We start from the raw sequence: 57,671 nt of genomic DNA on the forward strand, positions 1-57,671 counted from the left end.
CAAGTGCCAGGCACCCAGCCAAACCTAACTGCACCCGCGTTTGAATCGTCAAACGAATACAGGTTACTTAAAACATCACTGTTGTAATTCACAACGATAGAGCCAGATGTCATGACGGCGCCATTTTCATCGCCATCCACAATCACTGACCCTTCAACACTGATAGAGCCACCAAAGGAAGCATTCACCGCTGCAGACATTAACGGATCATCTTGACTATTAACTAAGTACACCAAACCTTGAATGTTTGCACCGCCACTAAAGTCGGCGCTGCCATCGATAATTAAGGTGACAGGGTTTTCAGCAGTCCCCGCACTATAGGTCGAAGAAGCGGTAGTGACGACACAATCACCATAGACCCAGACAATTCGCTCTCCCTGCTGACCGTCAGGTAACATACAGACACCATCGCTGTCTGGTGTTACGAAGAGCACGCCTTCTTCACCATTGGCAGCCTTATCCTGAATACTGTCTCTTAAGTCGGCAAAGTCCGCTTCCTTGGTGCCTAAGTATTCTTCTTTTAAACTCTCTGGAAAGCGAGGATCTGATAAGCTGATATCACCATTAGCAAAGGTTTCATCACCCTGCTCAGGAAAGCTATTTATGGTATCTGCGCTGAATGAGCCTAACTCATTTTCTAAGGTGGCGTCAGCTGCATCTAAGGTGTTAGAAAACATGCTTAGATCAGTAAAGCCTTCGGTATCACCTTGATAGCCGTAACTAAACCAATCTCCAGCTAATTGCAGAGAGTCATAACTGCTCCAATATGACAGATCTTGTTCGCCATAAGCGTTTGAATTACTGGCTACTTGCACCGAGCCTTCGAGTAAGGTTTGGGTATTAGTAATGATGGGCGCAAGAGGAACTGCACCGTTACCGTTTGCGGTACCCGCAAAATAAAACTCTCGGCTAACAGAAGCTTTTGCCAAACCATCGCGAGAGCGACCAGTGCTAACAACTTGCAACAACTTGGGATTATTTGAACTTTGCTTAACCACGACGGTCACTTGTTCAGAGCCAAAAAAATCGATAAATTTTTGCGTTTGAGCATCGTTGCTAGAACCAACTCCCAACACTAATGGAGTATCATCCGTTTTATCGAGGAAGGTTTTTGCCGCAGGTGTTGATACGCCATCAATCTCGACTTTGCCAAACGCTAGCCAAGTGCCAGCATAATCCAACCCTAACTCGGCATTGGAATAGGCTTCTTTATGGCTGTAATCATTAGCCGACGCTTTAATTTCAAACAGCTTATTTTTGGCCGTATAAAAAGTAAATGCCGTTGCACTGAGCATTAACAGCATCGTCACTAACAGAGTCGCCATACCGGTTTGATACCGGACAGTTATTACTCTCATGGTTGTGCTCCCGTTTACAACACCGACTCATTGTTCGGCTTAGTACGCTTGGTTTCTTACCAAGACTTTTTTATTTATTGCTATTTTTTTATCACTATAATTCTTCAATGAAGCCGTCATGCTTATTGTTACTGTACTCATCAGAGTGTTCAGCCCCTCAGATGGCACCAATCCCGCTTCACCTTTCGCATTAACTCTACTTAAATCAAACTTTAAGCTATCGATCACAACTTGAGAGTGAGTCAATAAGGTCCAATTCGATTGGCTAGCACAGTTACTATTGCCACTGCGAATATAAATGCCACCTTGGTGCAGCTTATAGCCTACATACTCATTTGCATCCGGCGCATCCCCAGAGTCATTCATGTCATAAGCAAAGGTAATGCAGGTTTTGTCACTCGAAACTTGTAAAGCCGTAGTGTCAGCTTGGGAGTTATAAGCATTGTTAGCAAAACCAGAACTTAAAGCAGCAGCGCCGGCACCCGACCAATAGCCCGCGCGACGAATATCTCGAGACATTAGCTCGACCAAGCTTTTGACTTCAAGGTTTAATCGCCCAAGAGAATTAATCTTATTGTTGTTCACCATACTCGTGGTATAGAGGGACAACATCATGCCAAGTACTAGCAAGCCTAGTACCATAGCAATCATTAGCTCTACCAAGCTGAAACCGGCTTGTCCCCTAGCTGCATGCCGCATAAGAAGAGCTTGACCCAGTTTTACATGTTTGAGTGATATTACCGATAGTGTTGACTATGATTTTAATACTACTTTCATCAGCACCAGTTCCGGATTTAACGACAACATTACCCAGCAAGTCACCCGTTTTAGGCATACCTCGTTTAGGATCAAAAACAACTCTGTTATTCGTCATACTATCGACCACCAAGGTTACTTTGTTGAAGTCCTTGCCATCGAGTTTTATTTCACGACCATCTATTGCGCAAGAGTTTGCGGTATTGCAGTCGCAGGTTTCTGTGCCGCCTGCTACCTGAAATAACCCCACGCACCAGTTGCCATTCGCTCCGGCAGCGAAATTAACAGAGACTTGACCGTTAATCTTTACAGATTCACTTTTTGCATAAGCAATAAGTGAATGGATGGACTCGTTTGAGCCACGTAATTGGTTACTTTTGAAAAGGCTTTCGTAAGACCCGACCCCAATACCGATGAGTATTGCTAAAACAGCAATAGTAATTAGCATCTCGATAAGGGTAAAACCGGTTTGAAGTGACTTGATCATCATCCATGACCTCTCATTATTTACGACGTTGGACGAGAAATGTCCTTATTCCTCGAGCACAAAATATACTAACACGGCGATAATTTGTGCACAAATAGAGCTCAATTCTACCTTACAAATCTGTGTGGCACATATCATTAAATTGAAAATAAGCAAATTTAAGACTTAAAATTGATATTTTCCCAGTGATAATAATGATACTAATGGCTGGAGTGAGTATAATGCTCGACCTTACAACGAATTCAAGGAAGATATCTATGAAGGCTACACGGTCACACGGCTTTTCATTAATTGAAATACTCGTGGTAATCGCAATTATAGGCATACTGGCTTCTATTGCTTACCCTTCTTATCAGTCTCACGTGCAAAAAACTCGTAGGACTGATGCGCAGTCAATATTGATGCAAGGAGCTCTTGAACAAGAGTCTCACCGCATAACCAATACCACCTACAGCGCTGCTATAGCGGATATAGGTATAGCCAACAACGACGACTATGAATTTTCTATCACTGGAAATACTGCGACGGCTTACACCATTAAAGCAACCGCTAAAACCGGCAGCACTCAGCAAACAGATAAAGCAGGTGCGACTAATTGTAAGGAAATGACCATTAACCAGTCAGACGTAAAAACACCTTCAGCTTGTTGGTAAACGCTCGACATACTATTTAGCATAGAGTTTCCACTCAATCAAAACCGTTTAACAGTATTAGAAGTTCCTAGCATTGACTAGGAACCTCTTCATTTAGTGTTACAAACGCGTTGCACGCTCTTTTTGACTCAACATCAGCATCGCTTGGCCTTGCTGATACTGATATATCACGTTATAAGCTAATACGCTTTGCACGTAACCTCGGGTTTCTCTAAACGGTATCACTTCTACCCAAGTATCAACATCTAGGCCGGGGCTTCGAGCCTGCCATTGCTTCACTCGGTGCGGACCCGCGTTATATGCTGCACTGGCTAAAATGCGATTTCCTTGGTAATCATCGAGTAGCTGGCCAATATACGCACTGCCCAAACGTACGTTCACATCGGCTTCATATAAACTCTCCACCCCTTGGTACTGATACCCAATTTTCTTCGCGGTGTACTTCGCAGTGGCAGGCATGAGTTGCATCAAACCTCTCGCGCCCACAGGAGAGCGAGCTTGCTGATAAAATGCGCTTTCTTGTCTTGCTAAGGCAAACAGTAGGCTGGCCTCTAATTGGCGTTCTTTCGCAAAATGCTGGAAAGTGGTTGCTTCCACCATAGGAAAGCGTTGCTCTACCAAGTCCCAGCTCTTGGTTTCTATGCTGGCTAAAATAGCAAAATGCAGCCAGCCTTGCTCTAGCGCATACTGACCCAATTGATCAATCATAGGCTTAGGATGGCGACCAATCAGTCTTGCCCACTCAGTGCGAGCAAAGTTGTCTGCTTCATGGTATTTCAGCTCACTAACCCGGAGTAAAACCTGATTAACTGGCGCCAGCTTGGCCTTATCTAAAGTGACTTTTTCAATGTTAAGTTGATACGGTGTGGCTAAAGTTTGTGACGACATAAAGCCATAATAACTGCGCTCTTGCGCAACTTTCATTAATAACTCACGGGCTAACGCTTTATCACCATTTAAGCCCGCGATACGAGCTTGCCAGTATAGCCAGCGCTCGGTATCTTTTCGTTCATCTGAAAGCAGTGCTATCCACTTCTCAGTGTTGTACCAATCTTGTTTTGCCAAAGCATAGCGGATACGTTGTTCTTTAAGGTTATCATCATCCAATTTAGCTAGACGTTTGTCAGCCCAGGCTAATTCATTCGTTAAATGCCGAAACATTACGTATTGGATCAGCTTTTTCTCCACCCGTATCAACTGCTCTGGCGTCAGCTTACCTTGCTTTAAATAGGCGCGATAGGCACTAAAGCTTTGCTTGGGTGACTTAGGAATCAAACGCAGTATTGCCGCCACCACGATGTCACCGTTTTTAGACTCTTTCAGCGAATATTGTTGGCTGCTTAAGATAGCGTCAGGTTTACCATAGCTGGCAATAAGCTTGTCACCGTACGGTTTATACTGAGCATTTAAACGTTTATTTAAATACTTCACCAATGACAGCTGCTTTTTATCGTAAGCGAGCAACATGCGCTGCCATATTAACTCTTGGGTAAGTAGTCCGGCTTTATCCCAAGAAGCAAACAAACCGTCACAAGCATCGGGGCGCGATGAACCAGACAACCAAAGTTGCTGCGTTCCTTGCCAGGCTTCTGTTTTATTACCGGCTTTTAATTGGAAATCGTAGTAATAACACTGTAACGCTAAGCTGGTTGGCGCTTGCTCAGTGAAACTTAAAAAAGTACGCCATTTTTGCTGCTTAGCCAGTGTAAAAAGGTAATAACGCAACAAACTATTGGCCAAGTATGAATCTTGATTTTGAGCAACGAAACGGCGTATATCTTCAGGGTTTGCGCTGCTACGATGCGCTTTTAAATCATTGTATTGAAGAAAGATATTTAACGGATAATCGCCAAGCTTTTGAGTCAATTGGCGCGCCTTGGGCCAGTCTTGTTGTTTTTGCGCCGTTAACGCTTGTTGATAAACCGTCCGTTGTTTAGTGAGGTCACTTGCTTTACTCCATGGCGATAAAAGCAACATAAAAGTCGTAATCACATAACCTAATTTACGCAAACGAGTCTCCTCATTAAAATCGATTTATAATAATGCAGCTTTAAGTAGCTGTTGAGTATAGTTGGCTTTGGGTGAGCTGAAAATCTCCGCCACCGAGCCTTGTTCTACCAGTTGCCCTCCTTGCATCACTATCATTCGATGACAAAGGGCTTTTATAACGGCTAAATCATGACTTATAAATAAATAACTCAGTTTGTGCTTTTTCTGCAACTGACGCAATAAATCTATAATCTGTTTTTGCACGGTTCTATCAAGTGCCGATGTCGGCTCATCTAGAATAATCAATTTGGGTTGTAAAATAATGGCTCTCGCAATGGCGATGCGCTGCCTCTGCCCACCCGAAAACTCATGTGGGTAGCGATTAGCTGCGTCTTCTGGCAGTCCAACTTCGGTCAACACTTGTGCCACTTTTTGAGCGACTTTTTCAGCGGGTAATTGGTGATGAACCAATAAGCCCTCACTGATAATTTGTTGTACCGACATTCTGGGGCTTAAGCTGCCATAAGGGTCTTGAAACACCATTTGCAGTTCTTGCCTTAAAGAGGCCAACTCTTTATGAGACTGCTTATCAATGCGTTGGCCCAGATATACGACCTCGCCTGAACTGTCGTTTAACCCTAACAGAGCTTGCGCCAGGGTACTTTTACCAGAGCCGCTTTCACCGACAATGCCTAATGTTTCCCCTTCCGCTATTTGTAAGCTGATGCCATTTACCGCTTTCTTGTATTGCTTTACCTTACCAAACCAGCCTTTCTCAGTAGCAAACCATACCTTAATATCATTAGCGGTCAGTAAGGTGTTAGCAGAGGTGACACTTGACATCATGCCCGTTGGCTCGGCGTCAAGCAGCGCTTGTGTATAACTGTGCTTTGGCGTTTGAAAAATTTGTTGGGTTGAGCCAGCTTCTACTTGCTTGCCCTGACACATCACGATCACATTGTCAGCGTAATGTTTAACCACATTGAGATCATGAGTGATCATGAGCAACGCCATGCCAAGTTTTTGTTGCAAGTCTTTTAGCAGTTCTAAAATCTGTTTTTGAATGGTTACGTCGAGGGCTGTCGTCGGCTCATCCGCGATTAAGATATCCGGTTCATTAGCCAATGCCATGGCGATCATAACACGTTGCCTTTGCCCTCCCGAGAGTTCATGAGGATAAGCTTGCAGCCGATTCTCAGCATCTTGAATACCGACCAAAGCTAACAGCTCAAGCATCTGTGGCTTAGCTTGAGCATAGCTTAAGCCTTTATGTAACCAAAGTACTTCCGCAATTTGCTTGCCTACGGTATGAAGGGGGTTTAGAGAGGTCATTGGCTCTTGGAATATCATGCCAATTCGATCGCCTCTTAGTTGTTGTAAGGCACTTTTCCCCATCGTCAGCACATTTTCATTGGCAAATAAAATTTCGCCTTTAGGGTGATGAGCCGACTCTGGTAATAAACCTAAAATCGACAATGCCGTCACTGACTTGCCACTGCCACTTTCCCCAACAATTGCCAGCGTTTGCCCTGCGCTTAATTCAAAGCTAAGGTCTTGCACTACGGCTTTATCGGCAAAGCTGACGGCGAGCTCTTTCACACTTAATAATGGCTGCTTCATAATGCCTTCCTTGGATCAAATGCATCCCTGGCTGCTTCACCGATAAACACTAATAACACCAAGATGACAGACAAAGCAGTAAAGGCTGTTATGCCAAGCCAAGGCGCTTGTAAATTCTCTTTACCCTGAGCTACCATTTCGCCAAGAGAAGGAGAGCCAGGCGGTAATCCAAATCCTAAAAAGTCGAGGGCAGTTAACGTCGTTAACGCACCGGTAAATATGTAAGGCATAAAGGTCATCGTCGCGATCATAGCATTTGGCAGAATATGCTTTAGCATGATGGCTTTATCACTGACTCCCATTGCCTTGGCCGCTTTGACGTACTCCAAGTTTCGGCCTCGCAAAAACTCAGCCCTGACAACACCAACAAGGCTTGACCAGCTAAATAGCAGCATCAACCCCAATAACCACCAAAAGCTAGGCTGCACAATGCTGGCTAGAATAATCAGCATAAACAACATAGGTAAGCCTTCCCAAATCTCAATTAAACGCTGACCAATCAAATCTATCCACCCGCCGTAATACCCTTGAATCGCTCCAGCGGTGATACCTATAACAGAACTCGATAACGTCAACACTAGGGCAAACAATACCGAAATGCGAAAGCCATAAATTAGCCTTGCCAGTACGTCTCGTCCTTGATCATCTGTGCCTAACACATTCTCTTTGGTCGGTTGCGATGGCGAAGGCTCGCTCAGGAGGTAATTGATAGAATCATACTTAAACGGGATCAACGGCCAAATAATCCAACCGTCCTTTGCTATATTATTGGCGATTAATGGATCTTGATAATCAGTCCAAGTATCAAAGTCACCGCCAAACGTAGTTTCTGGGTAAGCTACCCAAACTGGGCTATACCACTGCCCTTGATACGACACCAATATGGGTTTGTCATTTGCGATTAATTCGGCAAATAAACTCAGCGCAAATAAGATTGAAAAAATCCATAACGACCAATAGCCACGTTTGTTTCGTTTGAACTGTTGCCAACGGCGTTGGTTCATGGGATGGCGCATAAAATCAAACATAGCCATTATTTTTGTCCCTCAAAGTTAATCCGAGGATCGATCACGGTATAAGCAATATCGGTTACGAGCTTAAGCAGTAAGCCCACCAAGGTAAAAATATACAGCGAACCAAAAATGACCGGGTAATCACGGTTCACGACGGATTCAAACCCCAGTAAACCTAACCCGTCCAAAGAGAAAATAACTTCAATCAACATAGACCCGGTTAAAAAAATACCGATTAATGCAGCAGGCATGCCCGCCAATACCAGCAGCATGGCATTGCGAAATACGTGGCCATACAATACTCGACTTTCTGTGCATCCTTTTGCTCTTGCCGTAACCACATACTGCTTACCAATTTCATCAAGAAAGGCATTTTTGGTGAGCATGGTTAGTGAAGCAAAACTGCCAATTACCGACGCCGTGACCGGAAGTGCGAGATGCCAAAAGTAATCCAAGATTTTTCCGCCAAGGCTTAACTGCTCAAAATTATCAGACGTTAACCCCCGCAGCGGAAACCAGTTAAAATAAGTACCGCCGGCAAATACCACAATGAGCATCAAGGCAAATAAAAATGCCGGTATGGCATAGCCAATGATCACTAAGGTACTGGTCCAAACGTCAAACTGAGAATTATGTTTGGCCGCTTTTTTAATGCCAAGAGGGATCGAGATTAAATACACCAACAGGGTCGTCCATAGCCCTAAAGAGATCGATACTGGCATTTTCTCAAGCAATAAATCGGTTACTTTGATGTCTCGGTAAAAGCTCTCACCAAAATCGAACTTTGCGTAATTCCATAACATTAAAAAGTAACGTTCAAGCAGTGGCTTATCAAAGCCGTATTGTTGTTCCAGTTGCTTGATGAATTCAGGGTCAACCCCCTGAGCGCCGCGATAGCCCGAGTCTTGGCTGGTATCTCTTTGAATGATCTCAGTGCTGCCTCCTGTGCCCATTCTACTCGTGGCGTCGCCGCCTAACCCTTGGACTTTTGCGATAGCTTGTTCAACCGGGCCGCCGGGAGCCACTTGCACAATGAAAAAGTTAATCGTCATGATGCCTATCAGGGTTGGGATCATGAGCAACAAACGTCGAAAGATATACTGGCTCATGGATGCTCCTGCTTAGGCTTGGCCCACCAAGTGTTTGTGCCTATGCTGTAGGCTGGACGAATATCGGGTCGTTCAAATTTATCCCAATAAGCGATGCGATGAGAAGGGCTATACCATTGCGGTACCACGAAGTGGCCGTGTTGTAATACCCGGTCTAATGCCTTCGTTTGCACGACCAATTGCTCACGAGATTGCGCCGAGATAACCTGTTCAATCAGTGCATCTATAGTAGGGTCGCAAATTCCGGCATAATTACGAGAGCCGGGTGATTTAGCCGAGTCGCAACTCCAAAACATATGCTGCTCATTACCAGGTGAATTAGACTGCCCTAGACGCATTGTCACCAAGTCAAAATCAAAGCTATTCAAACGATTGATGTATTGCGAAATGTCCACTAGGCTGATCACGGTTTCGATACCAATACGACTTAAATTCTTGCGGTAAGGTTGGATCACTCGCTCAAATGACTTGTCATACACCAAAAACTCAAAAAACAGCGGCTTACCGTCTTTATCTAGCATTTTGCTGTTTTTAAGTTGATAACCGGCAGCTTCAAACAAGGCCACGGCTTGCCGCATTTGCGGGCGAATATTACCATCGCCTTGAGTGTGGCTTGGTTGGTATTCTTGTTCAAACACACTCGCAGGGAGCTGAGAGCGATAAGGGGCTAAGATAGCTAATTCTTGTTCCGACGGTAACGCGTTAGCGGCCAGTTCAGAGTTCGCAAAGAAACTGTTACTACGCGTATATTGACTGTAAAAAAGCTGCCGGTTTAACCACTCAAAATCAAACATGGTGGCGATGGCTTGGCGGACTCTGGGATCTTGAAACTTGTCGCGGCGTAAATTAAAGAAAAAACCTTGCATGCCTTGTGGGTTGGCATCCGCCACCTTTTCTCGCAAGATTTTGTTTTGATCAAAGACACTGCCGTGATAAGCCGTAGCCCAGCTTTTGGCAGAATATTCTTGGTGGTAATCGTATACCCCTGCCTTAAATGCCTGAAAGGCAACGGTAGTATCACGAAAATATTCGTATTGCATCCGCGAAAAATTATTGTGACCGACTCGCACATTCAGGTCTTTAGCCCAGTATTTCTCGTCCCGCTGATACACCACTTTACGGCCAGCATCAAAACTGGCGATTTTATAAGGTCCTGAGCCAACAGGAATAGCTAAACTCGAGCGGTCGAATTGCTTGTCTTGCCAATAATGGGCGGGTAACACTGGCATTTCACCAATGATCAAAGGAAGTTCACGGTTTTCACCAGGCTTGAAAATAAACTTGATGGTGCGCTCATCCATTATTTCTGTTTTTTCTACTCCGGCGTAGTATGAGCGATAATGCGGCGCGCCTTGCGTCGTTAAAATCTCGTAGCTAAAAGCAATATCCTTCGCCGTAATAGCTTGGCCATCATGAAACCGAGCCGCAGGATTAAGGTAAAACGTCACTTCAGAAAAGTCGGCGGCCACTTCGATTTGTTGCGCAACAAGGCCGTAGCGAGAAAAAGGCTCGTCAGCCGAGCCAATCATCAAAGTATCATAGATAAGCCCCACACCATCGGCGGGCGTTCCTTTGACAATGAAAGGATTAAAGGAGTCAAATGTCCCTCGAGACGCTTGTTTGAAACTGCCGCCAACCGGTGCCTTGGGGTTAACGTAGTCAAAGTGACTAAATCCAGCAGAATATTTTGGCTCACCGTGCATTGCAATGCCGTGTGTGGGCTCTGCGACCGCACTATTGGCGCCTACAAGTGGAAAAATAAACGTCGCCATTAAGGCGATGTTACGCCACCAACTGCCTTGTATTCTTGCCAAACTTGGCTCCCCAATAAATCGAATGAAGTAAGCCAACTATATGCAAAAAATCTTGCCATAGACAAGTCTAAATCTTTATTTATACAAGACTTTACTTAAATGGTTTTAATTTTGTCTAAATATCGCACCATGGCATCGGCGGCAATCGGTTTACTGGCGAAGTAACCTTGATAAAAATTGCATTCTTGCTTTTGTAAAAACTCTAACTGCTGTCGTGTTTCAACGCCTTCCGCAGTGACGCTAAAGCCCATGTGACGAGACAAAGCTAATACGGCCTCAACAATGGCCATGTCGCTGGCATCACGAGGAATATCTCGAATAAACGAGCGATCTATCTTGAGCTCATCTGCTGGCAAACGTTTGAGGTAAGATAATGAAGAGTACCCTGCGCCAAAGTCATCTACCGAAAAGCTGATGCCCATTTCTTTTAATTGGGTCATTTTGCGAATCGTTTCTTCGGCATGCCCCAGTACAACAGACTCCGTTATTTCTAAATTGAGGTGACTTGGCTCCATACCTGAGACACGAATGGCCTCCTCTACCTGCTCGACAAAATCAACATGGTGGAATTGTTTCGGACTGACGTTAACCGCTATCTGCGGTAAATACACGCCTGCTTTCTGCCACTCAACAAATTGACGACAAGCCTCAAACAATACCCACATGCCAATCTCTATGATCAAATCACTTTCTTCAGCGATAGGAATAAACTCGGCCGGACTGACCATCATTTTGCTGTTGTTCGGCATCCAGCGAACCAACACCTCCACCCCAACTAATTCACCGGTATTAACCATATGTTGTGGTTGGTAGTGCAGTAAAAACTCGTTCTTTTCAATTGCGCTACGCAACGCGTTATGAATGTTAAGGCGTTTGTCGGCTTGCTTTTGCATGCCCATATCAAAAAACATCAGCGTTTTTCGGCCGGCAGATTTTGCTTGGTACATCGCGGTATCCGCTTGTTTTAGCAAGTCGTCGGCGCTTTGATTTTTACCAGGAAACAAGGTTACGCCAACACTGGCACCGATATGCAAATCTTGATCATGGTAGCGGTATGGCGCAGAAATACGCTTGATTAAGCGTTCTCCTACTAAATTAGCTTGCTGCTCTGCTTGCGGCGGATTAGCCGAAAGTGCAGGCAGTAGCAATACAAATTCATCGCCGCCAAGTCGAGCAAGAATATCGCCGTCACGGATCATGGCTTTTAAGCGCTTCGCCACGCTCTCAAGCACCCAGTCACCCGCGGCATGCCCTAACGAGTCATTGATCGCTTTGAAATGGTCTAAGTCAATAAACAGCACCGCACCTATCATTTCTTGCTCTATGGCAACATCGAAGGCAGTCGATAATTTCTCTAATAAAAACCGGCGATTCGGTAACCCAGTAAGCTCATCAAAATAGGCCAAACTTTGGATTTTTTTCTCTGCGGCTTTACGTTCAGAAATGTCTTCAAAGCAAATAACGTAATGGGTTACGTTGCCTCTATCATCACGCACCAATGTGATGGTTTCCCATTGCGGATAAAGCTCGCCATTTTTGCGTAAGCGCCAACACTCGCCACTCCAGCGACCATTCTCATCAGCCTTTTGGGATAAAGAGATGGCCTCTTGCTCTCGGCGATCGCCGTTCAGAATATCGATGTCTTTACCGACGACTTCTGCTACTTGGTAGCCAGTAATTTCTTCAAACGCAGAATTTACTCTTAAAATGTGGCCATTAGGGTCGGCAATGATGATGCCTTCATTGGTTTCAAACGCCACCGCAGAAAGTTTTAATTCTGCTTCATCTTGTTTGCGTACGAGCTCTGCTGTCGCGCGAATGGAAAATATTTTTAATACCGATTGAATGGTGGACTCTTCCGGCAGTGGCTCATCAGAAATTAAGATGATCAAACCAATTAACTCGCCAACGCCATTGGTTAAAGGCCAAGCAATGTAGCCTTTGGCTTGCCAATCAAGTAACTCATTAATAGCGGGATAACGATCGCTGGCATGCTCTCGTATAATTTGCGGGCCACTGGACTGGACTAATTCTGCTGGGGTATCGGTCAAGTAATAGATCATACTTTGCTGTAACTGGCCATCATTGATCATCGCCACATTACGAGCCGCGTAATCGGACTCTATCTCACAGATACATACCACGCGAGCGCTTAAGGCCTGTGATAACTGAGTGACCAAGGCATTAAAAAATCCTTGTCCCGTTTCGGCCGAAACGGCATGAGAGATAACATCAATCAATTGCTCTTTTTGTTGCCGAGCACGTTCCAATTTTGACTTTTGGGAGATATCTAATACACGGGTCGCCAATTCCGCTACAGACTGCAAAAAGTTCTGCTCATCAAGAGACCACAAATACAGCTCATCTTGCGGCTGGCAGAAAATAAGCCCTCTTACCCTACCATGGCTGGAAATAATACCTTGGATTGAAGGTAAGGTTTCCAGTGAAGACGCGACAGGGTTGTTATCCTCTGTTGTCACTTCATTGACCAGCACGCTGTATTTGCTCAGTTGTTCAAAATACCAGGGGTGGCGAGTTTGTGATTCTACTTCGCCAACGCAGAGCTCGCCCTTTCCTGCTGTGGCCACACAGCTAAGTTGGTAGCCATTTTCATCCATTAACCACACACCGACATGAGTAACCGGTAATGTCACCATTAGCTGACGGCATAAAGTATCAAAAAAGGCCAAACTCTCACCTTTCTCCAAACGTTTTTCTGTGGCCAGTTGCAATAGCGCCGCGTTTTGCTTTTGGCGGTAATTATTGACGCTGCGAAATTGAGTTTGTTCGGTGGTGATGCCAAGCACTTTACGATGATTATTTTCCACAATCACTTGGCTGACCGCAGTAGTGACCCAAAATTCATCGTCATTGAGCCGTAATCGATATTCTATTGGCTCTAGTCCCTCACCGATGATCGCGGCGTTTAAAAAACGCTCGACATCATCACGGTCTTCGGGGGCAACAAAGCGGATCATATGACTAATATTTTGGCCATTCATGGCCGTGAAAGCTTGCAACTTATCAGAAGTGCACCCTTGGGTATGCCAAGTGTCTTGGCTTAAGTCCCAATACCAAAATAGGCTTTGGTCTTCATGCACACTTTTAACTTGGCGTGTTAATTGTGCCTTAGCTTCTTTGCTGACATTTTCACCACTATCAAGTTGTTTATTGCTTGGGGAATGCGCTGAGTGGGGGTTAAGTAGGCCTTTATACATACAATAAACAACGGCTCCGAGTATTAGAATAAGTGTTAGTGTTTAGAGCTTTTCATTATTATACACGAGGGGAGATATTTAGGACATACTACTGAGTCAGAACAAAAAAGGATAAACGCAAGACGAGTTAAGCCGTTGATAGTAAATACAACTATCTAAACCTATTCATTCAATATTGCTACAGGCGTTCAAGCAACTCAAGCAAATTTACAAATTAAAAACCATTAAGTCCGCCTAAATCAAAAAACGAAGCGAAATGCACTCGCCCGTAGAAAAAAATGACCTAGATCACATTTATATTCCCTCAAAAGCGTAATCTGAATTTGAAGCAAACAACTGAAGCAACAGAAGGGGCGCTATTTATGACAGTAGAAATCACCAGCAAACATGTAACTATTACTACCCCCATGCGCGAAAAAGTACAGGCTCGTTTCGATAAACTCGAAAAGCATCAATTGCCATTGATCAAACCCCACTTCATCATCACCCAAGAGCCAAAAGGCTTCAAAATTGAAGGTGTGATAGGCGTGCCTAATGGCAAACTATTTGCCACCGCAAATGATGCAGACTTATACAAAGCCATCAACGCTCTAGGCCAAAAACTGGAGAAGCAGCTGATCAAGCATATCGATAAGCCAGAAGCCAAACGCCATATTAAACAGGCACAAGCACCTGAACCCAGTAATGACAACGAGGAAGCCGCTGCATAATTTCTACTGTGAGTCTTCACGAATGCTGCTAATCAACTAAGATTGCAGTTAAGAGATTTAACCCGTTATGATAAACCTCCCACTTGGGAGGTTTATTTTTTTGGATAAGAACATGCTGAGTTTAGAACAAATAAGACAAGAAATTACTGCATTAGACCAAGCTCTGTTAACCCTGCTTGCCAAGCGTAAAGCCATCGCTATTGATGTGGCACGCAGCAAGCAAGCAACGACAAAACCGGTGAGAGACATAGAGCGTGAACAAGCGCTATTAATCAGGCTCATTAAACAAGGCGCAGAGCTAGGCCTAGAGGCCACCTATATCACTCAAATTTACCACACTATTTTAGAAGACTCGGTCCGTTCACAGCAGGTATATCTGCAGCAGCAAGTCAACGCCAATAACAACAGTCGGCTGACCCTGTCTTATGTGGCAGACAGTGAAGCATTGCACGCAGCCAACAATTTTTATCAGCAACGTAAAACACCAATTTCACTTGCTCCCGCGGCGCATTTTCAGGCCTGCTTTGAACAAGTCGAACAAGGCACGGCAGATGCCGCAATATTGCCAATTGAAAGCAGCAGTGCAGGCAGTATTAACCAAGTCTATGATTTACTTCAGCACACTCAGCTTGCGATTACGGGAGAAATCGTTTGTCAGCAAAATCACTGCATTTATAGCAATCATAATGTCGGCCTCGATCAAGTCGAGAAAATTTATACCACCCCAGAAGCTTACTCCCAAGCCGATCAATGCCTATTGCCTTACCAAGACAAAATTCACTACCTTAGCGCCACCAGCAAAGGCATTACTGAGTTAACGAAAGCACGCGAGCCAGTTGCATTACTGGCCAGCGACCTGCACCCTGGTGTTGAAGACTTGTCACTGATTAAAGCTAAGGTCAATAACCAAGCGGACAGTTTAAGCCGCTACATTATTGTGGCTAAGCAAAGCATCCAAGTGGCCAGTCAGGTGCCAGCCAAAACCACTTTGGTGGTGTCTACAGGACAACAAGCAGGAGCGCTACTTACCGTTTTGAGCGTGTTTAACCAACACCAATTACCCATGACTAAGCTGGAATCTCGACCCGTTAAAGGCCAGCCATGGCAAGAGGTATTTTATATCGATTTGGCTGCAAACCTTGACGACCTTGCAATGCAGCAAGCTTTTGCAGAAATTCAGCCGCTAACACACCACTTCAAAATACTCGGTTGCTATCCCAGCCATGAAGTCGCAGCGACTCAGTTACCTAGCCAAGCGTATGTTGACTTAAGCCTGCAACAAAGCAAGGAGCAAGATGCCAGCGCAGCGCAGCATCCACTAAGCGAAATCACACAACATCAGCATTGTGTGTTAGTCAGTCTTCAAGGCAATGATATCGAGCAACTAAAACAAGATTGCCAACAACTCAAACAGGCTGGTTCTCACGGCATAGTGTTCTCACTTGAAGGACATCATGATGTCACAAACATGGCGCAGTTATTGGCTGAACTCAAACACACTTGCCAGCAACTCCATATGCCACTGGGCGTTGCTATCACGGCTCCCGTGCAAATAGATGCGGCAAACAAATTCGCCCAATTTGCCACCTTACCATGGTCCGACAACATGGATACGATCTCCGCTTGCTGCAATAAACTATCGATTGCAACCGCGGTTAAAGTCGCACCTGACACAGCAGCAGCAAGCTGGCTGGCGCAATGCCAAAAGTTGAACACAAGCGGTAATCAGCGGCTTTTTGCTTATATCAATGAAACGGCCAAGGTTAACGACTTAAATTGTGTCAGCGAGTTAACTGCGCAAGGGTTATTTAAACTGCCACTATTGGATCAAGACGCCATTACCCATGCCACGCGTTGCGGCAAACTTGGCGCTCACTTAGAGCTAAGTTTACGCCGCGATAATCAGGGGCAGCTCGAAGTCTCTGCATTGACAAATATCTTAGCGGCAATTTATTAAAGCTTATATGTTTGTCAGCAAGTAACTGCAATTTAAAGGAAAATGCAACTTTTAAAGAATACTATGGTCATATTTAGGACACTGTCGCTTGCGGTGTCCTATGCTATGAAAACAGGCGATTTAAGATACTTCACTCGCTACTTTGGAGGCGACTTGAGACGATTTTATCAGCATGTACGTTCCCCAGCCTTATTGTACTTAATAAGCTTTTTTATTTTCGCGCCAGCCGCCAGCGCGCAATCGTCAAGCGAATCATCACCTGCGCTTCACCCGCTGCAAGATCAGTCGTCAAATACCCTGCCTGAAGCCCTCGCCTCTCAATGCGATAACGCGATTACGTATGATTTTTTCTACCGTGGCAGTCACATTGGCCAAGGCACTCGCTCAACCCAATGGCAAGACAATCAGGCGTCTGTTACCACGGAAGGAAAAATTTCCGTTTTGGTATTCAAAAATAAGGGCAAGCAGGTCACCAATATCCGCTGGAGTGAAGACCAGCAGCAGTTTCTTCCGACACAATTTATTCGTGATATCGACGGCTTTAGTGACGCCTATGTCAGGGCCACATTTAGTCAAGATAACCTGTCCAGCGAAGTAAACCTGGACGGAGAGAAGAAGTATTACAAACAAGAGTCGGTGCCCATTACAGACATGGACGCTATTGCTTTGCAAATACAGAGAAACCTGCAACAGGGTGTCAGTGCTTTTGACTTTAAAATGCAACGAGCCGAAAAAGTCTCTCACTATTATTTTCAAGTGCGTGGCCAAGAGACCGTAAAAATTGGCAACAAGCAGTATCAGGCTTGGGCGGTAGAGCAAATCAAAAAGAAAGACCGTAAGTTAGTGATGTGGTTTGCGCCAGAGCTAGAGTGGCAAATGGTGCAAGCCCACTACAAGCGCCGTATCCTTGATATCACAGCAACAGCCGTAAACTACCAAAGCGCTTGCCTGGCGCAACCGGTGAATTTCGCAGCCAAATAAGCCAAGGCGGTTGGCTAGGATTTTAAAGCCACAATTAACGTTATACAAAAAAGCCCAGCTGCGTGCTGGGCTTTTGTTGAATCATATTAGCTGTTGGCGGTGAGGCACTTAATCGTCTTGGTAATGACGACTGTCGTGCGCTTGTTGCAATAACGATTTACTCTCCGCCATAAATACCTTCGCGTAATCGCCGAACCAATCGCTGACACTTTCAAATCGCTCTATAAAGGCTTGTTTGTCGCCTTGTTGTAGCATGCTTACGCTGTTACCTAATGCCTGATGATAAGACTCTATCATCGCCAAGTTAGCCGGATTAGACATTATGATGTCGGCGTACAAACTGGGGTCTTGGGCAAACAAGCGGCCAACCATCGCCAACTCCAGTCGGTATATGGGTGACGAAAGCTCTAATAACTGTTTTACATCTGCATCGACCGATTGCAAATGAGCACCGTATGCAAAGCTGGTGAAATGCCGTAAGGCTTGAATCAAGGTCATGGCTTCATCATGAGCCTGCGCAGTGGTTGGGTACAAACGCGCACCCCAAATTTGCATCTGCTGAATTAACCATTGATATTGCGCTTCACCGCGGCCATCACAATACGCGATCACCTGTTTTGCAAAACTCGGAATGTCAGGGCCAAACATGGGGTGCAACCCCACCACAGGGCCTTTATGCACGGCTAACATAGCCTCAAGCGGTGCTGTCTTGGTGCTGGTAATGTCAGCCAGCACACAGTCATCAGGTAACTGAGACAATTTAGCTATGGTCTCTGTGGTGACTTCAATCGGCACTGCCACCAATACCATGCCCGCATTTTGCAACAGGCTATCGGCTTGATGCCAGTCGCCTTTTTCAAGTACATCGACATGGTAGCCAGACAGAGTAAGCATATTAACAAACAGTTTACCCAGCTGGCCGCCACCGCCAATCACAACGATATTTCTCAGGTCAGGCTTAACCGTTTTAAAGCCAGTATCATTTTCGCTGGCATAAGACTCACGCATCGTGCGACGCAGTATGTCTTCGATTAAGTCAGGCGGTACCCCTTTACTTTGTGCTTCGTCCCGTCGCTTAGCCAACATTGCAGCCTCGCGATCAGGAGCATAAATAGGTAAACCATGCTCACTTTTGACCTCGCCCACTTCAGCCACTAAAGCCAAACGACGCGCCAATAGGTCCACTAACTGCTGATCAACGTCATCAATTTGCTGCCTTAAAGGATCAAGTGGATGTGCCATGATAACTTCCTTACTTGATGCGCGCTTGTAGCGGTTTAGCTAAACTTTGGTAAGTTTTTGCTAACAAGTCCGCCGTGGTTTGCCAGTCAATACAAGCGTCCGTGACCGACACGCCGTATTGCATTTCTTCTCTTGGTAAATCTGCGCTTTGATTGCCTGGGTTGATGTGGCTTTCAATCATCACGCCAATAATTGAGCGGTTACCTTCCTCAATTTGGTGGATCACGTTTTCACATACCAAAGGCTGTAACTCGTGATTTTTACTTGAGTTTGCGTGGCTACAGTCCACCATGATTGCAGGGCGGACGCCGGCTTTTTGCATCGCTTGCTCAGCCAATGCCACGTTAACAGAGTCATAGTTTGGCTGCTTACCACCACGTAAAATAACATGACCATCAGGGTTACCTTGAGTTTGCAGTAACGCAACTTGACCTTGCTGGTTAATTCCCATGAATCGGTGCGAAGCAGCAGCTGATTGCGCCGCGTTGATTGCGGTGGCTAGGCTGCCATCGGTGCCGTTTTTAAAACCAACAGGCATTGACAAACCACTGGCCATTTCACGGTGAGTTTGCGACTCAGTAGTTCTAGCACCAATTGCTGACCAGCTAAATAGCTCAGCCAAGTATTGCGGGCTAATAGGATCTAAGGCTTCCGTTGCTACTGGCAGACCAAGCTCTGCAATCCAAGCTAATAATTCGCGGCCTAAGTGTAAGCCCGTCTCAACGTCAAAGGAATTGTCCATGTGTGGGTCATTGATAAAGCCTTTCCAACCGACAGTGGTTCTTGGCTTTTCAAAATACACCCGCATTACTATATACAGGGTGTCTTTATATTCATCATGCAGTTTTTTAAGGCGGTTGGCATAGTCTTTGGCAGCTTCAAGGTCATGGACGGAACATGGACCACAAACAATCAATAAACGGTGGTCTTTACCGTGAATGATATCTGAAATGGTATTACGTGCGTCTTGCACGAATGTTAAAGCTTGTTCTGAAACCGGTAATTTCTGTTTCAGCTCTGCAGGCGTAATAAGCACCTGCTCCGAAGAAATATGTACGTTATTTAAACTGTCTTTTTGCATGATAAATTTCCCACTTACTTGTGTTGAGAATGAATAAGGCCAACGCCTTGCCAACCGTCTAACCAATCCGACATTGGTTAAATCTACTATACCAAGATGACAAAATACCAATCAGAGAGTGATTTGCAAGCCAGATTTGAGTTTTCTTAACTATATTGAGGTAAAAGAGGCCTTTTAAAGGCTGAGAGGCAAGAAGGGAAGCATAAAAAAGCACCGGTTTTAAGCACAAACGACTACTGAGGAAACCAACCCAAGAGATTAGTGAGAGCCATGGTTGGCAAGTTTAGCACAATCACACAAAGGCTAATTTCTCATACTTAACGCCTAAAATACCGACTGTATTCGGAGGTTATTTAACTTGGTAAGGCTTATCGTATTAAACCGGCTAAAAAGATAAGTTTTCTTAATGATTAACAGCGGGCGACTGACCTTTTAATAAACACAGGCCAGTCTTATGAACGCCAGGGTTTACAGGGTAATTTCCATGCGTTGAAAACAGTCTTCTGCGACAATGGGCTCTCCGAGCATTTCATCGCTAGTGACATCGAGCTCTAATACGGCTTTGGTAAAGCCTATTTTCTTGAGCTCATTTTTGGTGTTTACCAAGCTATTAAAATGCATATTATTACCTTGAGCATCTGTAATTGGCTCAAATTTATCATGCACTTTAATCTCAGGTTGATACATAGAAGATTCAGAACAAGTCATGATGATGCACTCTGGCTCTCCCCCATTTCTGATCCATTGTTTGAGTTGCTTGCTTTGCATTGCTTTCCTCCCTTACTTAAGGCCACAACCTGTTGCGCCTTCCTTAAGTTACGGCTAATTGGTATCACACTCAGATACGTTGCCATTTAATCGACTGATCAATGAAGTTATGATTTTTAAAGATACTTTGAGCAGCTTAATAAATGTGGAAGGGAGCGGCGAAATTTGCCAGTTTTAGCCAAGATGAAAGACTATTTTTATGGCGCAGATAACAAAAAGGCCGCACAAGGCGGCCTGAATACAGCAATAAAAAGCTTATTGATTATAGCTGGTCACAATCAAAGCTTAAGTCTGTGACAACGTCAGCGTCATAATCAACGCCATCAATACCAAAGCCAAACAACTTCAAGAACTCGTCTTTGTATAACTGATAATCGGTTAATTCAAACAAGTTGTCAGTGGTAATTTGTGGCCACAACTCTTTACAAGCATTTTGCACTTCATCACGCAGTTCCCAATCATCAAGGCGTAAACGATTTTGCTCATCGGTTGCTGGCGCAGCGCCATCTTCACGGTATAAACGGTCATCAAACAAACGGAAAATTTGTTCCATACAACCTTCGTGCAAACCTTGTTCGCGCATGATTTTAAATGCCATAGACAAGTACAAAGGCATCACTGGGATCGCTGCACTCGCCTGAGTAACAACGCTTTTCTGTACCGCTACATAAGCTTCACCACCGATGGCCGTAAGCTGCTTATTCAGCTCAGCAGAAGCGCGATCTAGGTCTTCTTTCGCCTTACCAAGCGCGCCATGCCAGTATATCGGCCAAGTAATTTCTGTGCCAATGTAAGAGTAAGCGACCGTTTTAGCGCCTTCGGCTAACACGCCAGCTTCTGCTAATGCATTGATCCACAGCTCCCAATCCTGACCGCCCATCACGGTGACCGTATTCGCTACTTCTTCTTCGGTAGCGGGCTCAACACTGGCTTCAATGATGGTATCTTTGTTGGTATCAATCGCGGTTGATGTATAAGTTTCACCAATAGGTTTTAAGCTTGAACGCACGACTTCACCTGTGTCTGGCATTTTGCGCACTGGCGAAGCTAATGAATAAACCACCAAATCAATTTGGCCTAGGTCTTGTTTGATAAGCTCAATCGTTTTGGCTTTTGCTTCATTTGAAAACGCATCGCCATTGATGCTTTTAGCGTAAAGGCCAGCTTCTTTTGCATACTTGTCAAACGCAACAGAGTTATACCAACCGGCAGAGCCTGGCTTTTTCTCTGTGCCTGGCTTTTCAAAGAATACGCCAATCGTCGCAGCATCAGAGCCAAAAGCCGCCGCAATACGTGAAGACAAGCCGTAGCCAGCAGACGCGCCTAAAACCAGTACGCGCTTAGGACCATTTTTTACAGGACCTTGTGCTTTAGTGTAAGCAATTTGCTCGGCAACATTGGCGTCACAGCCAACAGGATGAGTGGTGGTACAAATGAATCCACGAATTTTTGGTTTAATAATCATTGTATTCTCTGATTCTTTATTAAGATAAAAATAGCGGGCTAAAGATACCCTATTTTAGACCATGACGAAAATCTAGTTTGCCAGAACTGGAGCTAAGCCCCAGTCAAACAAGGCTATTTGGCATTAGAAATGCCATTGTAAGTACAGGCTATTGTAATTACTGCCCCCCTTGATCCGCCCAAAAGCAGACGAAGAGGTAAAAATACCAGAACGATGATGCAGGCTATATCCCAACCATAAGCCTTTTAAATTGGCTTGGTTAACAATATCGCCGATGTTGACATCAAGGGAGATATCCAGGTAATTAAGTAGCTTACTGGCTTTATAATCTTTGCGGTCCATTTCACTTTGCTCGATGTAAGAAATCTTAGAGCTGTAAGACAAGCCTTCTGCAGCGCCCAAACGCCAGCGCACCGGCCAAGTGAAAGTGTAATACGCTTTAATGGCCACCACGTATTCCATAAACCTGTCTTGCACGTCAGACTTATTGTGGTGAATCAACCCAGGTGTCAGATAAACGTCAAAAGGCCAATCAAATAAATTATCCGCTAAAGGGTGGCCATAAAATAATGACCACATGGTGTTATTATACGGATCTTTTTCGGTATTAAACTTAAAGATATCCCCCATATTAGAAGGGGTTGCCCAACCATGTGCCAATCTAACGTAGGCGTCATTTGCCAGCGCGCCACTGTATTTATGGCTTGGGTCGTTGAATAACCCCAGACCAATGTAAGTTTCGACTTGGGTGGGTGAGTTGATGAAATCACTGTGGTAAGTATCTCGACCTAACCGAGTGATGCCAACATGACCCAAAGCGTATAAGTTTTTATACAGCTGATAACGGCCTTTCGCTCCTAGGGTAATATCATAATCTGCGCCAATATCATCAAGGGTTAAGCCGTAATAACGGTTGTTAAAACGGGAAGATTTGAATCTTAATTTGGCGTAAGGGCTGAAATCCCAGCTATCACCCGTTAAGTGGTACTTGCTTAACCAGTTACCGTGTACACGACCGTCTGAGTCAGACAATACTTCAACCTGCGTTTGCCACCCAGAGTCAAACTGCCAACCCACGACGCCACCAGCGTCTAAGCTGAAACCTTGAATATCATTTTGCGCGTCTTTATCTATGTCAAAGAAACGAAAACGCCCCATTAAGCCAGCAAAAAAACCGTCTTGTTGATACAAATTCACCCCCCCAGACAAACCGTCTAGGTACACGTGCTCGCCTTGATAAAACAGCAAAGGCATAACGTCATTTACCGTGTCTTCATTACTGTTGAAGGGGATGTCGGCGCTGCGTAACCCCATTGCAACCCCCCAGTCGTTCTGCTCGTCGGCATAATCCACTCGGGCTTGTGCTGCGCCCGCGATGCTCAAAAGTAACAGCGCAATAACCAGTTTCACTGTAAAGAATCCTTGGCAAAAAAATCGCATAATAGCTAAGACCTTACCAAAACGCGAATAAGACAATAAAAAAGCGGAGCACTTGCTCCGCTTTTTAATGTCCGTTTGGGTGCTCGCCTTTGGCCGGCTTATTCGTCAAGAATAGACTGTAAATTATCACTGCCAATGTGCCGTACATCTTTGCCTTTTACAAAGTAGATAATGTACTCACAGATGTTTTTACAACGATCGCCCACACGCTCCATGGCGCGAGCGGCCCACAATACTTTTAATACGTTTGGAATTGAGCGAGGGTCTTCCATCATAAAGGTCATCAGCTCACGAACCACGCTTTCGTACTCACGGTTCACACGCTTGTCTGACTCGTGGATCTTCACCGCTGCTTCTACATCCATACGGGCAAAAGCGTCAAGTGAGTTATGCAGCATTTTCACGACATTACGGCCCATGTTCTCAATGCTCACCAAGGGTGGCTGAGTTTTGTTGGCGTTGTCGATAACCATATGGGCAATTTGTTTCGCTTCATCACCAATGCGCTCTAAATCGGCAATAGTTTTAATAATCGCAATGATCAAACGCAAATCACTGGCAGCAGGCTGGCGCTTCGCGATCATTCGGGTACACTCTTCATCAATGCTGACTTCCAGAGAATTTACCTTCACATCTCGCTCTACGACTCGTCGCGCTATCTCCAAGTTTTGGTCATGCACAGTGTCAATGGCGTCGTTAAGTTGTTGCTCAACCAAGCCCCCCATCGACATCACTTGATTACGTACACCTTCTAACTCAGCATTAAACTGACCAGAGATGTGTTTGTTTAAATTCATATTATCCATAAAGTATCACTCCAGTCTTAACCGTAACGGCCAGTAATATAGTCTTCGGTCTTTTTCATTTTCGGCGTCGTAAATAAGGTGTTGGTATCTGAGTATTCAATCAACTCACCCATATACATAAAAGCAGTTTGATCCGATACCCGCGCCGCTTGTTGCATGTTGTGAGTAACGATCACAACCGTGTATTTGCTCTTAAGATCATTGATCAGCTCTTCAATGGTCAAGGTAGAAATAGGATCAAGTGCTGACGTTGGTTCGTCTAACAGCAAAACTTCAGGCTCAATCGCAATCGCTCTGGCTATCACCAAACGCTGTTGCTGACCACCCGATAAACCAAACGCATTATCATGTAAACGATCTTTAACCTCATCCCATAGCGCAGCTCCTCGCAAAGAGCGCTCTACGGCATCATCTAGTGTGCGGCGGTCTTTAATGCCTTGGAGTCTTAAGCCGTATATCACATTTTCATAAATGGATTTAGGAAACGGGTTAGGACGCTGAAACACCATACCTACGCGGCGGCGCAGTGACGCAACATCAACGCTTTTATCGTAGATGTTTTTTCCGTGGAGGTTAATTTCACCTTCAATGTTACAAATATCGACCAAGTCATTCATGCGGTTTATACAACGCAACAACGTCGACTTACCGCAACCTGACGGGCCGATAAACGCGGTCACCTGGCCTTTTGGGATCTTCATGCTGACATCGTACAATGCTTGTTTACTGCCGTAGTACAAGTTCAAGTCTTTTATTTCTAACGCCACTTGTGCCGGGGTTAGGTTATTCAGGTCAAGCTGCTGATTATTAGCGTTTGTTGGAGTTACTGAAATCATTTTAATACCTTTTTTTCTTTGTCTTTGGCTGGATTACTGATCCAACGACCTGAATTTTTCACGTAAGTGGTTACGAATACCAATCGCTGCCATGTTAAGGCCCACTATCACCGTCACCAGTAAGAATGCGGTGGCGTAGACTAATGGACGAGCAGCTTCTACGTTAGGGCTTTGAAAACCAACATCATAGATGTGGAAGCCTAAGTGCATAAATTTACGCTCTAAATGGAAATATGGGAAGTTACCATCTAATGGCAAGGTTGGCGCCATTTTCACCACACCCACTAGCATCAACGGCGCAACTTCACCCGCGGCACGAGCTACCGCAAGAATCAAACCCGTCATGATAGCTGGGCTTGCCATTGGGATAATGATGCGCCACAGCGTTTCTGCCTTAGTAGCTCCCAAAGCCAATGAGCCTTGGCGAACCGAGCTAGGAATACGAGATAAACCTTCCTCGGTGGAGACAATCACAACAGGCAAAGTCAAAATGGCCAAGGTGAGAGCAGACCAAATGACACCTGGCGAGCCAAACGTTGGGCTGGGTAATGCCTCAGGATAAAACAGCTGATCTAAGCTGCCACCTAACATATAAACAAAGAAGCCCAAGCCAAATACACCGTATACAATAGAAGGAACACCGGCTAAGTTAATCACGGCAATGCGGATCATCTTAGTGATGGGCCCTTTCTTTGCGTATTCATGCAGATAAATTGCCGCAACTACGCCAAGTGGCGTGACGATGACAGCCATCAACATAACCATAAACACGGTACCAAATATCGCTGGGAACACCCCGCCTTCGGTGTTAGCTTCACGTGGCTCAGACACCACAAACTTCACTAATTGATGAACCCAATGACTGAATTTGGCAAAAAAGCCCATGTCATTTGGAAAATACACATCTAAGATTTTAGCCATTGGTAAGTTAACTTCGCGCCCGTCCATGTCCTTGACAATCACGCTGTCACGACTGGCCTGTTCACGAAATGCAAACAACTCTTTCTCCAGCACCAAATAATCTTGCTGTAACTGCTCACGCTCATCGACAAATTTCTGCTGCGCCGCAGCATCTAATTGCCCTTTTAGCTCAAGTCCACGCTCTTCCAAGCGCATGCGCTCTAGGCGGTAATTAATTTTACCAATTGGGCCATGCTGCAAATCATCGGCTTTGCCATTCAGTTCGATGGCTCGTTCCATACGGGCAATCAACTCACCGCGCATGTCACTGACATTCACCGCTTGTTCACCTTGTTGCAACCCCACCACATAACCATAAAAGTTACCATTTGTTGAACGCTCAAATACCGCGATATCTTTCGGTGCCTGCTCGCCTTTGATTTGGGTTTCCATGATCCAGCGAAAATCCAAATCAACGTATTCACGGTTACCGGTTTTGAGCAAGAAGCGCTCAATCATCTCACCGTGCCCCTCAGGCAGCTTTACGCCTGAATCAATGATGCGATCAGCTGGCACCAATTCTGAATCATAGAGCTCACCAATCACAGTGTGACGATGGCCATTAAGCTCCTCTAGGTCAAACTCATAAACTGTGCTTGGCCAAAAGAAACTCAGACCACGCCAGGCAATTAATGCTAATAAACCAACAACCGCTACTAAACTAACAGAGACGGCTCCACCTGTTAACCAGATCCATGGAGCACCAGATTTAAACCAATTTCTCATCTTAATTACTCACTTACAGGGAAGAATACTTTTCACGTAAACGCTGACGCACAAACTCGGCGACAGTGTTAAAACAGAAGGTGAATACAAACAGCACAAACGCTGCTAAGAATAAAACCCGATAGTGCGAGCTGCCCACTTCAGACTCTGGCATTTCTACCGCAATATTGGCGGCAAGGGTACGCATGCCTTGGAAAACACTCCAATCCATGACCGGCGTGTTACCTGTCGCCATCAATACAATCATGGTCTCGCCGACTGCACGGCCTAAGCCCATCATGACAGCAGAAAAAATACCCGGACTTGCGGTTAAAATAACTACACGAACAAGGGTTTGCCAGTTAGTTGCCCCTAAGGCCAATGAACCGTTGGTAAGGTGTTTAGGCACGCTAAATACCGCATCTTCCGCAATCGAGAAAATGGTAGGAATAACCGCAAATCCCATCGCAATGCCCACAACCAGTGAGTTACGTTGGTCAAAGTTAATGCCAAGCTCATTGGTCATGTACTTACGAGCATCACCATCAAACAACCAGACTTCAAATGTTGGACTCACCGCAATCGCGCCGTAGCCCACAGCAATCACAATGGGGATCAGGATTAAACTGTGCCAGCCTTCTGGTGTAGCTTGACGCACACTCTTTGGCAGGTTGTGCCATACAAATGCAGCCAATAACATACTCAGTGGCAGCGTCACAATCAGTAACACGATGCCAGGCATGTTTTCTTCAATCAAAGGAGCTAACCATAAACCAGCCAAGAAACCGAGAATCACCGTTGGCAAGGCCTCCATGATTTCAACCGTTGGCTTGACAAATTTACGCACGCCTGAAGACATAAAGTAAGCCGTGTAAATGGCACCGGCTAAAGCAATCGGCACCGCAAACAACATAGCGTACATTGCCGCTTTGATGGTACCGAAAGAAATAGGGACTAGGCTTAACTTAGGTTCAAAGTCATCACTGGCAGACGTAGACTGCCACACGTAGTCAGGCTCGGCATAACCTTCGTACCACACCTCTTGCCAAAGCGCAGACCAGGTCACTTCTGGGTGCTCATTTTCCAGGCGGTAAACACTCAATGTGCCATTTGTTTCGATCAAAAGCGCGTTAGCACGAGGCGAGATGGCGACGCTTTGTAATGCATTTGCACTGATTTTTTCAGACAATAACTGGGTTTCACCCGTCGTATGAAAAATGTCTAAATAGCCGTTACTGTCGATGGTTAAAAAGCCCTTTCGAAAGAATTCTGGAGCAATATCCACCACACTTCCTTCGGCTTTAAACTCTCGAATATGAGTCAACTCACGCGTACCATTACTCGCCACTTCAAACCACTGTGAAATGACGCCATTATCGTTGGCAACCAACAAAGAACTGGCTCCAGTGAGTAATTCAACGCGGGTAACGTTTGCTTGATTCGCGCTGATATCTTTGATGCCTTTCAGCTGCACATCATCAATGTCCGAAATGTCATATATCGATAGACGATTGCCGCTTCTTACGTAGAGGTTACGTAAGTTCGGCAGCAAAATCAGTTGATCGACTTTCGCCGGCGCGTCAGGCAAAGAAGTGACCTCACCTTCCCACACAACTTCTTCCGTCATCATGTCTTCTTCGCCAGTCAGGCTCATAAACAATGCTCGACCATCCTTAGTGATGGCAGCAATACCTGCGCTTTCATCTGACAATTCAAATGCGATGTGTGATAACGGCTGACCTTGCGGATCTATCTCTAACCGCTCTTCGCCCAGAGGAAACCTTAGCTCAGGTGTTATTTGGCGAATGTCGTTCGGATAAGACACCAAAAAGTTTGGCATCACCACTTCTAAGCTGCCATCAGCAAAACCAAACGCCATCATGCCTTTAGCTGGCACGGTTTGCGCAAAGCTGGTCACTTGACCTGAAAGTTGATGTTGCTTAATCACTTGGCCCTGCTGCTTGCCTTTAATAGCAATAAACTCAATCAAACCGTTATCTGACATGCGATAAGCGATTTCATTTTGCTCTTCCATGCCTAAAGCCAAACTATTAGCTTGCTGACTAAGCTTTACATCAACCAATTTTTCTATTTCGGCCTTTTCAAAAATCGGTTGAACGACGTATAACAAGTAAAAGAAAATCAATAATAATGCGGTTAATACCAGTACTGCACCGGTGGTTACGCCATATTTTGCGAGCTTATCTTTTACCAATCGCTTGCGACTCCCTGCAAGTGATAGGGAAAATTCCTCTGCCATGAGCATCCTCTAAAGGTATTTAAAACTGTGTGCAGTATATGGGGTCTTAATTACACTTTTGTTACATGAAAAAAATAGTTTTAACCTATTGAATAATAAGAGTTAATTAGGGCTTTCATGGGTGCTAAACCGAAACGTGTGTGACACAAATAAAACAGAAAAGTGTCAATAACATGAAAAGCATGTGTCAGTTATTAGAGTAGGAAGTGTGATCCACGCCAAGAAATGAAACGCAAACAAAAAATACAATCAAGAATAACAATCAAAATGAAGGGTTTAGCCAACAGTTTGATGAATTATTTTTGTCAAAAAAATGACAATTAGATTAAACCGTTAATAAAAATGTCACAAAAAACGACTATGATTAACTTTCATTCATTTATAAAATCGACTCTGTTATCACCTGCCTTTTTTCTCTAATTTTCTGGCAATGGAAACGGTGATGTATTCTGATTTTGATGTGGTATTTCAGGGGGAAAAAGTGAGCTTAGATAAGCTGTTTGTGGAAAAGGAATTAAGCTGGCTGTCTTTCAATGAGCGAGTATTACAAGAAGCAATGGATAAAACTGTGCCCATTGTAGAACGCGTGCGATTTTTAGGCATTTTTTCTAATAACTTAGATGAGTTTTTTAAAGTCCGCGTGGCGGATGTTAAGCGCCGTATTATCATCAATGAAGAGCACGGCGGGGATGAAAATGCCAAGCACTTACTGACTAAAATTCAGAACAAAGTCATGAAGTTACAACAAGACTTTGACGCGACTTATAAAGAGTTAATTTTAGCACTGGCACGGCACAATATCTTTTTAGTGAATGAAATGCAGCTGTCTGAATTTCATCAAGAGTGGCTAAAACATTATTTCCACGACAAGCTATTACGCCACCTCGCCCCTATCGAGCTAACAAAAGATATTGATTTAATTGAGTTTCTTAAAGACGAATACACCTACTTAGCGATAGAGATCCGCAACGGCGATGAGACCCGCTATTCGTTAGTGGAAGTGCCCACCGACGACATGCCTCGCTTTGTGCAGCTGCCCGCTGAGCAAACTCGGCGCAAAAAGTCCCTTATTTTGCTCGATAATATTATCCGTTTTTGCATCGAAGATATCTTCCGTGGCTTTTATGAGTTCGATAGCTTGTCAGCATACTCCATTAAGATGACTCGCGATGCCGAATATGACATGCAAGAGCAAAGTGAGCTGGGCTTACTGGATTACATGTCTGAAAGTCTCAAGCAACGTTTAACCAACGAACCTTTGCGTTTTGTCTACGATCGTGACATGCCCTTGCACATGGTCGACTTCATCAAAGACAAGCTACACATGGCTTCTTACGACAGCGTGATCCCTGGCGGTCGCTACCATAACTTTAAAGACTTTATTGGTTTTCCTAACGTTGGCCGCGCATACTTAGAAAATCCAAAACTTCCGGCGTTATCTTGCCAACATTTAGACCAATGCGACACCGTATTTAACGCCATTAGTCAACGCGATATCTTGTTGTATTACCCGTATCACAAGTTTCGTTATGTCACAGAAATGGTGCGCCAAGCCGCGCTTGACCCAAATGTCACAGCCATCAAGATTAACCTTTATCGGGTGGCTAAGAAATCTCGTATCGTCAACTCGCTGATCGATGCCATGAACAATGGCAAAAAAGTTACCGTAGTCATGGAACTACAAGCCCGTTTTGACGAAGCAGCCAATATTAAGTGGTCTAAGAAACTGACCCAAGCAGGGGTAAAAGTACTGTTTGGCGTTCCCACGTTAAAAGTTCACTCAAAACTGTGTTTGATCAGTCGACGAGAGGACGGTGAAATCGTTAAGTATGCCCACTTAGGCACAGGTAACTTTCACGAGAAAACGGCCAAGATTTACACTGATTTTGCGTTGTTGACCAAAAACCAAGACTTAGCTCAAGAAGTAGAGTCTGTATTTGAATTTATTGAACATCCGTATCGACGCGCTAAGTTTAACCACTTGTTGGTATCACCAGTAAATTGCCGCCGTCACTTATATCGCATGATTGACGCTGAGATTGCCAACGCCAATCAGAAAAAGCCTGCGGCCATTACGGTAAAAGTGAATAACTTAGTAGACAAAGGCATTATCTCTCGATTGTATGCGGCCAGTAGTGCTGGGGTTAAAATTCGCATGATCATTCGAGGCATGTGCGCCTTAGTACCCGGCGTCGCCGGGATCAGCGAAAACATTAAAGTTATCAGCATTGTCGATCGGTTTTTGGAACATCCTCGCACCTTTATTTTCCACAATGGAGGCGATGAAAGAGTCTATATTTCCTCAGCCGACTGGATGACTCGCAACATAGATAACCGTATCGAAGTAGGTTGCCCGATTTATGACCCTGAACTCAAAGCCATTATCAAAGAGATCATGGAGTTGCAATTTGAAGATACGACTAAGGCGCGGGTGATTGATAAAGAGCAAAGCAACGCTTACGTTAAACGTGGCAATCGCCGTAAAACACGCTCACAAGTGAGCGTCTACGATTACCTTCGCCGGCGCGAACTGGCGCTGGCTGCGCCGCAATAAACTTTGCCCAAACGCTGATAAAACCGAAACAACCAAAAGCCCAGCAATTTGCTGGGCTTTTGGTTGGCGAACATGCAACACAGGCGCTAAACAAGAAAACTAATATACGTTTGCAAAATAATCAGGTTCGCTATATCGATAAAAAATGCGCCCACAATAGGCACAACCATAAACGCTTGTGGTGAAGGACCATTGCGTGTCACTAAAGCGCCCATGTTCATCACCGCGGTGGGCGTTGCCCCCATGCCAAAACCACAATGACCGCCCGCAATTACCGCAGCATCATAATTACGTCCCATTAAACGAAACGTAATAAAGGTCGCAAACAAAGCCAAAGCCACGGTTTGCACACACAAGATCACCAATAAAGGAATGGCTAAGTCAAAAATCTCCCACAAGCGTAAACTCATTAACGCCATGGCCAGAAATAGCGACAAAGATACCGTACCGACAATATCCACAGATTGACTGTGTACTTTATAGCCCCTTGTCAGATCAGTAATATTTGTAATCATTACGCCCACAAATAACGCGTATACAAAGTCTGGCATTTTAAGCCAACCGATGTCGTAGAGATCCACCGCATACTTGATCCACTTAGCCGAAACCACGCAAATCATGATGATAAAGAGAATTTCAACCACTCGCTTGGCGGTGACTTTATCCTCTTCATATTGGTCGTACGTAATCAGCTCTGGGAATTCTTGGTGATGATTACCGCTCGAGCCATATTCCGATTCTAATTGGTTTTTTTCAATCAAACGCTGAGCCACTGGCCCGCCAATAATACCGCCCATGACCAAGCCAAAGGTGGCTGCAGCCATAGCAAACTCCATGGTTTGCATGCCGTAGTTTTCGGCAAACGTTTGCGACCACGCTGCTCCCGTGCCATGGCCTCCGGATAGCGTAATTGACCCAGCGATAAGTCCCATCAAAGGCTCTAAGCCGAGTAAAGTAGCCAAACTTACTCCCACCGCGTTTTGTATGATGATATAAAGTGAAGCCACGCCTAAAAATAAAAATACTTTAGAGCCACCTTTCATTAACATGCGATAGCTTGCCGCTAAACCGACCGTGCTAAAGAACATCAGCATCAGGGTATGTTGCATCGACAAAGAGAATTTTAACGTGATGTCTTCAAAATGCAGACCGGTCAAAATTATCGCCATCACCAAGCCGCCTACGATGGGCTCGGGGATGTTATATTTTTTCAAAATCGGAATTTGGCGATTGAGGGAGTGGCCGATAAATAAGACCAAAATGGCTACCAAAAACGATTCTAATTCGCCGATTTCATAAACTTTATCCATGATAATTCAACGCCTGTGCAGTGAAAAACTGATTGAAGTAACCACTATTGGGTTACTTCAAAGCGTAGCAGAGCATCTTAAAATCGTCTGAAAAACACAGTCTTATATTGCTAGGGAAAAATGGAAATGGGGTTCAAAAACATTGGCCTTTGCATGAAACCCAAGCCAACTTGATCTAGATCAATATCAGTATAAAAAACAACCAGGTTTTCGATTTACTTTGCTAATGCCTAAACTGTAAAATGCGCCACCCCTTAACACACGTTAAGGCCTGACTTGATATCAGACATAGAGTAACCACCATGTTTAAACCTGAATTACTGTCCCCTGCGGGCACTTTAAAGAATATGCGCTACGCCTTTGCTTATGGCGCTGACGCTGTTTATGCCGGCCAGCCTCGCTACTCATTACGGGTGCGTAATAACGAGTTCAATCACGAAAACTTGCAACTTGGCATTAACGAAGCTCATGCCCTTGGCAAAAAATTGTATGTGGTGTGTAATATTCAACCCCATAATTCAAAGCTCAAAACTTTTTTACGCGACATTGAGCCTGTCATAAACATGGGGCCTGATGCGTTGATCATGTCAGATCCTGGTCTTATCATGATGGTTCGCGAACATTTTCCGCACATGCCAATTCACCTGTCGGTGCAAGCTAATGCGGTTAACTGGGCTACCGTTAAATTCTGGCAACAGCAAGGCATTGAACGCGTTATTTTGTCTCGTGAGTTATCTCTTGATGAAATAGAAGATATTCGTTTTCATGTTCCGGAAATGGAGCTGGAAGTCTTTGTTCATGGCGCCTTGTGCATGGCTTACTCTGGTCGCTGTTTACTGTCAGGCTATATTAATAAACGCGATCCAAACCAAGGTACTTGTACCAACTCTTGCCGCTGGAAATACGACGCACACGAAGCTAAAGAAAACGAGAATGGTGACGTCGTTGCCGTCGACCCACAAATTTTCGTACCCGATTCCGCTCAAGCTGAGCCAAAAATCGTTACGCCAACCTTAGGCCAAGGTGAGCCCACCGACCAAATCTTCTTATTACAAGAGCAAGGCCGCCCGGGTGAGTACATGCCGGCTTTTGAAGACGAGCATGGCACCTATATCATGAACTCAAAAGACCTAAGAGCGATTGAGCATGTTGAGCGACTCACCAAAATGGGAGTGCACTCGCTGAAAATTGAAGGCCGAACTAAGAGCTTTTATTACTGCGCCAGAACCGCACAGATTTACAAGCAAGCGATTGAGGATGCCGTTGCCGGGAGACCGTTTGATCCTAGCTTAAAAACCACCTTAGAAAGCTTGGCTCACCGCGGTTACACTGAAGGCTTTTTACGCCGTCACAACCACAGTGAAGCGCAAAACTATGACTATGGATATTCCATCAGTACTCACCAACAGTTTGTGGGTGAAATTAAAGGCCGAAACGACAGTAATGGTTTGGTCGAAGTTGAAGTGAAAAACAAATTCTTAGTCGGTGATAGCTTAGAAGTGATGACACCAAGCGGTAATATCACGCTGACACTAGAGCACATGCAAAATCGCAAAGGCGAAGCCATCGATGACGCAAAAGGCTCTGGCCACATCGTGTACATGGCACTGCCGCAAGAGCTCAACCTAGAGCATGCCTTAATCATGCGTAACTTGCCTGAAAATGCCGATACCCGTAACCCTCACGCCGCAACGCCGGCCTAAGTTTAGTCACGGGTAAAGCCTTGGCTGAGCCCGTATTGATTAAGAGGTATCATGATGGCTTTATTAATCACCGACCAGTGCATTAACTGTGACATGTGCGACCCCGAGTGCCCGAATACGGCAATCACTTTTGGCGCTGAAATATATGAAATAGACCCAGACTTATGCACTGAGTGTGAAGGCTTTTACGACAAGCCTACGTGTGTAGCCGTGTGCCCTATTGATTGCATTATTCCCGATCCTGAGCACGTGGAAACACCTGAGCAACTCACGGCTAAATTTATTAAGCTTCACGGCTGATGATTGCCTTGGTCAGGAAACTGGCCAAGTCTGCCTGCATTTAGCTAAATAACTGTTATAGTTAACACTTGTCTCTTTTTTGTTGCCAAGTGTTATGCCCCAAGCTAAGTTTTTACACGGCTCCATCTTTCGTCATATCGTTGTCATGTCTTCCACTAATGCGATTGGTTTAACCGCTCTATTTCTGGTTGATCTCATCGACCTCTTCTTTATTAGCTTATTAGGTGAAACGGAACTAGCAGCCGCCGTGGGGTACGCCGGCTCTATCTCTTTCTTTACTACTTCTATTGCGATTGGTATCTCGATCTCAATGACCGCCTTGGTCTCTAAGGCCATTGGCCAGAAAAAACGAGAAGAAGCCAAGCGCCTAGCCACCAGTATCGCCATGTTTGGTTGCTTATTAACCAGCGTTTTTTGCGCCATCATTTGGTGGTTTGTGCCTGAGCTATTAAGCTTAATCGGTGCAAAAGGTGAGACCCATGATTACGCGGTTGATTACCTGAGAATTTTAGTCCCCTCTTTGCCGGTGCTATGTTTGGCAATGAACATGGGGGCTGCGCTACGCTCGGTGGCTGACGCCAAACGCGCAATGTACTCCACGTTGACAGGTGGCGCGGTAAACGCCGTATTAGATCCAATCTTTATTTTTTCACTGGCTATGGGGATCCATGGCGCTGCGGTTGCATCTGTGATTGCACGCTTTGCTGTGTTAGCAGTGAGCTTAAGTGGCGTAATGAATAAACATCGGTTATTAGCCCCGCTCAACTTTAAAGCCATGTGGCAAGATATGCCGGCGATTTTTAAAGTTGCTGGACCAGCCATGATTACCAATGTCGCAACCCCCTTTGGCAATGCATTTGTGACCAGCGTCATTGCGCAATTTGGTGATGGATACGTCGCTGGCTGGGCGGTAGTGGGTCGTATTTTACCGGTCGCCTTTGGAATGATTTTTGCGCTTTCCGGAGCAATCGGGCCGATCATAGGACAAAATTACGGCGCCAACCAGTTTGACAGGGTACGAGGAACCTTAAATGAGTCGCTTAAATTTGCCACCTTGTATGTACTAGTGGCAGCCATGTTGCTGGCATTTAGCCAAGACTTTATCGTACAAGGTTTTGGTATCACAGGTGATGGAGCATTAATTGTGCGAACATTTTGCCAAGCGATAGCCTTCACTTTCGTTTTCACCGGCGCACAATTTGTTGCCAACGCTTCCTTCAATAATTTGGGGTTTGCCCGTTACTCCACCTATGTCAATGTTGGTAAGTCTACCTTAGGAACATTTCCGTTTGTCTACTTTGGCGCCCACTGGTTTGGGCCACAGGGGGTGCTATATGGCCAGGCTTTAGGTGCCACCATTTTTGGTTGTTTTGCAGCTATACTGGCGTACCGTTTAGTCAATCGGTTGCAAGATGAGTATCAAGTGAACGAAGAGGAAACAGAAGATGAGCCCGTTGAAAGTGCTGTGCCATTGACCCCCTTTTGCTCTAGCCGAGTGTATATGTGCGCCGATGCCGAGGAGCTACAACAAGCACCAGTCGAAAATAAACCACTCCACTAAAGCCCTACTAACACTCTCATTTAGCCAGCTTCAGCTTGATTGACTATGGCGCTTGATTCAGAGACCAATCGTAATTATGTTGGTAGTCAGATGAAACAAGCCCTAAAGCTTGTTTTAATTCAGGTTTTGCGTATTGCTGTAAGTGCAGTTTTAACTCGTTAAAACTGCCAAAGTCCTCTTGATACCAATGATAAATACTTGAAAGGTACAGCTGATCGTTTTCAACCCTCACACCACGTGGATGATTGACATATTCAAGAGCTTGCTGCTCTAGCTGCGCCTCAAGGTTGCCTTCATGATAAGCCTGCTTGGCTAAGTTTGGACAGCCGATACTGGCGCAGTTAACGGCATAGTGAATGCGAGGGTCTTGCCAAATTGGGCGTAATATTTGATGCTCAATGTCATTTAAACTCAGCTTGTGACCACTGATGCTAACCACCTCTTGATCCCATGGCCCTAGATTAAACCAACTGCCAACACGCTTAATACTGCTGACCGGATAAGCTTCAACAATCAAGGCTACCGTTGCCGCATTGTATAAGTTTATCCAATACGCCATTTGCTGGTCTTTGCTGAGCAAAGCGGGGGCGACACTCTCAAGCTTTGCAATGTAGCGATGTAATGTTTCTTGGTCCGTTTGGGTGACCGCGCCATAACGAAATAGGTTTATTCCTGATTTATCAACCACCAGGTAATTGTCTAGCAAGTATTGCCAATCTTGATGAGAGACCGTTTGTTGTGGCTGCGCCGAGGCAGTGCGCCATAATGCAGTTTGGGTATCAGCCCAAGTTGAGACAGGAAAGAATGCAATAAAGGCACTAATAAACATGCATATCGAGCGTTTTAACTGTGACATTTAACAACCTGCTTGTAAGTAAAAAGGGAGCTTACAATGCGTTATTCTAGGCCAAAAAAAACCAGAGTAAATACTCTGGTTTTTGATAATGCTTAGCTTAAGCCAAATATGATTAGTGCATTAAGTTGGCTGTAGGCTCTTTGTTGGTTTTGCTTTGCAGCATAAATTGACCAACTGGGCTATTCACAGATACAAAACTGTTAAGCAGCTTTAGTCCATAAAGCAAACGCTCTTCACAAGCAAAAGGCATTACAAAACTTTGTCCACGCAGCTTAGTCACTTCATCAGTGTTTGCAACCACTAAGTGATCAACCACATAAAAAGCCGTGTTGTAACTAAAGTTTGTCATGCTTAAGTCTTTCGCTTCATAAGCACCACGACAAGTACTGCTAATGCGCACAACTAAACTTGGCTTGCCTTCTAAGCCTGCACGCTCGCATAAAGCGTAGAAATTTTTCAGCGACGTTTCTTCCCACTCGGGGCTCACTATCACAACAGCATCGGCCTGCTCTAACACTTGTTGAGCGGACTGCCATTCACCTAACCACAGATCCATTTCACCGCTTAAGGCGTCATCCCACATTGGAATTTTTAAGTCTGTTAAGGTTAGTACTTCTGTTTGTATTATTTCTTGTGATTCATGCGTCAAAGCTTCTACTGCTGCGCTAACGGCATTGGCCGCTGAGTTTTTTCTCTGACTACCACTGATAATAACTAGATTCACCGAACACTCCTTTATATGGTGTGAATGCTTCGGCCCTTTATTTTTTAAATCAATTGAACAGCTAATATATTATTTTTGGCCCTGTTCTAAGCCAGCATCGCTTAAAGCGATTTCTTACAATGTAATACACCCGCGTATTAATTGCACTAAAAAAATAAACAAAACATAAAATATAGCTTATTAATCTAAATGTGCACGATGCACATTTCAGATCTTCTGCCCGGATAAAAAAAAGCGCTCGAAAGCGCTTTAATATTCAACTGAAGTAATGATAACCATCTAGTAAAATAGCTTGAGTTAAGCGTTTAACTCATCGCTTTTTTCTGTTGTGACAAACTCACCCCTTGCGCAACAAACTGAGACAACTTGTCCACGACGAGGTGCCCATTTAAAGGCAAGGTTTCTAACTCTAAGGCGTCTAGCAAGTTTTTCACTTCTAAGCCTAGTTCGGTGTCGCCACTGATGTGTAAACGGCGCTGGAAGAACAAGGTATCAGGGTCTTCTTTACGGCCTGCAATCAGCACTAAGTCATTTAAGTCGGCGCTAAAGTGTACGTCTGCTGCGTGCTGCCCCAACTTCACGGTGATCTTTTCTCGCTGTAAACTCATGACCCAACTAAGGTCTAAGTCGGTGATGTGAACATGCAGCCATTTATCGATCAAAAAGTCGACGTCACCTTCGGCAATATTACTGGCTAATAGTCGGTTTAACGCCGCTTGGATAGCGCCTTGCTGTAACGCCTTAGGGGTGATCTGACAAGGTAATTTAAATATTTGGGCCGCTTGGCTCACTAACTCTTGATGTAAATGTTGCAGCATGTGCTCTCCTTAATGATGGCCATCATTATAATTTTCTCGCTTAATGACAAACTGGCTTAAATCAAAATTATGAGATTAATCGGTAATAAACCTGCTCCTTTCTGCCCTACATCAAAATCCCGACTCTCGTTGCTGCCTACAATCAGCCCCACTTTTACTACAGAGATCCTGTTTAACTATGGAGCTGCTTTGCCCTGCGGGTAATTACCCGGCCCTAAAAACCGCCATCGACCACGGTGCGGATGCGGTCTACATTGGCTTTAAAGATGATACTAACGCGCGTCACTTTGCAGGCTTGAACTTTAACGACAAAAAACTCGATAAAGCAGTGCGTTACGTTAAAGATAATAAAAAACACTTGCACGTTGCCATCAACACGTTTGCTCACCCAGGGCAACAACGGCGTTGGTATCAAGCAATTGATAAATGTGCTGACATTGGTGCGGATGCCATCATCTTGGCCGATATTGCGGCGCTAGAGTATGCGACGCGCCGTTATCCGGAAATGGAACTGCACTTATCAGTCCAAGCCTCTGCTACCAATGCGCCCGCGATTGAGTACTACCAACAGAACTTTAATGTAAAGCGCGTGGTATTACCGCGTGTATTATCCATTCATCAAGTAAAACAGCTCGCACGTGCCACTGATATTGAGCTGGAAGTATTTGCCTTCGGTAGCTTGTGCATTATGGCTGAGGGCCGCTGTTATTTATCGTCCTACATCACGGGCGAATCACCTAATACGGTAGGCGCTTGTTCACCCGCAAAATACGTGCGCTGGCAACAGCAAGGTAACAGCATGACTTCGCGCTTAAGCGACGTGCTAATAGACCATTATCACAGCGATGAAAAAGCCAGCTACCCCACTTTATGCAAAGGTAAGTTTCAGGTTGGTGATAACCTGTATCATGCGCTAGAAGAGCCAACCAGCTTAAACACCTTGTCTTTATTACCTGAGCTGTTCAAAGCAAAAATCGCCGCAGTGAAGATTGAAGGACGGCAACGCAGTCCCGCCTACGTAGAGCAAATTACCAAGGTATGGCGACAGGCAATAGACAGTTACCAACAGGCACCAGAGCAATACCAGGTAGCCTCAGTTTGGCAACAAACTCTCGATAATGTTTCCGAAGGCAGCCAGACGACACTTGGCGCCTATCACAAAGCTTGGCAATAGGATCATACATGCAAGTATCACTCGGCCCACTTCTGTACTTTTGGCCAAAAGCCAAGGTGGAAGACTTTTACCAACAAGCCATCGACTCCGACGCTGACATTATTTACCTTGGTGAAACGGTATGCAGCAAACGCAGAGAGTTTAAAACGAAGGATTGGTTAGCCTTAGCAAAAGCCATCAGCGAAAACTCTAACAAGCAAGTCGTCTTATCCAGTATGGCGCTGCTTGAAGCACCGTCTGAGATCCGTGTATTAGACGACTTATGCAAAAATGACCAATTCATGGTAGAAGCCAATGATATCGGTGCGATTCAACTGTTAAGTGAACGCAAGCAAGCTTTTGTCTGCGGCCCTGCGATAAATTGTTACAACGCAGATGTACTTAAATTATTTGTAAAGCAAGGCATGCAGCGCTGGGTGATGCCCGTTGAGCTATCTCGTGATTGGCTGAGTAATATTTTAGCGGACTGCGAACAGTTGGGCATACGCAATGACTTTGAAGTCGAAGTGTTCGGCTGGGGTCACCTGCCATTGGCTTACTCAGCACGTTGCTTTACCGCTCGCTCCGAAAATAAAGCCAAAGATGACTGTGAGCTTTGCTGTATTAATTACCCTACAGGCCGCGCCCTATTAACCCAAGAATTCCAGCAGTTATTTGTGGTGAATGGCATTCAAACTCAGTCGGGCTATTGTTACAACCTGATCAACGACGTCACCGGTATGACAGGTTTAGTAGACGTGTTGAGGGTGAGCCCTGGGTTAGACGACACCTTGGCAATGGTGAATCAATTTAAACAGCACACGCTGCAGCCAAGCAATGAAAAAGTGCAACTGGAGCATCAGTGCAACGGTTATTGGCACCAAATAGCAGGGATGAAGCAAGTTAACTTATAGTCTGATCGAGGGGCAAGTTCTCCTTGCGCAAAAACAAAAATGGCCACGTAAGTGGCCATTTCTTATTGTGTTAAGGCTTGCCTTTGTTGAGACAACAAGTCTAATTCTAGCAAGGCATACTTGTGTTCAATAAACTCGTACACATTGTTAGACAATGCCAGCTTATAAAAGCTCGCGGCAAAGTTGTTATTACCTTTAGCTTGGTACCATTTGCCTAGGTAAAAATAAGTCTCCGATAAACGCTCAGCTAGGGCTTGGTTGTTATCGATTCCCACTGTAACAGAGGCAACAAACTCGTTTTCAGTGATCTTACCGGTATAAAAGTCCACAATCTTCCAGCCCCACGCATCAGTGGCGTGTAATTGCTGGCGCTGTTTTAACTTAGCTAACGCGGCTTCAGGATCCGTTTCAGACTGAGCCAAGTACAACCATATGTTGCGATAGGGCTCACCTGGGTCGTAACTCACAAACTGCTCTAAATCCGCTACTGCTAAATGAGTCACTCCAGCGTAATACAGGGCAATGCCTCGGTTCATATAAGCATATTGGTGATCAGGTTGCAGCTCTAATACAGAATCGAACGCTTCAAATGCGGCGTCAAACTCTTGCATTTGTGTCATGTAAACGCCGAGGTAATTATAAGCTTCAGCAAAGTCCGGCTTTACTTTGAGCGCTTGGTTAAAGTCAAAACGCGCTAACGAGGTCATGCCAATTTTGTCGTAGGTGGCACCGCGCTCATAAAACAGTAGCGCTAATTTTTCTGGCTCAACTTCTGGAGCATTGATCATTTGCCCGAGGCGGATCAATTTTAATTCACTTTGGTAAGTCACCTGCAAAGGTGTCGCAAGTACTAAAGACTGTGAACCGCCATTTCCTACACCGCCCATACTGGAACAACCAGTTAGCATAGCGCCGCAGAGCAGAGCAGCCAGTAAACCATTTTTCATGCATATCCTCCGAGTTGATATCAGAGCGTCGCTGATAACACAGCGAATGTAAAGCAATAAAACGAAAAAAGGGAGTCATCAGACTCCCTTTTAACTACTTTTTAAAAAGCTTATTCAGCAGGTGCTTCCGCAGCTGGAGCCGCTTGATCTGCTAACGCTTCTTTGATGCTTAGGCGTACACGGCCTTGGCGATCAACTTCCAATACCTTCACTTTCACTTCGTCGCCTTCTTTTAGGTGATCAGATACATTCTGAACACGCTCTTGGCAGATTTGTGAAATATGCACTAGGCCATCTTTACCCGGTAGGATGTTAACGAACGCGCCAAAGTCAGCCAGACGTACCACTTTACCTTCGTAGATACGGCCTACTTCGATTTCCGCAGTAAGTGCTTTAATGCGATCAATTGCATCACGTGCTTGCTCACCGTCGGTCGCAGCAATTTTCACTGTACCGTTATCATCAATCTCGATAGTCGTACCCGTTTCTTCAGTAAGTTGGCGAATCGTTGCGCCACCTTTACCAATAACGTCACGGATTTTCTCAGGGTTGATCTTGATGGTGTGAATACGAGGAGCAAATTCTGAAATCTCTTCACGGGCACCAGAAATCGCTTCGTCCATCACGCTTAGGATGTGTAGACGAGCACCACGTGCTTGCGTCAAAGCCACTTCCATGATTTCACGAGTGATACCTTGGATTTTAATGTCCATTTGTAGTGCAGTAATACCTTCGGTGCTACCGGCTACTTTAAAGTCCATGTCACCTAGGTGATCTTCGTCGCCAAGAATGTCAGAAAGAACAACAAAGTTGTCGCCTTCTTTTACTAGGCCCATCGCGATACCCGCAACAGAAGATTTCAGAGGTACACCTGCGTCCATCAGTGCTAGCGAGCTACCACATACAGAAGCCATAGAAGATGAACCGTTAGATTCAGTGATTTCTGAAACGATACGTACAGTGTATGGGAAATCTGCAACCGTTGGCATTACCGCTTGTACACCACGCTTAGCAAGGCGACCGTGGCCGATTTCACGACGCTTCGGAGAGCCGATCATGCCAGTTTCACCTACACAGTATGGAGGGAAGTTGTAGTGCAACATGAAGTGGTCTTTACGCTCGCCCAGTATCGAGTCGATGTTTTGCGCATCACGCTCAGTACCTAGGGTACAAGTAACCAGTGCTTGTGTTTCACCACGGGTGAACAACGAGCTGCCGTGAGTACGTGGCAATACACCAGTCTTCACATCTAGGGCACGAACAGTGTCTGGTTCACGGCCATCAATACGAGGCTCACCAGCAATGATACGTGAACGTACTACGTCTTTTTCTAGATCGTGTACTAGCTCAGCCGCTTCTTTTGGATCAACGCTTTCATCAGCTTCAACCAATGCCGCAACAGTGTCTTTCGTGATTTGGCCAACTAACTCGTAACGAGCCGTCTTCTCGCTGATTTGGTAAGCTTCTGTCAGCTTAGCTTCAGCCAGAGTTTTGATTTTATCTTTCAGGTCAGTATTTTCTACTGGTGCAGCCCACTGCCATGCTGGCGTATTAACTTCAGCAGCAAATTCGTTAATAGCAGAGATCACTTTTTGTTGCTCATCGTGACCATATACTACCGCCCCTAACATGATCTCTTCTGATAGCAGTTCAGCTTCAGATTCAACCATAAGTACTGCATCTTTAGTACCTGCTACAACTAAATCTAACTGGCTTTCAGTCAGCTCTGTTTGGGTTGGGTTTAGTAGGTAGTTACCGTCTTTGTAACCTACACGTGCAGCACCGATTGGGCCACCGAACGGCATACCAGAAATGCTTAGCGCAGCTGATGCACCAATCATTGCCACTAAATCAGGATCGATTTCAGGGTTAACAGAAACAACCGTACATACTACTTGTACTTCGTTTTTGAAACCTTCTGGAAACAGTGGACGAATTGGACGGTCAATCAGACGAGCTGTTAAAGTTTCACCTTCACTTGGACGGCCTTCACGCTTGAAGAAACCGCCAGGGATTTTACCAGCAGCGTATGTTTTCTCTTGGTAGTTTACTGTTAGCGGGAAGAAATCACGGCTTGGATCTGCTTCTTTTTTACCCACTACAGATACAAATACTGCAGTATCATCCATGCTTACCATTACGGCAGCAGTAGCTTGACGAGCGATAGCACCCGTTTCAATTGTGACAGTATGTTCACCATACTGGAAGGTCTTAACAATCGGATTCAACATGAATCATCCTTTATATTTTGGTCTCTTAATTTCGCGGCTAATTATACTGTATAAGCTTTGGAAATCCTACGAGATAAGTGAAGCTTCATTGATTTGACACAAATATCGTGAGTCAAGTGGCTAATCTATCCCAGAATAGGGCATAAATGGTCAGTGTATTGGCGATTATGCGATTTATTGTCTATTCATCTTTTACTTTGTCTATCAAACCTAAGATTTACAGTATTTTGTAAAACCTGAATAACAGGCATAAAAAAAGGAGCCCATAGGCTCCTTTTTCTTGATTTGAGTCGAAATTAACGACGCAGACCTAGTTTAGCGATAAGCGCAGAGTAACGCTCTGCATTTTTACGCTTTAGGTAATCAAGAAGCTTACGACGCTGGCTAACCATGCGTAGTAGACCACGACGGCTGTGGTGATCGTGAATGTGAGTTTTGAAGTGACCTTGTAGGTGGTTGATCTGTGTGGTTAACAGTGCAACTTGTACTTCTGGTGAACCAGTGTCGCCTTCTTTAACTGCGTATTCTGCAACGATTGCTGCTTTAGCTTCTGCACTTAGTGACATAACTAACTCCAATATTTTGGGTGAATGATTTGTAGCCAATCACTAATTCAGCTACAAAATGAGGGGCGGATTATACCGCCCTAGCGTTGAAACACAAGTTTCAAATACACTTTAATCAAAATTAACCAGACGTTTTGGCCCCACCAATCCGTCGTCATTAATTTCGCCTACGCCAATGAATACTCGCTCATTGCCACGGGTGATACGGACCAAGCCAGAAGTTGGCGCACCCGCCACCTGAACCGGCTGACCATGCATGACATAATGCGCCATATCATCACTGATGTTGACTTCGCTCAGGTCTGTGACCGCAGTATCCAGTGGCAGCAATAAAGGATCTAATTCTTCACTGGGCACCACGTCATTATCACGCGCTTGCTCGAGTATGCATTCAAGCTGTTCTAAAGTCAGCATTCGCTCGTAAGGGTAAGTGCTCACTTGAGTACGACGTAAAACCGTTACGTGTGCACCACAACCGAGTACTTCGCCTAAATTATCAATGATGGTACGAATGTACGTGCCTTTGCTACTGTGCACTTCAAGCTCTAACTCATCCCCTTCAAACCGTAACAGTTTAAGATCGTACACAGTAATTGGTCGCGCTTCACGAGGTACTTCGATGCCTTCACGAGCATATTTGTACAAAGGCTGACCTTGATACTTTAGTGCAGAATACATTGAGGGGATTTGCTTAATGTCACCACGAAATTGATCCAAAGCTTCAATTAAATCAGCGTGGTCAAACTCAAGGGGGCGCTCAGATACCACCTCTCCGTCGGAGTCACTGGTTGTGGTTCGCACGCCCAGTTTTGCGGTGACGACATAACGCTTGTCTGAGTCGAGCAAGTACTGAGAAAACTTGGTTGCTTCACCCAAACAAATTGGCAACATACCCGTTGCTAATGGATCCAATGCGCCCGTATGGCCGGCTTTAGCAGCAAAATAAATCCGTTTTACTCGCTGTAAGGCATCGTTTGACGAAATGCCCGTAGGCTTGTCTAGTAACAAAATACCGTTAACGTTGCGGCCTTTGGCTTTACCTCTTCTGCCCATTACTCTTCCTCGTCACGCCCTGATTGCTTTTGCTTTTTCTTATCACTGCTGATAGCTTCGCTGACCAAGCCAGACAAACGCAAGCCTTCGACCAACGAGTTGTCATACACAAAACGGATTTCAGGTACAATACGTAAACGCAATGCTTTACCTAATAGAATACGTACGTAACCAGACGCTTCTGACAAGCCATGCATTGACTCTTCAACACTGTCGCTGTCATTGTTTAGCAAGGTGACATAAACCGTCGCGTACGCCAGATCTCTCGACACTTCGACACCGGATACGGTCACCATGCCAATGCGCGGATCTTTTACTTCACGTTGTAAAATTCCCGCAATCTCTTTTTGAATTTGTTGTCCCACACGCTGAGTGCGGCTGAATTCTTTTGCCATTATTTTTTACCTATGCATTAAAGCCAATGAGCTTTAAGACAAAAATGGGGGCCAAAGCCCCCATACATTCGTTCGTTATGGGTAAGAAGTTATAAGCTGCGCTTCACTTCTACCGTTTCGAATACTTCGATTTGGTCGCCTACGCGCACATCGTTGTAGTTCTTAACGCCGATACCACATTCCATGCCGTTACGTACTTCTTGCACGTCATCTTTAAAGCGACGTAGAGATTCTAGCTCGCCTTCATAGATAACCACGTTCTCACGTAGTACACGAATTGGGGCGCTGCGCTTAACGATGCCTTCAGTAACCATACAACCGGCGATAGAGCCAAGTTTAGGTGACTTAAATACATCACGTACTTCAGCAAGGCCAATGATTTCTTGTTTGAACTCAGGAGCAAGTAGACCAGACATGGCCGATTTCACTTCATCAATCAAATCATAGATAACGCTGTAGTAGTGTAAGTCAACACTTTCCGCTTGGATTAAGCGACGAGCAGTTGCATCTGCACGTACGTTGAAACCAAGAATAATCGCGTTAGAAGCTGCTGCTAGTGATGCGTCAGTTTCAGTAATACCACCCACACCGCGGCCGATGATATTCACTTTCACTTCTTCGGTTGACAGCTTGGTCAAAGAATCTGCAATCGCTTCCAAAGAGCCTTGAACGTCAGCTTTCAATACAACGTTAAGTTCAGAAACTTCACCCGCTTCCATGTTGGTAAACATGTTCTCAAGTTTCGCTTTCTGCTGGCGAGCCAGTTTAACGTCACGGAATTTACCTTGACGGTACAAAGCAACTTCACGCGCTTTCTTCTCGTCACGTACCACAGTGGCTTCATCACCCGCACTTGGCACCCCAGAAAGACCTAAAATCTCTACTGGAATAGAAGGGCCGGCAACGTCAATCTCTTTACCATTTTCATCGCGCATCGCACGAACACGGCCATATTCCAAGCCACAAAGTACGATGTCGCCTTTGTTTAGCTCACCTTGCTGAACCAGTACCGAAGCAACTGGACCACGACCTTTATCTAGACGAGACTCAATCACAACGCCCGATGCCGGACCGGTTGGTGAAGCTTGCAAATCAAGTACTTCAGCTTGTAATAAGATGGTTTCAAGTAGCTGCTCAATACCTGTACCTGCTTTTGCAGATACGTGTACAAACATGTTGTCACCGCCCCACTCTTCTGAAATAACCTCGTGTTGAGATAATTCAGTTTTAACGCGATCAGGATCCGCAGTTTCTTTGTCAATCTTGTTCACAGCAACAATCAAAGGCACATCTGCAGCTTTAGCATGCTGAATAGCTTCAATGGTTTGTGGCATTACGCCATCGTCGGCAGCCACTACCAAGATAACGATATCCGTTGCTTGTGCACCACGAGAACGCATTGCAGTAAACGCCGCGTGTCCTGGTGTATCAAGGAAGGTGATCATACCGCCTTCAGTATCAACGTGATATGCACCAATGTGCTGGGTAATACCACCGGCTTCGCCTTCTGCAACTGTTGCGCGACGAATGTAATCAAGTAGCGAGGTTTTACCATGGTCAACGTGACCCATGATAGTTACCACTGGCGCACGTGGCGCAAGCTCTTGGTTTTCTTTCGCTTCTGCCATTACTTGCTCTTCTAACTCGTTCTCTTTAGTTAGAATAACTTTGTGGCCCATTTCTTCAGCAACAAGAGCTGCTGTTTCTTGGTCGATAACTTGGTTAATGGTCGCCATTGCGCCCATTTTCATCATCGTCTTGATGACTTCAACGCCTTTCACTGCCATTTTATTAGCAAGTTCAGCAACGCTGATGGTTTCACCAATCTTCACTTCTCGTTCAACCGGAGATGCCGGTTTTTGGAAGCCGTGTTGCATCGATGTTGGTGCTTGTGGTTGTTGCTGACGCTTACCACGTTTACCTTTACCAAAACGTTGGTTTGGCTGATCTTTTTGAGCTTTCTTCTTACGACGACGGCCTTGACCTTCGGCTTGAGAATCACTCTTATCTTCTGCTGCACGCGCTGCTGCAGAAGTGGTTACGTGGTGATCTGCAGATTCTTCACGTTTTTTACGTGCCGCTTCTTCTTCAGCCCAACGCTTAGCGTTCTCTTCCGCCAGACGTTTTGCTTCTTCAGCTTGACGCTGCGCTTCTTCTTCGGCTTTAAGACGTGCCGCTTCTTCCGCTTTGCGTTGCAACTCAGCTTCTTCTTTTTGTTTCGCGTCTAGCTCTTTAACATCGGCTTTAGGCTTAGCTTCGGCTGCTTTAGCAGGTTTAGGCTCAGCTTGCTTCTTAGCTTTGGCTTCAGCATCCGCCGCTTTTTTGGCTTCTGCAGCTTTTTTCGCTTCTGCAGCTGCTTTTGCATCAGCTTCCGCTTTTAGCGCCGCTTCAGCTGCCGCTACTTTCGCTTCTTCTGCCGCTTTTGCTTCTTCTTCCGCTGCACTGCGCTTAACATAAGTACGTTTCTTACGCACTTCTACCTGTACCGCTTTTTGCTTGCCGCCACTGCCTGCTACGTTCAAAGTAGTTTTAGTTTTACGCTGTAAAGTCATGCGACTTGGAGCAGCATTACCGCCGTGTTGTTTTGCTAAGTGGGCCAGTAATGTTTGCTTTTCATCTTCCGATACATTGTCTGAACTGGTTTTCTTGATGCCCGCATCAGCAAACTGTTGAACTAAACGATCAACCGGCGTACTCACTTCTTTGGCAAGGGTTTCAATACTTACTTCTGCCATTGGTTTTATTTCCTCCGCTGACCTTATTAATCTTCATCGCTAAACCAGCAAATGTTACGCGCAGCCATAATTAGCTCACCCGCTCTTTGCTCATCTAGCTCTTCTATTTCGCTTAAGTCATCAACGCCTTGCTCAGCAAGATCTTCCAAGGTAATAACCCCTTTGCTTGCTAGTACGTACGCTAAATGTTCTTCTAAACCTTCTAATGCAAGCAAGTCAGCTGCTGGCTCGGCACCTTCTAGGTTTTCTTCGTCAGCGATGGCTTTAGTGGTTAATACACCTTTCGCACGCTCACGAAGTTCTTCGACGATTTCTTCAGTTAAGCCTTCAATGTCCATCAATTCATTCACTGGTACATAAGCGATTTCTTCCAGTGAACTGAAGCCTTCTTCTGCCAATAAGGTGGCAAAATCGTCATCGATATCAAGCTTATCGGTGAACAAAGTAATCACTTTGTCAGCTTCAGCTTGGTGTTTGGTTTGTAAATCTTCGACCGTCATTACGTTAAGTTCCCAACCGGTAAGTTGCGATGCTAAACGTATGTTTTGACCATTACGGCCAATGGCTTGCGCCAAGTTATCTGGTTCAACCGCAATGTCCATGCTGTTGTTGTCTTCATCAACTACAATTGAAGCCACTTCAGCTGGAGCCATCGCATTGATAACAAACTGTGCTGGATTATCATCCCACAGTACGATATCGATGCGCTCACCACCTAGCTCGCTAGTAACAGCTTGCACACGGGCGCCACGCATACCCACACATGCACCCACAGGGTCGATACGTTTGTCATTTGTTTTAACGGCAATCTTGGCACGTGAGCCAGGGTCACGAGCAGCACCTTTTAATTCAATCAGTTCTTCACCGATTTCAGGCACTTCTAAACGGAACAGCTCAATCAGCATTTCCGGACGACTGCGGCTAACAAACAACTGCGCACCACGAGCCTCAGGTCTAACCGAGAAAAGTAAGCCACGAATACGATCACCCGGGCGGAAGTTTTCACGAGGTAGCATCTCATCCCGGAAAATAACCGCTTCAGCATTGTTACCTAAGTCCATGACAACGGTGTCGCGGCTCATTTTTTTCACAACGCCAGTGATCAACTCACCTTCTTGCTCTTGGTATTGTTCTACGACCATAGAGCGCTCTGCTTCACGGACTTTTTGAACGATAACCTGTTTTGCTGTTTGCGTAGTAATTCGGTCGAACTTCACTGACTCGATTTGGTCTTCGATGAAGCCGCCTACGTCGACTTCAGGATCATCAAACTTTGCCGCTTCAAAAGTGATTTCACGGAAAGGGTTTTCGATCTCTGCGTCTTCAGCGATCACTTCCCAACGACGGAAAGTATCAAACTCACCGGTTTTACGGTCAATTTCTACGCGAACTTCGATGTCGCCTTCATATTTTTTCTTGGTCGCAGTTGCTAAAGCACTTTCTAAAGCCTGAAAAATCTTTTCTCTTGGAACAGCTTTTTCGTTTGAAACAGCATCTACGACTAGCAAGATTTCTTTATTCATTCCTGATCGCCCCGTTAGTCAAATTTTGGAACTATGTTTGCTTTTTGGATGTTACTTAGTGCAAAACTTTCTTGTTGGCCGTCTACCTCAAGGGTGATGATTTCACCTTCTGCGGCAGCTATGACCCCTTTCCACTTTCTGCGGTTGGTAATTGGCATACGTAATTGAAGCTTCACCTCTTCGCCAATGTATTCTTGATACTGAGACACCTTAAACAAAGGTCGCTCCATACCAGGCGATGAAACTTCAAGGGTGTATTCAGATGAGATTGGATCTTCTACATCTAAAATAGCACTAACCTGATGACTGACGTCCGCACAGTTTTGTACAAAAATGCCGTCTTCGTGGTCAATATAAATGCGTAACACTGATTTGTTGCCAGCACTGTGAAAATCAATGCCCACTAATTCGAACCCTAAATCTTCAACACTGGGCTCTAACATCTCAGTAAGTTTTTGCTCAAGACCGGCCAATTACGCCTCCTTCAGAAACAAAAAAAGGGCATATAGCCCAGTAACTTAGCCGACATTTCAGACGACCAGATAATAAAAAACCCCGAAAACGGGGTCTTATAATCTTACTTAAAGCCGCCACAGGCTAACCTCAAATTGAGGCAGTAAGAAATTGGTTGCGGGGGCCGGATTTGAACCGACGACCTTCGGGTTATGAGCCCGACGAGCTACCAAGCTGCTCCACCCCGCGCCCGTAAAACTGGCGAGATTATAGCTCTCTAGTGAGAACTATGCAAACGATTGACTCAATCGTTTGACTTTAATTGGTGCCGAGGGAGGGACTTGAACCCTCACGTCCTAACGGACACCAGCCCCTCAAGCTGGCGTGTCTACCAATTCCACCACCACGGCAATTTAGTGATTTATTTACTGAGGTACGTCGCCTGATTCAGTGTCTTGCTGTTCGCTCTCAACTGGAGCAGTGTCAGAAGCAGGTACGTCATTGTTAGCAGCAGGCACATCGTCTGCGGCTGGAACGTCATTGCTGCTTGCTGCAACAGGTACATCACTGTCAGTGTTTGCTGGTACTTCAGCTTGTTCTACAACCGCGCTACCTTGAGTAAGGTCTGACCAATCGTCGCCTTTCTCATCGGTGCCCGTAGAAAGGTTACCTAGAACCAAACTCAGAACAAAAAAACATGTTGCTAGAATCGCTGTAGTTCGGGTTAAAAAGTTACCCGAACCTGAGGCACCGAAAACCGTTTGAGAAGCACCAGAGCCAAATGAAGCTCCCATGTCTGCGCCCTTACCTTGCTGGATCAAGACTAACCCGACCAAGGCCAGTGCAACAACAAGATAAACAACCAATAGAATCTCAAACATTTTCCATACCCGTTAAAATTGTGCTTATTAAATTAAATAAGGTTATGCCTTATATAAAGCGGCGGTGATATTAACTAACCTAGTAAAAAAGCACAAGAACTTAATGATATTTTTACGCCTTAGCACGCTGTCTGCTGAATAAATCAGCAGACAGCAAATAAAACGCCTGAAAAATAGCTAACTTACCTGTTTTACAAGCTCTGCAATACTATTTGCATAGCGTGTTACTTTGGCTTCATCTTCGCCTTCTACCATGACTCGTATTAATGGCTCTGTACCAGATTTTCGCAATAACACGCGACCTCTTTCGCCGAGTGCTTGCTCCACGTTGATGACTTCAGCTTGAACCGCATCACAGGTTAGTGGATCTTCCTTACCACTAAAGCGTACATTCACTAATACCTGTGGAAACATCACTAAGCCTTTGCGAGTATCTTTAAGGCTTAAATCATGACTACGCATCGCCGCTAATACTTGCAACGCGGCAACGATACCATCGCCCGTTGAAACGTGCTCTGCAAAAATAATATGACCGGAGTTTTCACCGCCTAAACGCCACCCCTTCTCACGCATTAATTCCATGACATAGCGGTCGCCTACATTTGCTCTCGCAAAAGGAATACCCAGAGTTTGAAAGGCAACCTCTAAACCAAAGTTAGACATTTTGGTGCCAACCACTCCGCCCATCAAGCGACCATGGCGCAGCTCATCACGGGCTACAATATATAGTATCTCATCACCGTCTACGACATAGCCAGTATGGTCAACCATCATGACACGGTCGCCGTCGCCGTCGAGTGCTATACCCAAATCGGCCTGCTCGGCTACGACTCGCTCAGCCAGCGCTTTAGTGTCTGTCGCCCCTACTTGATCATTGATATTTAAGCCGTTGGGTTCACAACCCATTTCAATGACTTCAGCGCCCAGCTCACGAAATACATTAGGGGCAATGTGATAAGTGGCGCCATTGGCACAGTCCACCACAATTTTTAAGCCATGCAAGCTGTACTTGGTAGGGAAAGTACTTTTACAAAATTCAATATATCGCCCTGCAGCATCAGTAATGCGAACGGCTTTTCCAAGCTCGGCCGAGTCAACGCAAGTAATGGGCTTTTCAAGCTCAGCTTCAATGGCAAGCTCTATCTCATCGGGCAACTTAGTGCCATTGTTGGAGAAAAATTTAATGCCGTTATCATAAAACGGATTATGGGAGGCGCTGATCACGATACCAGCTTCTGCACGAAACGTTTTGGTCAAATATGCGACAGCAGGAGTGGGCATCGGCCCAAGTAATGAAGCCGTTAACCCTGCGGCAGATAATCCAGCTTCTAAACATGACTCGAGCATGTAGCCAGATATGCGTGTGTCTTTACCTATCAGTACCTTCCTGGTACCTTGCTTGGCCAGCACTTTGCCGGCTGCCCAACCAAGTTTCAAAGCAAAATCAGGGGTAATCGGAAACTCTCCCACTTTGCCTCGAATTCCGTCAGTTCCAAAATACGATCTTGTCATTGTCACCTGACCTTCTAGGGTAATAAAACATTTAAAAAATAATGTTACACGCTAAAGATATGTCGTATGACAATGAAATATCAAGCTTATCGACTAAATGAAGCAGACTCACTTGTTATCACCCCAAGTCTTGCTTAGCACTTTTAATACGTCAGTAGTTGCCTTAACGTCATGCACCCTCACAATATGGGCGCCGCCTTGAGCGCAGAGCATGGCCCCGGCTAAACTCGCTGCGAGCCTATCTTGCACTTCACAACCCAGCAACTGACCAAACATGGATTTTCGCGATAACCCTGTTAGCAATGGTAATTGCCAACCGTCAAATTCATGCAAACGTCTTAGTACTTCAAAATTGTGTTTCAGGTTTTTGCCAAAACCAAAGCCCGGGTCCAACACAATTTGCGAGCGCTCAATACCGGCTTGTTCACAAGCTTGAATACGCAGCTTAAAGAAATCATTGATATCGCTTATCACGTCTTGGTAAGTCGGATTCGCTTGCATAGTTCGCGGTGCACCTTGCATGTGCATTAAGCAAACAGGAACCTTGGCAGCACTTGCAGCCACAAGCGCACCAGGCTCTTGCAACGCCCTTACGTCATTAATTAAATCCGCGCCAGCCGCCACCGCCTCACTCATCACCTTCGCTTTACTGGTATCTATAGAAATCCAAACATCACTGTGTTGACGAATGGCCTCAATCACAGGAATGGTTCGGTCAAGTTCTTGTTGTAACGCGACATCCGCGGCTCCTGGCCGCGTTGATTCACCGCCAATATCAATAATACTGGCCCCTTGCGCTTGCATTTTTAACGCTTGCTCTATGGCTTGTTCTCGCTGTTGAAATTGGCCACCGTCAGAAAATGAGTCAGGAGTAACATTCAAAATGCCCATCACTTGGCACTGACTTAAATCTAGAGTTTTATTATTACTTTTTAATTTCATAGCGTTATCAATAAAATCAGTTAAAAAAAAAGCCGAGCAAAGCTCGGCTTCCCAGTTTAGGCTGCTCCCTTAATCGGCAGAGCCTTCATCAGCATTGTCTTTGTCCTGCGCTTGTTCTGCCGAAGACTCTTCTTCAGTTGATTTCGCTTTTGACTCCGACTTTTTATCGTCTTCAGACCAATCTGCTGGCGGGCGTACTTCACGACGCTCCATGAGATCATCAATTTGCTTGGCGTCAATGGTTTCATACTTCATCAGCGCATCCTTCATTGAATGAAGAATGTCCATGTTGTCTTCCAAGATTTGACGGGCGCGATCATAGTTGCGGTCAACAACCTTACGAATTTCTAAGTCAATCAAACGCGCCGTATCATCAGACATGTGTTTAGATTTAGCTGCGCTTCGGCCTAAGAATACTTCACCTTCTTCTTCCGCGTATAACAGTGGCCCCATCGCTTCAGATAGACCCCATTGAGTCACCATTTTACGGGCTAAGTCAGTTGCACGTTCAATATCATTGGAAGCACCGGTAGACACTTTTTCCGCGCCGTAAATAATATCTTCTGCCAAACGACCGCCATATAAGCTTGAGATCATGCTTTCAAGGTGCTGCTTGTTGTAGCTCACACGATCTTGCTCAGGTAAATACATGGTCACACCTAGCGCGCGGCCACGCGGAATAATACTGACCTTGTAAACCGGATCATGCTCTGGCACTAAGCGACCTACGATAGCGTGGCCTGCTTCATGATATGCCGTAGACTCTTTGTCTTCCTCAGTCATGACCATTGACTTACGCTCAGCGCCCATCATGATCTTGTCTTTGGCTTTTTCAAACTCTTCCATCGTCACAGTGCGACGGTTACCACGAGCAGCAAACAGTGCGGCTTCATTCACCAAGTTAGCTAAGTCTGCACCTGAGAAGCCTGGCGTACCACGAGCAATCACAGCAGCATTGACGTCATCACCTAGCGGGACTTTACGCATGTGTACTTTCAAAATTTGCTCACGACCACGAACATCTGGCAAGCCAACAACAACTTGACGGTCAAAACGGCCTGGACGCAATAAGGCAGGGTCGAGCACGTCTGGTCGGTTAGTCGCGGCAATCACTATAATGCCTTCATTGCCTTCAAAACCGTCCATTTCTACCAGCATTTGGTTTAGCGTTTGTTCACGTTCGTCATGACCACCGCCAAGACCCGCGCCGCGTTGCCGACCTACGGCATCAATCTCATCGATAAAGATGATACATGGTGCCGACTTTTTCGCTTGTTCAAACATATCACGAACACGAGAAGCACCCACACCCACGAACATTTCAACGAAGTCAGAACCAGAGATGGTAAAAAACGGTACTTTGGCTTCACCAGCAATGGCTTTTGCTAACAAGGTTTTACCCGTACCAGGAGGACCGACCATCAGTACGCCAGTTGGAATCTTACCGCCCAGCTTTTGAAATTTAGTGGGATCGCGTAAGTAGTCAACCAGCTCAGCAACGTCTTCTTTAGCTTCATCACAACCGGCAACGTCTGCAAAAGTAGTCTTAATTTGGTCTTCACCCATCAAGCGCGCTTTACTCTTACCGAAGGACATGGCGCCTTTACCACCGCCACCTTGCATTTGGCGCATAAAGAACACCCAAACACCGATCAGTAGCAACATTGGGAACCAAGAAATAAAAATCGAGGTTAACAAGCTAGGCTCTTCAGGCGGCTCGCCGAGTACAGTGACATTGTTGTTAATTAAATCATTGAGAAGATCGTCATCGCGAGTAGGGAGATAAGTTACAAAGCGCTCACGGTTAGTTTTAAGGCCATTGATTTTTTGGCCGTTAATCTTAACTTCTTGGATTTGTCCCTGACTGACTTCTTTTACGAAGCTCGTGTAGTCCATTTGTTTACCGCCGGACTCTCCTGGGCTGAAGCTTTGGAATACCGACATTAATACAACGGCGATTACTAACCACAAGATTAGATTTTTAGCCATATCGCTCAAGGTGCTACCTCTTCGTTATTAATAAATTATGTTAAAGATTACTACAGTTTGAAACCAGTAGCCACAATATAGACTTCTCGTGATCGAGAACGAGAAGAGTCCGGTTTTCTAGTTTTTACGACCTTAAAAGCACTGCGAACGGATTTGATAAATTCGTCATACCCTTCGCCCATAAATACTTTTACGGCGAAACTGCCATTTTTGGTCAAAACTTGATGGCACATATCTAACGCAAGTTCGACTAAATACATGGCGCGAGGTTGGTCTACTTCATTGGTACCGCTCATATTCGGCGCCATATCAGACAACACCACGTCGACCTTAGCGTCACCTATCCGTGCAAGCAAGGCATTAAGTACAGCCTCTTCACGAAAGTCACCTTGTAAAAAATCCACTCCCGCAATAGGGTCCATCGGCAAAATATCACACGCGACGACTAGCCCTTTGTCTCCCACCAATTCAACGCAACGGTGAGACCAACTGCCCGGCGCTGCGCCTAAATCCACCACTGTCATACCAGGTTTAATCAATTTATCTTTGGCGTTAATTTCATCTAGCTTAAACACAGCCCGAGAGCGGAGCCCTAATTTATTTGCTTGCTGTACATAATGATCATTCACATGTTCATCAAGCCAGCGCTGTGAACTCGCTGATTTTGTCTTTTTCGCCATTACCGACCTTAATTAAAGCTGTTATTAGTATTAGAACAAAGATGGAGGTACAATATGTCCAATTCAACCCTCATTTGAAAGAAATATCAATGAATTTATCCAAGAAGCAAAAGCAACATTTAAAAGGGTTAGCCCACTCCCTCAAGCCGGTAGTGTTATTAGGCCAAAATGGTTTAACAGAAGGTGTCCTTGCTGAAATTGACAACAGTCTAGACATTCATGAGTTAATCAAAGTGAAAGTTGCTACCGATGACCGAGAGACGAAGCGCTTGATCATTGACGCTATAGTACGTGAAACCGGTGCAATAGAGGTTCAAACAATCGGTCATACTTTGGTCATCTTTCGACAAACACCAGAAAAAAAAGTCGAATTACCGAAGAAATAACTACAAAAAAAGAGCCTTTGGCTCTTTTTTTGTTTCTAAAGCGTTATTTTTCTATCGTCGATACTCGTTTATCCAGTAACGACAAGGTTTCTTGGTAAGCCTGCCACAACAAAATCTGCAAGCCCGCTACGTTGACCGATGATTGCTCTTGCTGACATATCTCTGTGGCTAAGCTGGCCATCATCCCTAAACCTAACCCTTGACTAAACCGCGCTAATTCTCTCGCAGCTGACGTTAAGTTATCACCGTCTTTCACT

At 45.2% G+C, this 57,671-nt stretch carries 47 protein-coding genes and 2 tRNA genes (2 of these 49 cut by a window edge); 11 read left to right on the plus strand and 38 right to left on the minus strand.

Annotated features, from left to right (window positions below):
- The 3 genes in view from D1Z90_RS00610 to D1Z90_RS00620 are tightly spaced (at most 39 nt apart) and all read right to left on the minus strand, a layout consistent with a single transcriptional unit that may run on beyond the window.
- Positions 1 to 1,358, minus strand: the 5' portion of a protein-coding gene (locus tag D1Z90_RS00610) for a hypothetical protein (protein ID WP_147378717.1). Its footprint begins 16 nt before the window's first position; 1,358 of the gene's 1,374 nt are visible here — the first part of the coding sequence; its start codon is at positions 1,356 to 1,358; its stop codon lies off the left edge, out of view.
- A 39-nt stretch (positions 1,359 to 1,397) separates the two neighbouring features.
- Positions 1,398 to 2,057 carry a PilW family protein gene (locus D1Z90_RS00615; protein ID WP_119908819.1) on the minus strand — a complete coding sequence of 220 codons (660 nt, stop codon included), beginning with the start codon at positions 2,055 to 2,057 and terminating at the stop codon, positions 1,398 to 1,400.
- On the minus strand, positions 2,041 to 2,601 hold the full coding sequence (locus tag D1Z90_RS00620; RefSeq protein ID WP_158587020.1) for a GspH/FimT family pseudopilin: 561 nt from the start codon (positions 2,599 to 2,601) through the stop codon (positions 2,041 to 2,043). Before D1Z90_RS00620 ends, D1Z90_RS00615 begins: the two co-directional genes overlap by 17 nt.
- A gap of 257 nt (positions 2,602 to 2,858) precedes the next feature.
- On the opposite strand from D1Z90_RS00620, the gene D1Z90_RS21895 reads away from it, so the two are divergent.
- Entirely contained in the window at positions 2,859 to 3,254 is a 396-nt protein-coding gene (locus D1Z90_RS21895) for a type IV pilin protein (protein WP_119908821.1), read from the plus strand.
- Positions 3,255 to 3,353: 99 nt separating this feature from the next.
- On the opposite strand, the gene D1Z90_RS00630 is transcribed toward D1Z90_RS21895, so the two are convergent.
- From D1Z90_RS00630 to D1Z90_RS00655, 6 genes are all read right to left on the minus strand, one after another.
- Positions 3,354 to 5,264: a transglycosylase SLT domain-containing protein gene (locus tag D1Z90_RS00630; protein ID WP_119908822.1), complete on the minus strand. Its 1,911-nt coding sequence runs from the start codon at positions 5,262 to 5,264 to the stop codon at positions 3,354 to 3,356.
- A gap of 24 nt (positions 5,265 to 5,288) precedes the next feature.
- Entirely contained in the window at positions 5,289 to 6,863 is a 1,575-nt protein-coding gene (locus D1Z90_RS00635; protein WP_119908823.1) for an ABC transporter ATP-binding protein, read from the minus strand.
- Positions 6,860 to 7,897, minus strand: a complete 1,038-nt coding sequence (locus D1Z90_RS00640) for an ABC transporter permease (RefSeq protein ID WP_232525171.1) — start codon at positions 7,895 to 7,897, stop codon at positions 6,860 to 6,862. Before D1Z90_RS00640 ends, D1Z90_RS00635 begins: the two co-directional genes overlap by 4 nt.
- Positions 7,897 to 8,985 (minus strand): microcin C ABC transporter permease YejB, encoded by a 1,089-nt coding sequence (locus D1Z90_RS00645; protein WP_119908824.1) that lies wholly within the window; start codon positions 8,983 to 8,985, stop codon positions 7,897 to 7,899. The genes D1Z90_RS00640 and D1Z90_RS00645 overlap by 1 nt, the downstream gene beginning before the upstream one ends.
- Positions 8,982 to 10,799 (minus strand): extracellular solute-binding protein, encoded by a 1,818-nt coding sequence (locus tag D1Z90_RS00650; RefSeq protein WP_232525172.1) that lies wholly within the window; start codon positions 10,797 to 10,799, stop codon positions 8,982 to 8,984. Before D1Z90_RS00650 ends, D1Z90_RS00645 begins: the two co-directional genes overlap by 4 nt.
- A gap of 95 nt (positions 10,800 to 10,894) precedes the next feature.
- On the minus strand, positions 10,895 to 14,017 hold the full coding sequence (locus D1Z90_RS00655) for a sensor domain-containing phosphodiesterase (protein ID WP_119908826.1): 3,123 nt from the start codon (positions 14,015 to 14,017) through the stop codon (positions 10,895 to 10,897).
- Between the two features lie 362 nt (positions 14,018 to 14,379).
- Here D1Z90_RS00655 and hpf point away from each other — a divergent pair, with 362 nt between their 5' ends.
- From hpf to D1Z90_RS00670, 3 genes are all read left to right on the plus strand, one after another.
- Positions 14,380 to 14,727 carry a ribosome hibernation-promoting factor, HPF/YfiA family gene (gene hpf / locus D1Z90_RS00660; RefSeq protein ID WP_119908827.1) on the plus strand — a complete coding sequence of 116 codons (348 nt, stop codon included), beginning with the start codon at positions 14,380 to 14,382 and terminating at the stop codon, positions 14,725 to 14,727.
- 112 nt (positions 14,728 to 14,839) lie between these two features.
- Positions 14,840 to 16,684, plus strand: coding sequence for a chorismate mutase (locus D1Z90_RS00665; RefSeq protein ID WP_158587021.1), 1,845 nt, complete (start codon positions 14,840 to 14,842; stop codon positions 16,682 to 16,684).
- A gap of 153 nt (positions 16,685 to 16,837) precedes the next feature.
- Positions 16,838 to 17,665, plus strand: coding sequence for a DUF3108 domain-containing protein (locus D1Z90_RS00670; RefSeq protein ID WP_158587022.1), 828 nt, complete (start codon positions 16,838 to 16,840; stop codon positions 17,663 to 17,665).
- A 108-nt stretch (positions 17,666 to 17,773) separates the two neighbouring features.
- On the opposite strand, the gene tyrA is transcribed toward D1Z90_RS00670, so the two are convergent.
- The 9 genes from tyrA to D1Z90_RS00715 form a co-directional block, all read right to left on the minus strand.
- Positions 17,774 to 18,907: a bifunctional chorismate mutase/prephenate dehydrogenase gene (gene tyrA, locus D1Z90_RS00675; RefSeq protein WP_119908830.1), complete on the minus strand. Its 1,134-nt coding sequence runs from the start codon at positions 18,905 to 18,907 to the stop codon at positions 17,774 to 17,776.
- 10 nt (positions 18,908 to 18,917) lie between these two features.
- Positions 18,918 to 19,988, minus strand: a complete 1,071-nt coding sequence (locus D1Z90_RS00680; protein ID WP_119908831.1) for a 3-deoxy-7-phosphoheptulonate synthase — start codon at positions 19,986 to 19,988, stop codon at positions 18,918 to 18,920.
- Between the two features lie 468 nt (positions 19,989 to 20,456).
- Positions 20,457 to 20,756 carry a DUF6482 family protein gene (locus tag D1Z90_RS00685; protein WP_119908832.1) on the minus strand — a complete coding sequence of 100 codons (300 nt, stop codon included), beginning with the start codon at positions 20,754 to 20,756 and terminating at the stop codon, positions 20,457 to 20,459.
- Between the two features lie 262 nt (positions 20,757 to 21,018).
- On the minus strand, positions 21,019 to 22,221 hold the full coding sequence (gene fabV, locus D1Z90_RS00690; RefSeq protein ID WP_119908833.1) for an enoyl-ACP reductase FabV: 1,203 nt from the start codon (positions 22,219 to 22,221) through the stop codon (positions 21,019 to 21,021).
- Positions 22,222 to 22,344: 123 nt separating this feature from the next.
- Complete coding sequence (locus tag D1Z90_RS00695) at positions 22,345 to 23,631, minus strand: MipA/OmpV family protein (protein ID WP_198419010.1); 1,287 nt, start codon at positions 23,629 to 23,631, stop codon at positions 22,345 to 22,347.
- A gap of 128 nt (positions 23,632 to 23,759) precedes the next feature.
- Positions 23,760 to 24,467, minus strand: coding sequence for a phosphate signaling complex protein PhoU (gene phoU, locus D1Z90_RS00700; protein ID WP_119908835.1), 708 nt, complete (start codon positions 24,465 to 24,467; stop codon positions 23,760 to 23,762).
- Between the two features lie 17 nt (positions 24,468 to 24,484).
- Positions 24,485 to 25,303: a phosphate ABC transporter ATP-binding protein PstB gene (gene pstB / locus D1Z90_RS00705; protein ID WP_119908836.1), complete on the minus strand. Its 819-nt coding sequence runs from the start codon at positions 25,301 to 25,303 to the stop codon at positions 24,485 to 24,487.
- Between the two features lie 33 nt (positions 25,304 to 25,336).
- Entirely contained in the window at positions 25,337 to 26,989 is a 1,653-nt protein-coding gene (gene pstA, locus D1Z90_RS00710; protein ID WP_119908837.1) for a phosphate ABC transporter permease PstA, read from the minus strand.
- A gap of 13 nt (positions 26,990 to 27,002) precedes the next feature.
- Complete coding sequence (locus D1Z90_RS00715; protein WP_119908838.1) at positions 27,003 to 29,228, minus strand: ABC transporter permease subunit; 2,226 nt, start codon at positions 29,226 to 29,228, stop codon at positions 27,003 to 27,005.
- Between the two features lie 442 nt (positions 29,229 to 29,670).
- Here D1Z90_RS00715 and ppk1 point away from each other — a divergent pair, with 442 nt between their 5' ends.
- Positions 29,671 to 31,782, plus strand: a complete 2,112-nt coding sequence (ppk1, locus tag D1Z90_RS00720; protein WP_232525173.1) for a polyphosphate kinase 1 — start codon at positions 29,671 to 29,673, stop codon at positions 31,780 to 31,782.
- An 86-nt stretch (positions 31,783 to 31,868) separates the two neighbouring features.
- On the opposite strand, the gene gltS is transcribed toward ppk1, so the two are convergent.
- Entirely contained in the window at positions 31,869 to 33,092 is a 1,224-nt protein-coding gene (gene gltS / locus D1Z90_RS00725) for a sodium/glutamate symporter (protein WP_119908839.1), read from the minus strand.
- Between the two features lie 302 nt (positions 33,093 to 33,394).
- Between gltS and trhP the strand changes: the two genes are divergently transcribed.
- From trhP to D1Z90_RS00740, 3 genes are all read left to right on the plus strand, one after another.
- Positions 33,395 to 34,795 (plus strand): prephenate-dependent tRNA uridine(34) hydroxylase TrhP, encoded by a 1,401-nt coding sequence (gene trhP / locus D1Z90_RS00730; RefSeq protein ID WP_119908840.1) that lies wholly within the window; start codon positions 33,395 to 33,397, stop codon positions 34,793 to 34,795.
- Positions 34,796 to 34,849: 54 nt separating this feature from the next.
- Positions 34,850 to 35,095 (plus strand): YfhL family 4Fe-4S dicluster ferredoxin, encoded by a 246-nt coding sequence (locus tag D1Z90_RS00735; protein WP_119909185.1) that lies wholly within the window; start codon positions 34,850 to 34,852, stop codon positions 35,093 to 35,095.
- A gap of 94 nt (positions 35,096 to 35,189) precedes the next feature.
- On the plus strand, positions 35,190 to 36,656 hold the full coding sequence (locus D1Z90_RS00740) for an MATE family efflux transporter (RefSeq protein ID WP_119908841.1): 1,467 nt from the start codon (positions 35,190 to 35,192) through the stop codon (positions 36,654 to 36,656).
- Positions 36,657 to 36,699: 43 nt separating this feature from the next.
- Here the strand turns inward: D1Z90_RS00740 and D1Z90_RS00745 are convergent, their stop codons facing one another.
- The 3 genes from D1Z90_RS00745 to ubiT form a co-directional block, all read right to left on the minus strand.
- Positions 36,700 to 37,512: a DUF547 domain-containing protein gene (locus D1Z90_RS00745; protein WP_198419011.1), complete on the minus strand. Its 813-nt coding sequence runs from the start codon at positions 37,510 to 37,512 to the stop codon at positions 36,700 to 36,702.
- Between the two features lie 112 nt (positions 37,513 to 37,624).
- Positions 37,625 to 38,236, minus strand: coding sequence for an NADPH-dependent FMN reductase (locus tag D1Z90_RS00750; protein ID WP_158587023.1), 612 nt, complete (start codon positions 38,234 to 38,236; stop codon positions 37,625 to 37,627).
- A gap of 305 nt (positions 38,237 to 38,541) precedes the next feature.
- Positions 38,542 to 39,054, minus strand: a complete 513-nt coding sequence (gene ubiT / locus D1Z90_RS00755; protein ID WP_119908843.1) for a ubiquinone anaerobic biosynthesis accessory factor UbiT — start codon at positions 39,052 to 39,054, stop codon at positions 38,542 to 38,544.
- A 178-nt stretch (positions 39,055 to 39,232) separates the two neighbouring features.
- Between ubiT and ubiU the strand changes: the two genes are divergently transcribed.
- Together ubiU and D1Z90_RS00765 are read left to right on the plus strand one after the other, a co-directional pair.
- Complete coding sequence (gene ubiU, locus D1Z90_RS00760) at positions 39,233 to 40,228, plus strand: ubiquinone anaerobic biosynthesis protein UbiU (protein WP_119908844.1); 996 nt, start codon at positions 39,233 to 39,235, stop codon at positions 40,226 to 40,228.
- An 8-nt stretch (positions 40,229 to 40,236) separates the two neighbouring features.
- On the plus strand, positions 40,237 to 41,121 hold the full coding sequence (locus tag D1Z90_RS00765; RefSeq protein ID WP_119908845.1) for a U32 family peptidase: 885 nt from the start codon (positions 40,237 to 40,239) through the stop codon (positions 41,119 to 41,121).
- A 62-nt stretch (positions 41,122 to 41,183) separates the two neighbouring features.
- Here D1Z90_RS00765 and nlpI read toward each other — a convergent pair whose 3' ends face one another.
- From nlpI to rlmE, 15 genes are all read right to left on the minus strand, one after another.
- Positions 41,184 to 42,068 carry a lipoprotein NlpI gene (gene nlpI, locus D1Z90_RS00770; protein ID WP_119908846.1) on the minus strand — a complete coding sequence of 295 codons (885 nt, stop codon included), beginning with the start codon at positions 42,066 to 42,068 and terminating at the stop codon, positions 41,184 to 41,186.
- A gap of 110 nt (positions 42,069 to 42,178) precedes the next feature.
- Positions 42,179 to 44,296: a polyribonucleotide nucleotidyltransferase gene (pnp, locus tag D1Z90_RS00775; protein ID WP_198419027.1), complete on the minus strand. Its 2,118-nt coding sequence runs from the start codon at positions 44,294 to 44,296 to the stop codon at positions 42,179 to 42,181.
- Positions 44,297 to 44,595: 299 nt separating this feature from the next.
- Positions 44,596 to 44,865, minus strand: a complete 270-nt coding sequence (rpsO, locus tag D1Z90_RS00780) for a 30S ribosomal protein S15 (protein ID WP_119908848.1) — start codon at positions 44,863 to 44,865, stop codon at positions 44,596 to 44,598.
- Positions 44,866 to 44,976: 111 nt separating this feature from the next.
- Entirely contained in the window at positions 44,977 to 45,918 is a 942-nt protein-coding gene (truB, locus tag D1Z90_RS00785) for a tRNA pseudouridine(55) synthase TruB (RefSeq protein ID WP_119908849.1), read from the minus strand.
- Entirely contained in the window at positions 45,918 to 46,313 is a 396-nt protein-coding gene (rbfA, locus tag D1Z90_RS00790; RefSeq protein ID WP_119908850.1) for a 30S ribosome-binding factor RbfA, read from the minus strand. Before rbfA ends, truB begins: the two co-directional genes overlap by 1 nt.
- A gap of 89 nt (positions 46,314 to 46,402) precedes the next feature.
- On the minus strand, positions 46,403 to 49,048 hold the full coding sequence (gene infB / locus D1Z90_RS00795; protein WP_119908851.1) for a translation initiation factor IF-2: 2,646 nt from the start codon (positions 49,046 to 49,048) through the stop codon (positions 46,403 to 46,405).
- Positions 49,049 to 49,074: 26 nt separating this feature from the next.
- The gene (gene nusA / locus D1Z90_RS00800; RefSeq protein WP_119908852.1) at positions 49,075 to 50,571 is read right to left on the minus strand and encodes a transcription termination factor NusA; all 1,497 of its coding nucleotides are present in this window, start codon (positions 50,569 to 50,571) and stop codon (positions 49,075 to 49,077) included.
- A 14-nt stretch (positions 50,572 to 50,585) separates the two neighbouring features.
- Positions 50,586 to 51,044: a ribosome maturation factor RimP gene (gene rimP / locus D1Z90_RS00805; protein ID WP_119908853.1), complete on the minus strand. Its 459-nt coding sequence runs from the start codon at positions 51,042 to 51,044 to the stop codon at positions 50,586 to 50,588.
- 152 nt (positions 51,045 to 51,196) lie between these two features.
- Positions 51,197 to 51,273 (minus strand) — tRNA-Met (locus D1Z90_RS00810).
- Between the two features lie 74 nt (positions 51,274 to 51,347).
- Positions 51,348 to 51,434 (minus strand) — tRNA-Leu (locus D1Z90_RS00815).
- A 15-nt stretch (positions 51,435 to 51,449) separates the two neighbouring features.
- On the minus strand, positions 51,450 to 51,905 hold the full coding sequence (gene secG / locus D1Z90_RS00820) for a preprotein translocase subunit SecG (protein WP_119908854.1): 456 nt from the start codon (positions 51,903 to 51,905) through the stop codon (positions 51,450 to 51,452).
- A gap of 177 nt (positions 51,906 to 52,082) precedes the next feature.
- A complete protein-coding gene (gene glmM, locus D1Z90_RS00825; RefSeq protein WP_119908855.1) occupies positions 52,083 to 53,417 on the minus strand; it encodes a phosphoglucosamine mutase in 1,335 nt (444 codons plus the stop codon).
- Between the two features lie 108 nt (positions 53,418 to 53,525).
- Positions 53,526 to 54,359, minus strand: coding sequence for a dihydropteroate synthase (gene folP / locus D1Z90_RS00830; protein WP_119908856.1), 834 nt, complete (start codon positions 54,357 to 54,359; stop codon positions 53,526 to 53,528).
- A gap of 69 nt (positions 54,360 to 54,428) precedes the next feature.
- The gene (ftsH, locus tag D1Z90_RS00835) at positions 54,429 to 56,357 is read right to left on the minus strand and encodes an ATP-dependent zinc metalloprotease FtsH (RefSeq protein WP_119908857.1); all 1,929 of its coding nucleotides are present in this window, start codon (positions 56,355 to 56,357) and stop codon (positions 54,429 to 54,431) included.
- A gap of 41 nt (positions 56,358 to 56,398) precedes the next feature.
- Positions 56,399 to 57,028, minus strand: a complete 630-nt coding sequence (gene rlmE, locus D1Z90_RS00840) for a 23S rRNA (uridine(2552)-2'-O)-methyltransferase RlmE (protein ID WP_119908858.1) — start codon at positions 57,026 to 57,028, stop codon at positions 56,399 to 56,401.
- A gap of 89 nt (positions 57,029 to 57,117) precedes the next feature.
- Here rlmE and yhbY point away from each other — a divergent pair, with 89 nt between their 5' ends.
- Positions 57,118 to 57,414, plus strand: coding sequence for a ribosome assembly RNA-binding protein YhbY (gene yhbY, locus D1Z90_RS00845; protein ID WP_119908859.1), 297 nt, complete (start codon positions 57,118 to 57,120; stop codon positions 57,412 to 57,414).
- 43 nt (positions 57,415 to 57,457) lie between these two features.
- Here yhbY and D1Z90_RS00850 read toward each other — a convergent pair whose 3' ends face one another.
- Positions 57,458 to 57,671 carry the end of a DNA-binding transcriptional response regulator gene (locus tag D1Z90_RS00850; protein ID WP_119908860.1) on the minus strand. The gene runs 1,706 nt beyond the window's last position, so the window shows 214 of its 1,920 coding nt (coding positions 1,707-1,920); the start codon falls outside the window, past its right edge — the gene reads right to left on this strand; its stop codon occupies positions 57,458 to 57,460.

Origin of the sequence: Motilimonas pumila (assembly GCF_003596335.1) — a bacterium.
GTDB lineage: Bacteria > Pseudomonadota > Gammaproteobacteria > Enterobacterales > CBDFNC01 > Motilimonas > Motilimonas pumila.

Excerpts from the sequence above, each read along its gene's own strand:
- hpf (WP_119908827.1), top strand. The coding sequence starts at position 14,380 with ATGACAGTAGAAATCACCAGCAAACATGTAACTATTACTACCCCCATG.
- ubiU (WP_119908844.1), top strand. The coding sequence starts at position 39,233 with ATGGAGCTGCTTTGCCCTGCGGGTAATTACCCGGCCCTAAAAACCGCC.
- phoU (WP_119908835.1), bottom strand. The coding sequence starts at position 24,467 with ATGGATAATATGAATTTAAACAAACACATCTCTGGTCAGTTTAATGCT.
- yhbY (WP_119908859.1), top strand. The coding sequence starts at position 57,118 with ATGAATTTATCCAAGAAGCAAAAGCAACATTTAAAAGGGTTAGCCCAC.
- D1Z90_RS00620 (WP_158587020.1), bottom strand. The coding sequence starts at position 2,601 with ATGATCAAGTCACTTCAAACCGGTTTTACCCTTATCGAGATGCTAATT.
- ubiT (WP_119908843.1), bottom strand. The coding sequence starts at position 39,054 with ATGCTGCAACATTTACATCAAGAGTTAGTGAGCCAAGCGGCCCAAATA.
- trhP (WP_119908840.1), top strand. The coding sequence starts at position 33,395 with ATGTTTAAACCTGAATTACTGTCCCCTGCGGGCACTTTAAAGAATATG.
- D1Z90_RS00735 (WP_119909185.1), top strand. The coding sequence starts at position 34,850 with ATGGCTTTATTAATCACCGACCAGTGCATTAACTGTGACATGTGCGAC.
- D1Z90_RS21895 (WP_119908821.1), top strand. The coding sequence starts at position 2,859 with ATGAAGGCTACACGGTCACACGGCTTTTCATTAATTGAAATACTCGTG.
- pstA (WP_119908837.1), bottom strand. The coding sequence starts at position 26,989 with ATGAGAAATTGGTTTAAATCTGGTGCTCCATGGATCTGGTTAACAGGT.
- rpsO (WP_119908848.1), bottom strand. The coding sequence starts at position 44,865 with ATGTCACTAAGTGCAGAAGCTAAAGCAGCAATCGTTGCAGAATACGCA.
- pstB (WP_119908836.1), bottom strand. The coding sequence starts at position 25,303 with ATGATTTCAGTAACTCCAACAAACGCTAATAATCAGCAGCTTGACCTG.
- D1Z90_RS00685 (WP_119908832.1), bottom strand. The coding sequence starts at position 20,756 with ATGCAAAGCAAGCAACTCAAACAATGGATCAGAAATGGGGGAGAGCCA.
- gltS (WP_119908839.1), bottom strand. The coding sequence starts at position 33,092 with ATGGATAAAGTTTATGAAATCGGCGAATTAGAATCGTTTTTGGTAGCC.
- D1Z90_RS00745 (WP_198419011.1), bottom strand. The coding sequence starts at position 37,512 with ATGTCACAGTTAAAACGCTCGATATGCATGTTTATTAGTGCCTTTATT.
- folP (WP_119908856.1), bottom strand. The coding sequence starts at position 54,359 with ATGAAATTAAAAAGTAATAATAAAACTCTAGATTTAAGTCAGTGCCAA.
- D1Z90_RS00645 (WP_119908824.1), bottom strand. The coding sequence starts at position 8,985 with ATGAGCCAGTATATCTTTCGACGTTTGTTGCTCATGATCCCAACCCTG.
- D1Z90_RS00715 (WP_119908838.1), bottom strand. The coding sequence starts at position 29,228 with ATGGCAGAGGAATTTTCCCTATCACTTGCAGGGAGTCGCAAGCGATTG.
- fabV (WP_119908833.1), bottom strand. The coding sequence starts at position 22,221 with ATGATTATTAAACCAAAAATTCGTGGATTCATTTGTACCACCACTCAT.
- D1Z90_RS00655 (WP_119908826.1), bottom strand. The coding sequence starts at position 14,017 with ATGTATAAAGGCCTACTTAACCCCCACTCAGCGCATTCCCCAAGCAAT.
- D1Z90_RS00615 (WP_119908819.1), bottom strand. The coding sequence starts at position 2,057 with ATGCGGCATGCAGCTAGGGGACAAGCCGGTTTCAGCTTGGTAGAGCTA.
- D1Z90_RS00680 (WP_119908831.1), bottom strand. The coding sequence starts at position 19,988 with ATGCAAAAAGACAGTTTAAATAACGTACATATTTCTTCGGAGCAGGTG.
- tyrA (WP_119908830.1), bottom strand. The coding sequence starts at position 18,907 with ATGGCACATCCACTTGATCCTTTAAGGCAGCAAATTGATGACGTTGAT.
- rbfA (WP_119908850.1), bottom strand. The coding sequence starts at position 46,313 with ATGGCAAAAGAATTCAGCCGCACTCAGCGTGTGGGACAACAAATTCAA.
- D1Z90_RS00765 (WP_119908845.1), top strand. The coding sequence starts at position 40,237 with ATGCAAGTATCACTCGGCCCACTTCTGTACTTTTGGCCAAAAGCCAAG.
- D1Z90_RS00635 (WP_119908823.1), bottom strand. The coding sequence starts at position 6,863 with ATGAAGCAGCCATTATTAAGTGTGAAAGAGCTCGCCGTCAGCTTTGCC.
- secG (WP_119908854.1), bottom strand. The coding sequence starts at position 51,905 with ATGTTTGAGATTCTATTGGTTGTTTATCTTGTTGTTGCACTGGCCTTG.
- nlpI (WP_119908846.1), bottom strand. The coding sequence starts at position 42,068 with ATGAAAAATGGTTTACTGGCTGCTCTGCTCTGCGGCGCTATGCTAACT.
- D1Z90_RS00665 (WP_158587021.1), top strand. The coding sequence starts at position 14,840 with ATGCTGAGTTTAGAACAAATAAGACAAGAAATTACTGCATTAGACCAA.
- ppk1 (WP_232525173.1), top strand. The coding sequence starts at position 29,671 with ATGTATTCTGATTTTGATGTGGTATTTCAGGGGGAAAAAGTGAGCTTA.
- glmM (WP_119908855.1), bottom strand. The coding sequence starts at position 53,417 with ATGACAAGATCGTATTTTGGAACTGACGGAATTCGAGGCAAAGTGGGA.
- truB (WP_119908849.1), bottom strand. The coding sequence starts at position 45,918 with ATGGGCAGAAGAGGTAAAGCCAAAGGCCGCAACGTTAACGGTATTTTG.
- D1Z90_RS00740 (WP_119908841.1), top strand. The coding sequence starts at position 35,190 with ATGCCCCAAGCTAAGTTTTTACACGGCTCCATCTTTCGTCATATCGTT.
- rlmE (WP_119908858.1), bottom strand. The coding sequence starts at position 57,028 with ATGGCGAAAAAGACAAAATCAGCGAGTTCACAGCGCTGGCTTGATGAA.
- D1Z90_RS00640 (WP_232525171.1), bottom strand. The coding sequence starts at position 7,897 with ATGGCTATGTTTGATTTTATGCGCCATCCCATGAACCAACGCCGTTGG.
- nusA (WP_119908852.1), bottom strand. The coding sequence starts at position 50,571 with ATGAATAAAGAAATCTTGCTAGTCGTAGATGCTGTTTCAAACGAAAAA.
- infB (WP_119908851.1), bottom strand. The coding sequence starts at position 49,048 with ATGGCAGAAGTAAGTATTGAAACCCTTGCCAAAGAAGTGAGTACGCCG.